42 protein-coding genes and 2 tRNA genes (2 of these 44 cut by a window edge) are annotated in these 57,671 nt (G+C 38.6%); 21 read left to right on the top strand and 23 right to left on the bottom strand.

Annotated elements, in window-relative coordinates; genetic code table 11:
* From nrfD to J4051_RS02335, 3 genes are all read right to left on the bottom strand, one after another.
* On the bottom strand, positions 1–374 hold the 5' portion of the coding sequence (nrfD, locus tag J4051_RS02345; RefSeq protein WP_208232144.1) for an NrfD/PsrC family molybdoenzyme membrane anchor subunit. Its footprint begins 1,378 nt before the window's first position; the window shows 374 of its 1,752 coding nt (coding positions 1–374); it begins with the start codon at positions 372–374; its stop codon lies beyond the left edge, outside the window.
* Positions 375–405: 31 nt separating this feature from the next.
* Entirely contained in the window at positions 406–3,684 is a 3,279-nt protein-coding gene (locus tag J4051_RS02340) for a TAT-variant-translocated molybdopterin oxidoreductase (protein ID WP_208232143.1), read from the bottom strand.
* Positions 3,685–3,753: 69 nt separating this feature from the next.
* Complete coding sequence (locus tag J4051_RS02335; protein ID WP_208232142.1) at positions 3,754–5,046, bottom strand: c-type cytochrome; 1,293 nt, start codon at positions 5,044–5,046, stop codon at positions 3,754–3,756.
* Between the two features lie 294 nt (positions 5,047–5,340).
* Between J4051_RS02335 and J4051_RS02330 the strand changes: the two genes are divergently transcribed.
* On the top strand, positions 5,341–5,724 hold the full coding sequence (locus J4051_RS02330) for an SPOR domain-containing protein (protein WP_208232141.1): 384 nt from the start codon (positions 5,341–5,343) through the stop codon (positions 5,722–5,724).
* Between the two features lie 342 nt (positions 5,725–6,066).
* Here J4051_RS02330 and infB read toward each other — a convergent pair whose 3' ends face one another.
* From infB to rimP, 3 genes are read right to left on the bottom strand one after another with little or no spacing between them, the layout of a single operon-like run.
* Positions 6,067–8,868, bottom strand: coding sequence for a translation initiation factor IF-2 (gene infB / locus J4051_RS02325; protein ID WP_208232140.1), 2,802 nt, complete (start codon positions 8,866–8,868; stop codon positions 6,067–6,069).
* A 29-nt stretch (positions 8,869–8,897) separates the two neighbouring features.
* A complete protein-coding gene (gene nusA / locus J4051_RS02320; protein WP_208232139.1) occupies positions 8,898–10,130 on the bottom strand; it encodes a transcription termination factor NusA in 1,233 nt (410 codons plus the stop codon).
* A 12-nt stretch (positions 10,131–10,142) separates the two neighbouring features.
* Complete coding sequence (rimP, locus tag J4051_RS02315) at positions 10,143–10,610, bottom strand: ribosome assembly cofactor RimP (protein WP_208232138.1); 468 nt, start codon at positions 10,608–10,610, stop codon at positions 10,143–10,145.
* 154 nt (positions 10,611–10,764) lie between these two features.
* Here rimP and J4051_RS02310 point away from each other — a divergent pair, with 154 nt between their 5' ends.
* Positions 10,765–11,589, top strand: a complete 825-nt coding sequence (locus J4051_RS02310) for a universal stress protein (protein WP_208232137.1) — start codon at positions 10,765–10,767, stop codon at positions 11,587–11,589.
* 239 nt (positions 11,590–11,828) lie between these two features.
* Here the strand turns inward: J4051_RS02310 and J4051_RS02305 are convergent.
* A tRNA-Gln gene (locus J4051_RS02305) sits at positions 11,829–11,901 on the bottom strand.
* Positions 11,902–12,374: 473 nt separating this feature from the next.
* On the opposite strand from J4051_RS02305, the gene J4051_RS02300 reads away from it, so the two are divergent.
* The 3 genes from J4051_RS02300 to J4051_RS02290 all read left to right on the top strand — a co-directional run bounded on the left by J4051_RS02300 (position 12,375) and on the right by J4051_RS02290 (position 17,586).
* Positions 12,375–15,689, top strand: coding sequence for a glycosyltransferase family 117 protein (locus J4051_RS02300; protein WP_208232136.1), 3,315 nt, complete (start codon positions 12,375–12,377; stop codon positions 15,687–15,689).
* 6 nt (positions 15,690–15,695) lie between these two features.
* Positions 15,696–16,364 (top strand): polysaccharide deacetylase family protein, encoded by a 669-nt coding sequence (locus J4051_RS02295; protein WP_208232135.1) that lies wholly within the window; start codon positions 15,696–15,698, stop codon positions 16,362–16,364.
* 160 nt (positions 16,365–16,524) lie between these two features.
* Positions 16,525–17,586: a T9SS type A sorting domain-containing protein gene (locus J4051_RS02290; protein WP_208232134.1), complete on the top strand. Its 1,062-nt coding sequence runs from the start codon at positions 16,525–16,527 to the stop codon at positions 17,584–17,586.
* A 319-nt stretch (positions 17,587–17,905) separates the two neighbouring features.
* Here J4051_RS02290 and J4051_RS02285 read toward each other — a convergent pair whose 3' ends face one another.
* Together J4051_RS02285 and J4051_RS02280 are read right to left on the bottom strand one after the other, a co-directional pair.
* Positions 17,906–18,202, bottom strand: a complete 297-nt coding sequence (locus tag J4051_RS02285) for a thioredoxin family protein (protein ID WP_208232133.1) — start codon at positions 18,200–18,202, stop codon at positions 17,906–17,908.
* A 102-nt stretch (positions 18,203–18,304) separates the two neighbouring features.
* The gene (locus J4051_RS02280) at positions 18,305–19,540 is read right to left on the bottom strand and encodes a metallophosphoesterase (RefSeq protein ID WP_208232361.1); all 1,236 of its coding nucleotides are present in this window, start codon (positions 19,538–19,540) and stop codon (positions 18,305–18,307) included.
* 112 nt (positions 19,541–19,652) lie between these two features.
* Between J4051_RS02280 and J4051_RS02275 the strand changes: the two genes are divergently transcribed.
* The gene (locus J4051_RS02275; protein ID WP_394368888.1) at positions 19,653–22,601 is read left to right on the top strand and encodes a GH92 family glycosyl hydrolase; all 2,949 of its coding nucleotides are present in this window, start codon (positions 19,653–19,655) and stop codon (positions 22,599–22,601) included.
* 179 nt (positions 22,602–22,780) lie between these two features.
* On the top strand, positions 22,781–24,091 hold the full coding sequence (locus J4051_RS02270) for a sugar MFS transporter (RefSeq protein ID WP_208232132.1): 1,311 nt from the start codon (positions 22,781–22,783) through the stop codon (positions 24,089–24,091).
* 150 nt (positions 24,092–24,241) lie between these two features.
* Here J4051_RS02270 and J4051_RS02265 read toward each other — a convergent pair whose 3' ends face one another.
* The gene (locus J4051_RS02265) at positions 24,242–25,654 is read right to left on the bottom strand and encodes an aldehyde dehydrogenase family protein (RefSeq protein ID WP_208232131.1); all 1,413 of its coding nucleotides are present in this window, start codon (positions 25,652–25,654) and stop codon (positions 24,242–24,244) included.
* A 174-nt stretch (positions 25,655–25,828) separates the two neighbouring features.
* Here J4051_RS02265 and J4051_RS02260 point away from each other — a divergent pair, with 174 nt between their 5' ends.
* Positions 25,829–26,098, top strand: coding sequence for a hypothetical protein (locus J4051_RS02260; RefSeq protein WP_208232130.1), 270 nt, complete (start codon positions 25,829–25,831; stop codon positions 26,096–26,098).
* Positions 26,099–26,174: 76 nt separating this feature from the next.
* Here J4051_RS02260 and cphA read toward each other — a convergent pair whose 3' ends face one another.
* Complete coding sequence (gene cphA / locus J4051_RS02255) at positions 26,175–28,832, bottom strand: cyanophycin synthetase (protein ID WP_208232129.1); 2,658 nt, start codon at positions 28,830–28,832, stop codon at positions 26,175–26,177.
* 195 nt (positions 28,833–29,027) lie between these two features.
* Between cphA and J4051_RS02250 the strand changes: the two genes are divergently transcribed.
* Entirely contained in the window at positions 29,028–29,885 is an 858-nt protein-coding gene (locus tag J4051_RS02250) for a cyanophycinase (RefSeq protein WP_208232128.1), read from the top strand.
* An 85-nt stretch (positions 29,886–29,970) separates the two neighbouring features.
* On the opposite strand, the gene J4051_RS02245 is transcribed toward J4051_RS02250, so the two are convergent.
* Both J4051_RS02245 and J4051_RS02240 read right to left on the bottom strand, forming a co-directional pair.
* Positions 29,971–30,324, bottom strand: coding sequence for a hypothetical protein (locus J4051_RS02245; RefSeq protein ID WP_208232127.1), 354 nt, complete (start codon positions 30,322–30,324; stop codon positions 29,971–29,973).
* 6 nt (positions 30,325–30,330) lie between these two features.
* Complete coding sequence (locus tag J4051_RS02240; protein WP_208232126.1) at positions 30,331–31,305, bottom strand: polyprenyl synthetase family protein; 975 nt, start codon at positions 31,303–31,305, stop codon at positions 30,331–30,333.
* A gap of 121 nt (positions 31,306–31,426) precedes the next feature.
* On the opposite strand from J4051_RS02240, the gene J4051_RS02235 reads away from it, so the two are divergent.
* The 4 genes from J4051_RS02235 to J4051_RS02220 all read left to right on the top strand — a co-directional run bounded on the left by J4051_RS02235 (position 31,427) and on the right by J4051_RS02220 (position 38,117).
* Positions 31,427–32,029 carry a TetR/AcrR family transcriptional regulator gene (locus J4051_RS02235; RefSeq protein WP_208232125.1) on the top strand — a complete coding sequence of 201 codons (603 nt, stop codon included), beginning with the start codon at positions 31,427–31,429 and terminating at the stop codon, positions 32,027–32,029.
* Positions 32,029–33,372, top strand: a complete 1,344-nt coding sequence (locus J4051_RS02230; RefSeq protein ID WP_208232124.1) for a TolC family protein — start codon at positions 32,029–32,031, stop codon at positions 33,370–33,372. The genes J4051_RS02235 and J4051_RS02230 overlap by 1 nt, the downstream gene beginning before the upstream one ends.
* Before the next feature lie 64 nt (positions 33,373–33,436).
* Entirely contained in the window at positions 33,437–34,624 is a 1,188-nt protein-coding gene (locus J4051_RS02225; RefSeq protein WP_208232123.1) for an efflux RND transporter periplasmic adaptor subunit, read from the top strand.
* Positions 34,617–38,117 carry an efflux RND transporter permease subunit gene (locus J4051_RS02220; protein ID WP_208232122.1) on the top strand — a complete coding sequence of 1,167 codons (3,501 nt, stop codon included), beginning with the start codon at positions 34,617–34,619 and terminating at the stop codon, positions 38,115–38,117. Before J4051_RS02225 ends, J4051_RS02220 begins: the two co-directional genes overlap by 8 nt.
* A 278-nt stretch (positions 38,118–38,395) precedes the next feature.
* Here the strand turns inward: J4051_RS02220 and J4051_RS02215 are convergent, their stop codons facing one another.
* The 5 genes from J4051_RS02215 to J4051_RS02195 form a co-directional block, all read right to left on the bottom strand.
* Positions 38,396–40,711, bottom strand: a complete 2,316-nt coding sequence (locus J4051_RS02215; protein WP_208232121.1) for an inorganic phosphate transporter — start codon at positions 40,709–40,711, stop codon at positions 38,396–38,398.
* 69 nt (positions 40,712–40,780) lie between these two features.
* Entirely contained in the window at positions 40,781–41,983 is a 1,203-nt protein-coding gene (locus J4051_RS02210) for a porin (protein ID WP_208232120.1), read from the bottom strand.
* A 166-nt stretch (positions 41,984–42,149) separates the two neighbouring features.
* Positions 42,150–42,782, bottom strand: a complete 633-nt coding sequence (gene pth / locus J4051_RS02205; protein WP_208232118.1) for an aminoacyl-tRNA hydrolase — start codon at positions 42,780–42,782, stop codon at positions 42,150–42,152.
* A 438-nt stretch (positions 42,783–43,220) separates the two neighbouring features.
* Positions 43,221–43,883, bottom strand: coding sequence for a 50S ribosomal protein L25/general stress protein Ctc (locus J4051_RS02200; RefSeq protein WP_208232116.1), 663 nt, complete (start codon positions 43,881–43,883; stop codon positions 43,221–43,223).
* Positions 43,884–44,044: 161 nt separating this feature from the next.
* Positions 44,045–44,986, bottom strand: a complete 942-nt coding sequence (locus tag J4051_RS02195) for a ribose-phosphate pyrophosphokinase (protein WP_208232114.1) — start codon at positions 44,984–44,986, stop codon at positions 44,045–44,047.
* A 155-nt stretch (positions 44,987–45,141) separates the two neighbouring features.
* On the opposite strand from J4051_RS02195, the gene J4051_RS02190 reads away from it, so the two are divergent.
* The 6 genes from J4051_RS02190 to J4051_RS02165 all read left to right on the top strand — a co-directional run bounded on the left by J4051_RS02190 (position 45,142) and on the right by J4051_RS02165 (position 50,230).
* Positions 45,142–45,223 (top strand) — tRNA-Leu (locus J4051_RS02190).
* Between the two features lie 176 nt (positions 45,224–45,399).
* Entirely contained in the window at positions 45,400–45,849 is a 450-nt protein-coding gene (locus J4051_RS02185) for a hypothetical protein (protein ID WP_208232113.1), read from the top strand.
* Between the two features lie 145 nt (positions 45,850–45,994).
* Positions 45,995–46,249, top strand: coding sequence for an autorepressor SdpR family transcription factor (locus tag J4051_RS02180; RefSeq protein ID WP_208232111.1), 255 nt, complete (start codon positions 45,995–45,997; stop codon positions 46,247–46,249).
* Positions 46,250–46,252: 3 nt separating this feature from the next.
* Positions 46,253–46,918 carry an SdpI family protein gene (locus J4051_RS02175; protein WP_208232109.1) on the top strand — a complete coding sequence of 222 codons (666 nt, stop codon included), beginning with the start codon at positions 46,253–46,255 and terminating at the stop codon, positions 46,916–46,918.
* 321 nt (positions 46,919–47,239) lie between these two features.
* Positions 47,240–49,252, top strand: a complete 2,013-nt coding sequence (locus tag J4051_RS02170; RefSeq protein ID WP_208232357.1) for an amino acid carrier protein — start codon at positions 47,240–47,242, stop codon at positions 49,250–49,252.
* 105 nt (positions 49,253–49,357) lie between these two features.
* On the top strand, positions 49,358–50,230 hold the full coding sequence (locus tag J4051_RS02165) for a serine hydrolase (protein WP_208232107.1): 873 nt from the start codon (positions 49,358–49,360) through the stop codon (positions 50,228–50,230).
* On the opposite strand, the gene J4051_RS02160 is transcribed toward J4051_RS02165, so the two are convergent.
* The 5 genes from J4051_RS02160 to J4051_RS02140 all read right to left on the bottom strand — a co-directional run bounded on the left by J4051_RS02160 (position 50,219) and on the right by J4051_RS02140 (position 56,161).
* Positions 50,219–51,241: a UDP-glucose--hexose-1-phosphate uridylyltransferase gene (locus J4051_RS02160; RefSeq protein ID WP_208232105.1), complete on the bottom strand. Its 1,023-nt coding sequence runs from the start codon at positions 51,239–51,241 to the stop codon at positions 50,219–50,221. The two genes, J4051_RS02165 and J4051_RS02160, sit on opposite strands and share 12 nt — an antisense overlap.
* 183 nt (positions 51,242–51,424) lie before the next feature.
* A complete protein-coding gene (galK, locus tag J4051_RS02155; protein ID WP_208232103.1) occupies positions 51,425–52,576 on the bottom strand; it encodes a galactokinase in 1,152 nt (383 codons plus the stop codon).
* A 2-nt stretch (positions 52,577–52,578) separates the two neighbouring features.
* On the bottom strand, positions 52,579–54,225 hold the full coding sequence (locus tag J4051_RS02150; RefSeq protein ID WP_208232101.1) for a solute:sodium symporter family transporter: 1,647 nt from the start codon (positions 54,223–54,225) through the stop codon (positions 52,579–52,581).
* A 42-nt stretch (positions 54,226–54,267) separates the two neighbouring features.
* A complete protein-coding gene (locus J4051_RS02145) occupies positions 54,268–55,158 on the bottom strand; it encodes an aldose 1-epimerase (protein ID WP_208232100.1) in 891 nt (296 codons plus the stop codon).
* A gap of 4 nt (positions 55,159–55,162) precedes the next feature.
* Complete coding sequence (locus J4051_RS02140) at positions 55,163–56,161, bottom strand: GntR family transcriptional regulator (RefSeq protein WP_208232099.1); 999 nt, start codon at positions 56,159–56,161, stop codon at positions 55,163–55,165.
* A gap of 326 nt (positions 56,162–56,487) precedes the next feature.
* Between J4051_RS02140 and J4051_RS02135 the strand changes: the two genes are divergently transcribed.
* Positions 56,488–57,426, top strand: a complete 939-nt coding sequence (locus J4051_RS02135) for an outer membrane beta-barrel protein (protein ID WP_208232098.1) — start codon at positions 56,488–56,490, stop codon at positions 57,424–57,426.
* A 5-nt stretch (positions 57,427–57,431) separates the two neighbouring features.
* Positions 57,432–57,671, top strand: partial view of a DUF2147 domain-containing protein gene (locus tag J4051_RS02130; protein ID WP_236027165.1) — the 5' portion only. The gene runs 207 nt beyond the window's last position; the window shows 240 of its 447 coding nt (coding positions 1–240); it begins with the start codon at positions 57,432–57,434; its stop codon lies beyond the right edge, outside the window.

The following is a 57,671-nucleotide window of genomic DNA, read 5'->3' as shown; positions in this document are numbered from 1 at the left end:
TGAATAACCGCAAAAATGGTCATCGCTTCCGCAGAACGGTTAATTGCCATACGCCATTTTTGACGGAACAATAGTAATACTGCTGAAATCAGTGTACCTGCGTGACCAATCCCAACCCACCAAACGAAGTTGGTAATGTCCCAGGCCCAACCAATGGTTTTATTTAGGCCCCAAACACCAATCCCTGTGGAAATGGTATAAATAATACAGCCAATTCCCCAAAGAAATGCCGCAAGTGAGATAGAAAACACTATCCACCATGATTTATTGGCTTTTCCTTCTACAGGTTTAGCGATATCCACAGAAACATCGTGGTATGATTTTTCACCTAAAACTAAAGGTCTTCTAATAGGTGCTTCGTAATGAGACGCCATAATGCTTTTAGAATTATTTCTTAATTAATAATTATGATTCCGTTGTATTTCTCACAATTGTGTGATACTGAACGTTGGGTTGTGTTCCAATATATTCAAGTACGTGATACATCCGTTTATCCTCTTTCAGTTTTGCAACTTTACTCTCTTTGTCGTTGATGTCTCCAAATACCATGGCTCCTGTGCCACAAGCTGCAGAACATGCCGTTTGGAATTCACCGTCTTTAATTTCACGCCCCTCACGCTTAGCATCAAGAATTGTTTTTTGTGTTTTCTGAATACACAACGAACATTTCTCCATAACACCACGAGAACGTACAACAACATCAGGATTCAATACCATACGACCTAAATCATCGTTCATATTGTAATCAAACTCATCATTTTTATTGTAACGGAACCAGTTGAAACGACGTACTTTATAAGGACAGTTGTTGGCACAATAACGTGTACCCACACAGCGGTTATAAGCCATGTGATTTTGACCTTGACGTCCATGAGACGTTGCCGCAACGGGGCAAACAGTTTCACATGGTGCATGATTACAATGCTGACACATCATTGGCAAGAAAGCTACCTGAGGATTATCAGCTGCAATTTCCATAGCATGCAAAGTACTCTTGATGCCTGTATCGCCTAATAAGCCATCTGCCGCCTCTTTTTTGTCAATATCACCGGTAAAGGTATCTTCAGAAGAATAGTATCTATCAATACGCAACCAGTGCATATCTCTACTTTTTCTAATTTCAGATTTACCTACTACAGGAACGTTATTTTCAGCATGACATGCAATAACACAAGCGCCACATCCAGTACATGAATTTAAATCTATAGATAAATTAAAATGATGCCCAATCGATCTATCAAATTCATCCCATAGATCCACCTCAGTAGAAGGCGTTTCGATATGATTTAATGACACTTTCGGAAGTGGGTTCCAAAGCTCTTTATCTTTGGTATTAAATATTTCAAGGGTGGTTTCCTTAATAATATCGCCTCGACCCATCAGCGTGTTATGCAGCTGTACACAAGCAAATTCATGTACACCTGAAACTAACTTAATAGAAACGTCTGTTTGGGCACTGTTGAAATCTTTATAAAATAGGTAAGCATTCTTACCTGTTTGCATTTCTTCCTTAAGTCCTTTTGTACGCCCGTATCCGAACGATAATCCTAAAGAACCTACTGCTTGACCCGGTTGGATAAGTGCCGGAACGGTCAATGTATGGCCATTCACTGTCAACTCTACCAAGCTCCCGTTTAAGCCACCATCGGCAACATGCCAGTTTTTGATATCCAATCTTTTAGCATCGGTGCTAGATACGGTCAAATAGTTGTCCCATGAGGTCCTCGAAATCGGATCAGGGAACTCTTGCAACCATGGGTTGTTCGCTTGCTTGCCATCTCCCATTCCGGTTTTAGTATAGAGCTGTAATTCCATACCGTTAGCTGATCCCGAAGAAGCTAAAGCTCTTGCAGCATCACCTCCTGAAATAGAAGCTATTGCAGCCTGGCCCGAAGTTGAGGCTGAACCCGAAACTGTTGTGGAAGTCGAAGATGAAGTGACAAATTCGTCCTTATCTTTATCCTTAATACCAACGCCTACGGCAACATCATGTATAATACCACCAACGAAAGTTCTGTCTTTTTGATCTTTTAATTCCGAAGAGGTAGTTGTAGTCGTTTTTGAAGAAGGACCTGATGCCAAAATACCATTGAAACCAGTTGAATCAAATACACCATCATGCAATGCTTGACTAAATGAAGCACCACCAAGCACACCAGCACTCCAGTTTTCCTTAATGAAATCGTAATACGTCAAATCACTGCCTGTCCATTTCAATAAAGCTTGTTGAAACTGACGTGTATCAAATAATGGACGGATAGTTGGTTGAATTAAACCAAAATGTCCCTTTTTAAGTTCCACATCTCCCCAAGACTCCAAATAATGAGGGACAGCAGCAATATATTGAGATTCAGAAGCAGTCTCATCGGCTTTCAACGAAAACGCGATAGACAATTCTGTTTGTTTTAATCCTTCGGCAAATTCATTTGCGTTTGGCAATGTGTATAGCGGATTGACACCGTTCATAATAATTGCACCAACTTTACCAGCATTCATATCTGCTATTAAAGTCATCACTTCCTTATCACTACCTTGTCTTTTTCTGATTGGAGTTTTAGTATCAAACGCCTTACTTCCTAAAGCGGCGTTGATTTCTAAAGCCACTGTTTGTGCGTTGACATCATTGATCCCTGTAACCAAAACAGCATTACTTCCCGCTCTTTTTAGCTCAGAAGCAACTTTTTGGATAGCTTCATCAATATGTGCCGGTAAGTCTGTTGAAACAGATTGCCCCGTAACATAACTATATAATTTAGCTAAGACTTGCTTTTGTTGTGAAGGTGTTGCTGGAATACGTTTATCAGCATTGGCACCTGTTAGAGACATATTCGCTTCAATTTGAATATGTCTTGACATTTTTCCATCTGTAGGAACACGACCTTTCGCATATCCTGATTCAAATCCGCCACCTTGCCAATCTCCAATAAAATCAGCACCCACAGAAACTATTGTAGAAGCTTTAGAGAAATCATAATTTGCTAATGCACGTTCTCCATATTTAGCTTGATAAGCATCCAATGCAGACGATTCGGAAACAGCATCGTAAACCACGTGGCGTACATTGCCATATTTTTCTTTAAAAGCAGAAATCAACTTACTGGTTGATGGACTGGCAAAAGTTTGCGTCAATAACACAATGGCCTTCCCTTCGTTCATTACATCAGTTAACTTCTGATTTGTTTCAGAATCAAATGTTTCCCATGAAATATCAGAACCTTCCTTTTGAGGTCCTTTAACTCTTAAACTATCGTATAAACCTAAAATTGAGGCATGCACTCTGGCATTCACACCACCTTGTGATGTGGCCAAATCATTGTTCTCAATTTTAATCGGACGTCCTTCACGAGTTTTCACTAATACACTTGCGAAATCAAAACCATCAGCAATTGTTGTAGCGTAATAATTAGACACCCCCGGAATGATTTCTTCTGGCTGTACAACGTAAGGAATGGATTTGATAACCGGTCCTTCACAAGCCGCTAAAGATGCCGCGGCTGTACTAAAACCAACATATTTTAAGAAATCACGACGTGTTGTTGAAGACGATTCCAAATTGGATTTGTTGCCTAAAAATTCGTCTGTCGGAATTTCTTCAACAAATTCTCTTTGTTTAAGCGCCTCAACAATAGAGCTGTCTGAGTTTAGCTCTTCAACACTTTTCCAGTATTTCTTGTTTGATGACATATTCTTTAATAGTTATTAGTTGATAGTTAGAGGTTTTTGGTCAAAACCAATCACTGTATCTTTAATTTATTAATAATGACATTTACCACATTCTAAACCTCCCATTTGTGCAACGGTAAGTTTTTCAACACCATATTTCTTGGATAACTGCTCGTGGATCTTGGTGTAATATTCATTATTCTCAACCTTTACGTCAGTTGTTCTATGACAATCAATACACCATCCCATGGTCAATGGCGCAAACTGCGACATGATTTCCATTGATTCCACCGGACCATGACATGTTTGACATTCAATACCCCCAACAGTAACGTGCTGCGCGTGATTGAAATATGCAAAGTCAGGAAGATTATGAATACGGATCCACTTTACAGGCTGTGGTTCTCCTGTATAGCTTTGCTCATCAGGATTCCAACCTGTTGCTGCATATAATTTTTGAATCTCTTCGTTATAATCAACACCATAAGTTTTACCTTCTGCAAAAGTTTCTTCTGAAACTTCAGAAATAGACTTATGACAGTTCATACACACATTCAAAGAAGGTATTCCAGATGTTTTACTTACCCGAGCAGAAGAATGACAGAACTTACAATCAATCCCGTTATCTCCAGCATGGATTCTATGTGAATAATGGATTGGCTGGACGGGCTCATAACCTTGATCGACACCTATTTGCATGAAATAGCCATAAACAAAGTAGGCACTGGTCAACAACAATAAAATAACAGTAACCAAGACCAAGAATTGGTTTTGAGCAAAGGCTCTCCAAACAGAAGCTTTCTTATCATCCTCAATAACAACACCCTTAGCTTCAGCAAAACGGTTTAAAGTACGTCTTACAAGAATCAAAGCCATGGCCAATAAGCCAAACAACAAAGCTAAAGCACCAAGAATCAATTTATTTGAAGTACCGGATTCTCCTCCTTGTCCACCAGCAGCTTCCGCACCAGCTACAGGAGTTGGAGCCTTTTTCTCCTCAGCAGTATAAGCCAAAATATCGCTAATATCCTGATCCGTCAACTGCGGAAATGGAGTCATTGGCAATTGGTTATACTCATTGTATATTTTAACAGCGTAGGGATCACCCGAATTGACCAACCCCATACTATTATGGATCCATTTAGTCAACCACTCTCTATCTAGACCTTCCTCATCAGCTAAAATCTTTTCAATGTTACGAAGAGGAGGACCAGTCATTGGTCCATCTAATTTGTGGCAAGCAGCACAGTTAGCATTATATAATGTTTTTCCTTTGACAGGATCACCATCTTGAGCCTGAAGCGACGCTGAAAACGTAAGTAAAATAAAAAACCCTAAATGAAGAAATTTAGTGGCCAATTTACAGTGTATCACCTGTTTCATATTATTAGTAGAATTATCTTCCAAACTTTGGTACGATTTTTTCATTAAAAAGAAAAAAATACAGTTATAAAATCACTCGCAAAAGTAATACTTAAAGTCGATTTGGGAAATGTTACAGAAGTGTTAATTGATAATTTATAAACATTCTAAATAATAAAATTACGGTTATTTAGTTTAATGATTTCATATAAGGACATTACAAATTAATTTTGATATTTTTGCCGAATGCAATTTGTTTAAAATTGTTCATTTAATATATAAATCAAGATTCTTCACTTAAAGAATAGATACACCATGATAAAACCTATCTTAAGATTATCCTTTTTTACGCTCGCTTTTTTTACGATAACGCTTGCAGTTCACGCACAAGAAGGCATTGTTACTATAGATCAGAACAAAAATATTGACAAGCTTTTAGAGTTCAAAAAGGATTCGCGGAGCACTGTGGATGCTTTTGTCATCCAAGTTTATAATGGCTCAAGGAGTGGTGCTCAAGCCGCCAAAGGTAATATAGCGAGCTTATTTCCTGACTGGAGCAATTCTATTGAGTACGAATCACCAAATTACAAAATTTGGCTAGGCAACTTCAGAACACGTTTGGAGGCGGACCGCGCATTGATGACCGTCAAGAAAACATATCCAGACGCCTTGGTATTGCGCCCTAAAAAGAATAGATAAGTCCATAGACATTGCTCTGTATACTCAAACCACCTTTAATTTATTATCAATCGAGCGTGATTATTTTCAATAATACTACAGTATTTGTGCATGATAATTTAACCAAATACCAATCAGTTTGCTTGGCAAGTATAGCAAATTTGCTTTGTATGACACCAGACTTCACTTATCGAAATTAGGAACCTCGGGGTCTCGCCGGCAAGGACGGGCAAGCTCACGAGGTATGAATAACAGATTATCTTTTCGATCGAGGGAAAGCGCGGGATATTAAAAGCCACTGGTGGGAATAAAAAAAGCGACTCATTTTTCAATGGGTCGCTTTTTTTTTATTATAAATGAAATCTATTTCAATTTCTTTTTCACTTCAACTTCGTGGAATGCTTCAATGACATCATTTTCATAAATATCATTGTAATTCTTTATTTGCATACCACAATCATAACCTTTTGAAACCTCCCTAACATCATCTTTAAATCGTTTCAACGATGATAGTTCACCTGTGTAAACTACAACGCCCTCTCTAATGATGCGGATGCTTGAGTTTCTGAATATTTTCCCAGAAGTCACCATACAACCAGCGATAGTCCCTACTTTAGAAACTTTAAAGATCTCTCTAATTTCAGCGGTACCTGTGATTTCCTCTTTGAGCTCAGGAGACAACATGCCTTCCATTGCATCTTTAAGGTCATTTATGGCATCATAGATAATAGAGTACATTCTGATATCAATTTCTTCCTGATCTGCAATTTGACGCGCATTACCCATTGGTCGTACGTTAAATCCAATAATAATGGCATCAGAAGCTGTTGCCAACAACACGTCACTTTCTGTAATGGCACCAACACCTTTATGTATAATATTTACTTGAATTTCTTCTGTAGACAGTTTCTGGAATGAATCTGTCAACGCCTCTACGGAACCGTCCACATCACCCTTAAGAATGATATTCAGCTCTTGGAAGTCTCCAAGCGCTATACGACGTCCAATCTCGTCTAAAGTGATATGACGTTGCGTTCTCACAGATTGCTCACGTTGCAACTGGGTACGTTTTGCTGCAATTTGTCGCGCTTCACGTTCTTCTGCAAATACGGCAAACTTATCTCCCGCTTGTGGTGCACCGTCCAATCCTAAAATTGAGACCGGTGTAGAAGGTCCAGCAGCACTGACGTTTTTACCACGCTCATCATGCATGGCTCTTACCTTACCACTGTTTTTTCCAGCAAGTACATAATCGCCAACTCTTAAGGTTCCAGCTTGCACCAAAATTGTAGATACATAACCTCTACCTTTATCAAGAAATGCTTCTACTACCGTTCCAACCGCAGGCTTATTTGGATTTGCTTGAAGTTCTAACAATTCAGCTTCTAAAAGCACTTTTTCCAATAAATCTTTAACACCTTCTCCTGTCTTAGCTGAGATATCATGAGATTGGATTTTGCCACCCCAATCTTCAACCAATAGGTTCATTTGTGCTAAACCTTCTTTTACTTTTTCAGGATTAGCAGTTGGCTTATCTATTTTATTGATCGCAAAGATAATTGGTACTCCCGCCGCTTGCGCATGGGCTATAGCTTCTTTGGTCTGTGGCATAATGGCATCATCAGCAGCGATTACAATAATAGCTAAATCCGTTACCTGCGCACCACGGGCACGCATTGCCGTAAAGGCCTCGTGACCTGGTGTATCAAGAAACGCCATTTTTTGGCCGCCCTCAAGCTGTACAGCATAGGCGCCAATATGTTGTGTAATACCACCTGATTCTCCTGCAATCACATTTTCTTGACGAATATAATCCAGCAATGAGGTTTTACCGTGATCTACGTGACCCATAACCGTAACAATTGGTGCACGTGGCACTAAATCTTCAGGATTGTCTTCGACAACTTCAATACTATCTTCCAAATCAGAGGTTACAAATTCCACCTCATAACCAAACTCATCTGCAACAACCGATAAGGTTTCAGCATCCAAGCGTTGGTTCATAGTTACCATCAATCCTAACGACATACAAGCAGAGATAATTTGCGTCACCGGGACATCCATCATCGTTGCTACTTCACTTGCCGTAACAAACTCAGTAACTTTCAACACTTTGCTTTCCGCTTCTTGTTGCTCGATATCTTTTTCAGTCTGCTGACGGTGCTGATCTCTCTTGTCTCTTCTGTATTTCGCTCCTTTTCCTCTGTTGGTCTTACCTTGAAGCTTTTCAAGCGTTTCGCGAACCTGCTTTTGCACATCTGCTTCGCTTGGCTCTTCTTTTACAGTGCTTGTACGACCACCTGGTTTTCCTTTATGAGTTGCTGATCCTCTAGCTCCAAAAGGAGGTTTAGTTCCCGGAGTTGTTGGACCTTTGCTGATCCGACGTCTCTTTTTCTTATTGGCGTCGCCTGCAACAGGTTTCCTCTCTTCTTTTTTCTTTTTAGGCTTATTGAACTGGGAAAGATCTATCTTTTCTCCGGCAATTTTAGGGCCAGACAACTTTTGATATTGAGTTTTCATCAGTTCGTCTTCAGCCTCCACCGTAGTTTCAGTTTTCTCAACTTCTTCAACCTTTTCAGGTTTTTCTGCCTTCTTAACCTTTTCGACTTTTTCAGTTTTCTCAGTCACCTTAGTTTCCTCTTTAGCTTTTTCAGCTTTCTTCGGCACTTCCTTGACTTCTGTTTTATCGGCCTCCTTTTCTAAAGGCGCTACTTTTTCTGAAACTTCAGGCTGTTTTGTAGTTTCAGCTGGCTTCTCTACCTTAGGTTCTTCAGGCTTTGCCTTTTCAACTTTTTCAGTACTTTCAGCCTTTTTAGGATCCAAGTCGATTTTTCCAACCTGTTTTGGCCCTTTAAAAGGTGCTTTAGCTCTTACAACTTGCTTGCTGGCTTCCTCCCTCTTCAACTTCTCTTCAATCTCACGCTCACGTTGCTCACGTAATTCTTCCTTTTCTTTCAACTTAGCCTCACTAACCTCCTGAGAGGCCATTTTTTTATTGGCATCGGTTTGAAATTCATTGGAAAGCACCATATGAACATCATCTGATATTTTCGTATTGGGACTCTTTTCCACGTCGATGCCCTTCGATTCCAAGAAATCGACTGCACGGTCAATAGAAATATTGAGCTCTCTTAATACTTTATTTAATCTAATTGTATCAGCCATAAATTGCTTCTAATATAACTTAATATGTGTTATTCTTCAAATTCTTCCTTAAGAATTCTGATAACATCTAAAATGGTTTCTTCTTCTAAATCGGTTCTCTTAACCAAATCTTGAACATCTTGTTCCAAGATACTCTTTGCAGTATCTAATCCTGCCTTGCTGAATTCTGCAATGATCCAGCCTTCTATTTCATCAGTAAACTCTGATAATTCAACATCCTCTTCTGCTCCTTCTCTAAACACATCAATCTCATAACCAGTCAGTTGCCCGGCCAAGCGGATATTATGACCGCCTCTACCAATCGCTTTGCTTACCTCTTCAGGCTTAAGCAATACCTCAGCACGCATGGTCTCTTCATTGAGCTTTACAGAGGTTACCCTTGCTGGACTCAATGCTCTAGTGATAAATAACTGAACATTACTAGTGTAGTTGATAACATCAATATTCTCATTGCCAAGTTCTCTAACAATACCATGTATTCTTGAGCCTTTCATTCCCACACAAGCACCAACTGGGTCAATTCTATCATCATAGGAGTCAACCGCTACTTTTGCTTTTTCGCCTGGCATTCTCACCACCTTTTTGATAGTAATCAATCCGTCAAAAACTTCTGGAATTTCCTGCTCGAATAGTTTCTCCAAAAATACTGGAGCTGTTCTTGACATAATGATGGTTGGTTTGTTGCCCTTAAGCTCAACACTTTCTATAATACCCCTTACATTTTCTCCTTTACGGAAGAAATCTGAAGGAATCTGTTTTTCTTTTGGAAGAATGATTTCATTACCATCATCATCTAAAAGAATGATTGCTCGGTGACGAATATGATGTACTTCAGCAGTGTAAATCTCACCAACTAAATCTTTAAATTGCTTATAAAGATTTGTATTATCGTGCTCATGTATTTTAGAGATCAAATTTTGACGAAGCGCCAAAATTGAACGTCTCCCTAAATCGATCAATTTCACGGCTTCCGCCACGTCCTCTCCAACCTCAAAATCAGGTTCTATTTTACGCGCTTCAGACAATTCAATTTCTTGATTCGGATCTTCTACTTCTCCATCAGAAACTACAATTCTATTTCGCCATATTTCCAAATCGCCTTTGTCAGGATTTATAATGATATCAAAGTTATCGTCATCACCATACTTCTTCTTTAATGCATTTCTCAACACATCTTCTAGAATCGCCATCAACGTTACACGATCGATTAATTTATCGTCCTTAAATTCAGAAAAAGAATCAATTAACGCAATATTCTCCATAACTACCTCGAATTAAAATTTTATTATCACTTTAGCCTCTAAAATATCATCATACTTAATTTTAGCCTGCTTATTTACCACTATTTTACCCTTGCCTACAGGTTTGGGTTCCTTCGCCTTCCACTCCAAAGTCACTTCATCGTCATCAACTTCCGTCAACACACCTTCAAACTTTGCATCAGACTTGGCCTTAACGTTCAAAGTTCTGCCAATATTCTTCTTATACTGTCTCTTATTCACCAATGGAGATGTCGCTCCCGCAGAAGCTACATCCAGAGAGAAATCATCCTCTTCCCTGTCCAAGTTATGCTCTATGGCACGACTCATGAACATGCAATCCTCAACAGTGACACCATTATCGCCATCAATAACCACACTGATTTTATTGCCTACACCAATTTTCAGATCGATTAAAAAAAGATCTGATCTTTCTTCCAATCCCCTATCTATTAATGTCTTAACAGCGTTCTCGTTCAGCATTATATTAGTATAAAAAGAGGGGACTTTCATGTCCCCTCGTGTTCTCTTTTATCATTCAGCGGTGCAAATATACGATTTTTTTATTGACTTATCCAAAGGATATAAAGTCGTTTTTTATTATTAAATTTATGTTTCACAAACCACCTTCCTCTCCATGAAAAAGATTCTTGTACCCACCGACTTCTCAGACCAAGCAGAAAATGCCCTAAAAGTTGCTGCTCAGTTGGCAAAAAAACACGGCTCAGAAATTTACCTATTGCACATGCTGGAAATCCCCTTACAGGAAATTGACGCACTAAGCACCCCAAGCGCTTTACCAGAAGCCATGTTTTTCATGAAGCTTGCAGAACAAAAATTTGAAATCTTACTGTCCAAAGACTACCTTAAAGGCATTCAGGTTCATGACATTGTAAAAAACTACCCTTCGTTCAGCAGCGTCATTGACACTTGTCATGAACACAATGTCAATCTGATTGTTATGGGGTCTCACGGCGCCAGCGGTTTAAAGGAGATGTTTATAGGATCCAATGCCGAAAAAGTAGTCAGGACTTCAGACATTCCAGTATTGGTTATTAAAAACAAGCATGTCGATTTTAAAGTCGAACGCTTTGTTTTTGCTTCGGATTTCAAAAAAGACAATAAGGAAACCTACAGACAGGCTACTGAATTTGCACAATCATTTGGAGCGAAAATGCATTTGTTAATGGTCAACACGGCCAATGACTTTCTTTCATCTTCAGAAGCGAAAAATCGCATTGATAATTTCATTAAAGACTATGATTTTAAGGGGTATACCATCCATATATATAATGACGAAAGTGTTGAAAGTGGGATTTTGAATTTCTCAAAAGAAATTGATGCCGATTTAATTGGCATCAGCACCCACGGAAGACAAGGTATTTCGCACTTTTTTAGTGGCAGCATTGGTGAAGATGTGGTCAATCACGCTAATAGACCGGTGATTACCTTCAAGATATAACACATTCCTCACATAAGAAAAATCGGCTAATCCCAAGCAACGAGTAAATCATATTTTAGGAAAATCATGGCACCCCCATGATAAATACATCAAAAATCATTTGGAGAGAAGACCAACAATGAACGACTGAAAAAATAATATGCTATAATATATATTTGCTCAGCATAAACTTCCTGCCCTTCATCTCTCAAAAACAAAAATCCCGACCAAATAAATGGTCGGGATTTTTTGAAAAACTGTTGGCCTACTAGGGCTCGAACCTAGACTCTTCTGGACCAAAACCAGACGTGTTGCCAGTTACACCATAGGCCAATCTCCAATTGAGGATGCAAATTTACTACAATGTTTTATTTTTGCAAATATTTTACATAGAAAAAACGTTATTTTAAACATTCATTAGATAAAAAGAGATAACTCACCAACTGAACCATTCACAATCAACTACTTAATCATTATTCTCAAGGTTAGAAATAGGCATTAGTCACTACTATAATATGTTAATATCCTTATTCCGACTGCAAAAACATCGTATTACTCACTCTTCTTGAATCCGCAGAGCGACAAAGCCAAGACATTCTTAACTGCAACAGTCATAAAAAGCTAAATCCACTCATAAACGTGAGTCACATAAAACAAAATAATGAAATCTTACTTGATAAAAAAATTCAATGCCAAGTTTCAAAGCAATTGATGGATCATTCTTTAATTCCTTAACGTTTACTTAAAAACTTTCCCCTCTTATATATTTATTCTTAAATTCGCCACTCTAATTCAACAAAAAATCTATGAATCATTTCAACTTTAAAAAATGGAATACCATTTTAGGTTGGTTTGTCTTTGCCATTGCATTTACTGTTTATGCACTGACCATTGAACCGACCGTTAGTTTCTGGGATGCAGGGGAATATATATTGACTTCCGCCAAACTCCAGGTAGGCCACCCTCCAGGAGCACCCTTGTTTCAAATGCTTGGTGCCTTCTTTTCAATGTTCGCCCTGGAACCTTCCCAAATTGGAGCTATGTTGAATATGATGAGTGGCGCAGCAAGTGCTTTCACTATTTTATTCATGTTTTGGACCATCACCTTGCTACTTAAAAAAATAGTCAAAACAGATGAAGAATTCACAGACACAAAAAAAATAGCCATTCTTGGAAGCGGACTTGTTGGAAGTTTAGCCTTCACTTTTACTGATTCCTTTTGGTTCAATGCGGTAGAGACTGAGGTTTACGCCATGGCTACGTTAATTATGGCCGTCATGTTTTGGTTGGCTTTACGCTGGGAACAGGAAATGGATACGCCACGTGGCAACCGTTGGCTCATATTAATTGCCTTTGTTATTGGATTGTCCTTCGGGGTACATTTTATGGGCCTTTTGACCATTCCTGCCATCGGGTTAATTTATTATTTTAAGAATTACAAAACCGTTACCGTCACCAATTTTATAGTGGCCAACGTGATTTCTGCTGCTATTTTATTGTTTATTTTTAAACTCTTGCTACCCAATGCGTTAAAAATATTCAGTGCTTCGGAGATTTTCTTTGTCAACAGTCTTGGCATGCCATTTAACTCTGGAACTATTATCGCCTTTATTATTGTCGTTGCGGCCTTCTATTTTGGATTGAAATATACACGAGACCATCAACACCACATCGCCAATACCTTAGTGTTGTGTTTGATGTTCATTTTTATTGGATTTTCATGTTGGTTAATGCTTCCAATACGGGCAAATGCTAATGTCGTTGTCAATGAGAATAACCCTTCAGATGCACGAGAATTATTAGCTTATTATAATTTAGAGCAGTACCCAGAAACCCACCTCTTTTACGGTCCGTTATTCACTGAACAATACACGGGACTTGATGCAAACGAACCTTATATTGATGACAAACCCAATTATGAAAAGGACAAAGCAGCTGGAAAGTATGTGATTGTCAACGATTATAAGAATGCTAAGCAAAATTACAATTCCACTCAAGCCTCCATCTTACCAAGAATGTGGAGTAGTGAAAATGCCGAGAACTACATGATGTTTACCGGTTTGTTAGACTTTAACATAAAAGCAGAATACATGATGGAGTCCCAAATCAGGGATATTGTGGCCGATTTTAGGATGAATGTCAGGGAAGGGCAGATCGATTATAGCGATTATCATAAATTTTTGAAACAATTTGGACAGTATTTAGATATTCAAAAACCTTCCTTGGTACAAAATATAGGCTATATGCTTGAATATCAGTTTGGATATATGTATTGGCGCTATTTTATGTGGAATTTCACGGGTCGTCAGAATGATATTCAAGGAAAATACGACGATTTGAATGGCAACTGGATCAGTGGCATCAAACCTTTTGACGCATGGCATCTTAACATGTCTCAGGACAATTTGCCAAGTGATGTTAAAAACAACAAAGCACGAAACACCTATTACTTCCTTCCTCTTATTTTAGGACTGATTGGTTTCTTATTTTTAATTGGAAGGGATAAAAAGCTATTTTGGACGCTATTGGTCTTTTTCCTAATGACCGGGCTCGCCATTCAATTTTATACCAACGTCAGACCATTTGAACCTCGAGAACGGGACTATTCTGTAGTCGGATCTTTTTATGTATTTGCCATTTGGATAGGTTTTGGGGTCTATGCCATTTTTGATGCGCTTCGAAAATATTCCGCTTCAAAATTTCTGCCTCATGCGATCACAGTGGTATGCTTGATTTTGGTCCCAGGAATCTTGGCAGCCAACAATTGGGATGATCACGACCGATCAGGTAAAAAGACAGCACATGCCATGGCCGTAAAGTATTTGGAATCATGCGCGCCAAACGCTATTTTATTCACCATTGGCGATAATGATACCTTCCCATTGTGGTATGCCCAAGAAATTGAAGGCATCCGAAGAGATGTGAGGGTCATCAACACGAGTCTTTTTCAAACGGACTGGTATATTGACCAAATGAAACGAAAAGCATATACTAGTGACCCCATTCCGTCGCAATTGACACATGAGCAATACCGTTACGGAACACGTGATTACATTGTCGAGAAAGAAATAACCAAAGACACCTTAAGCATTAAAGAGTTCATGGATTTTGTCAGTAGTGACAACCCGCGTACAAAGCTTAAATACGCCTTACAACAAGAAGGAAGAGACATTAGCGGTTACCCGCCGAATATGTTGAACACCAATTATTACCCTACTAAGTCTGTGCGTATTCCGGTAGATAAAGCTTCCGTTTTAGAACATGGCATTGTCAAGGAGAAAGATGCTGATAAGATTGTGGATGATATTGTCATAAAAATCACTGGCGGTGCACTTTATAAACAGAGATTGATGATGTTGGATATTCTGGCCAACAACAATTGGGAGCGCCCAATCTATTTTACGGGCGGAAGTTTTGGTGACGATGATTATATCTGGATGAAGGATTACCTGCAGTTGGATGGCCTATGTTATAAATTAGTGCCAATAAGAACACCAGTGGATAGAGCCAACCCGTTTGATATGGGTCGTGTGGACTCCGAACTGATGTATGACAAAGTGATGTCTTGGAATTGGGGCAACAGCGGCAGTCCTGATATTTACCACGATGTGGAAACCCGTAAAAATGGCATTACCTACAGAGGCAATCTCGCACGTTTAATGGAGCAGTTAATCAATGAAGACCAACCTGAGAAAGCTGAAAAAATAGCAGATTTGGCGATGGAAAAAATGCCGGTTGATTATTTTGGCTATTACACCTTGCTGGAACCTTATATTAGCGGCTATTATGAAGTTGGAAAAATAGAAAAAGCAAGAAAGCTTTATAAAGATGTCACTAAAAAATATCAAGAGAGTTTAACGTATTATAGCGGACTTTCTCTCGAGAACCAAACCCGATATTTAGACGAAATCGTAACGGATATAGAACGCTACAGAAGCTTAGTGGACATTACCGTCGTTTATAACGATAAGGACTTCGCATTGGAAGAAACTGAAAAATTCAACAACTTCCTGCAATTGTTCAAACATTTTATGAGTAGTGATGAACCACGACGCGATGTACCACGCGAAGAACGTGATATCGTGACGGACACAGTAGATGAACTGATTAAATTTGACTAATTTTTTGTGAACCTCATTCCTGTAAGAACACCAAGATTGATCAAAGGCATATTCCCGAACTATATTTGGAATATGCCTCAGGATCAAAAAATAATCTACTTGACTTTTGATGATGGGCCAACGCCAGAAATAACGCATTGGACCTTAAATACTTTAAAAGAATATAACGCCAAAGGCACATTCTTTTGTATTGGCAACAATATTAAAAAACACCCTGAGATATTTTGTAATATTTTAAAGGATGGTCATGCAATTGGGAACCACACCTACTCTCATCCCAAAGGTTGGGCTACCAATAGTGATGTTTATGTAGATCAAGTCAAAAAGACACAGGATATCATCGATTACCAAATTCAAAATTTCAAAATCCAAAATCCAAATTCCAAATCGGAAACACAAAAACTATTTAGACCACCTTATGGACAAATTACTCCTAAGCAAGGCAAGCGTTTATTGTCCTCAGGTTACAAAATTATTATGTGGGATATTTTAGCGTTCGATTGGAAGGATTCTATATCAGTAGAACAATGTGCAAAAAATGTAGTTTCTAAAGCCCGTCCAGGGAGTATTGTCGTTTTTCACGATAGTGTGAAAGCTTCCCGAAACATGATGTTCGCCCTACCAAAGATATTGCACTATTTTAATGAGGCGGGTTTTAAGTTTGAACGTCTATAAATCCATCATAAATTCAAAGTGTCATCATCCGATATTGTTATATTGACACCGCTAAAACTCTACATTTACTTGGGAAAGAAGAATTAACTGAATTCAATTTTTATAAAAAGTAATGCTGACATTTTTCTGATTGCACGATGTGAAGCTAAACATCAATATCATGAAAAAAAATCTTCTCATAATTTTATGTGTATTTATTTGCAGCGCATCGTTTGGCCAAATCACTGAGTTAGTTACTGGAATGACTGATCCCGGCAGGATGATTCTCAGCAGCACATACTTGTATTACACTGACGATGATAGTGTATATCGTTTGGACATTACGGTCCCAAATGCTGTACCAGAGCTTTTAGCGTCAGGATTAGGCAACCCCAATGGCGTGGCTCTAAATATCGAGACCCTTTATATCGCCGAATTTGACGCCTATCAAATCTCTACCTTGGAGCTCACTTCCGGCAATTTTGAGGTGGCGAGATTTGCCACATCCAACAAACCTAATTTTTTACACTGGCATGGCTCTTCTTTGTATGTCTCAAGCAACACTTCAACTTCAAGATACGTCGCCCGATTTGATGATCCAGCTACATCAACAAGTGGCACCTTATTGGCGGCAATTGCTGCTCCTTCAACAACTTTTATTCCTTTTGGAATTGCGGTCTATAATGATAGGACATTATATATTGCCAATGCAGGAACCAATTCTATTGACGTGATTGACCCTTCAACAAAAGATATCACACCTGAACTATTTTTGTCCGGTTTTGAAAAACCTTTGGGCATAAGAATCTATAAAAACATCCTTTATATTGCTGAAAACGATGGCGGAACTATTTCAGCTATTGATCTTACTTCTGCCAACCCCACGAGGATCGAAATATCAAGCAGTATTAACGACCCAATAGATATTGAAGTCAACGATATGGGTGTTTTCATCATGCAAGAGAATCCCAATAGGATCATACTCATAAAAAATACGCTGGGCTTAAATGAATTTGAAACTACTGCCTTAACAGTACATCCAAATCCTTCTTCAGACTATCTGAATATGGGTCAGATTTCGAATACAACGGAATTTATTATTTACGATAGCCTTGGTCAAATGGTGAAAAAAGGATTAGTGGAGCCACATACCAATTCTAAAATCAGAATCAAGGATCTAACATCGGGCATTTATTTTCTCCATTTAAAAAACAACACTCCTATTAAATTTGTAAAAAAATAATCAGGGCATGCTACCATGTAGTCGATCACATTTTATTGGAAGGTTTAACTTTACTTGACCCCTTGATTATGATTTTCAAGAAACCAATATCGCGTAAGTTAATATACTCAAGAATTTGACTTGAAGAACGTGATTACGACGAGCTTCATATATCGATTAATAGCCTTTTACGATTCAAGTAAAGGAGAGAAAAACAAGATGATCTCTTTAATTAAAAGACTTTAGTCAAAAACTATCAATTTAAATCTATTAAGTAAACTTTTTTAATTAAAACCTTGATTAACTTTCAAAAAGAGATTCCTGCGTGTGCAGGAATTTGTCAAATATATTCTTGGAGGATATTAATAAGCGTATCGGCATCTTGCTCTCCGCTATGGCGCCATTTCATCTCGCCTTTTTTATAGATAATAAGTGTAGGCAGACCTTTTACGCGAAGCGCTTCGGCCAGTTCCTTATTCTTATCAACATCTATTTTGATGACTTTTGCCTTGTCTCCAAGAGCAGCAGCTACATCTCTTAACACAGGATGCATTGCAATAGATTGTTCATTCCATTCTGTAAAAAAATCCAACAAAACAGGAATATCGACATCTATGATTTCCCCAAATTTTGACATACATTTTAATGTTTAGATCAAATGTGCTATTACAAACCTACTTATTTTTTTTTTATTAACCTAAAACATACGCAAATAGCTTGTTGATGGGCAATAAGCAGATTATACCACTCTATTTTTTGGACCTTTTTTGAGTTCAATCACCGTTATTTCTGGCCAAATCCCAACCCGACCAGGATAGCCCAAATAGCCAAAACCTCTATTGACATTAATGTATTGTCCTTTTTCTTTATAAATCCCTGCCCAATGTTTGTAACGGTATTTGATAGGACTCCATTTGAACCATCCCGGGATTTCTATGCCAAACTGCATGCCATGGGTATGCCCACTTAGGGTCAAATGGTAATGGTGGTCATCACTAATTACAACCTCGTCCCAATGGCTCGGATCATGGGTCATCAATATTTTGAAATCACCAGGTTGCACGCCTTCCGCAGCTTTACTTAAATCACCAGCTTTCTTAAAACCACCTTTCCCCCAGTTTTCAACCCCCAAAAGCGCAATACGCTGTCCCTTTCGCTCAATAAATCGGTTTTCATTAAGCAGCAGGTCGTAACCCATATCTTTTTGGAGTTGTTTTAATTCTTCAAGATTCTGTGCCTTCTCAGCGGCAGAATCCCAATCAATATAATCACCATAATCATGGTTTCCCAATACGGAAAATACGCCGTCATCCGCCTTTAATTCTGAGAACAAGTCCTTCCAAGGTAGTAACTCGGTGCTTTTATTGTTGACCAAATCTCCTGTAAACAAAATGACATCAGATTTTTGCTCCTTGACCATGTTCACAGCACGCTCGACTTCTGGTCGGTTGTCAAAACTCCCCGAATGGATATCGCTAATATGGGTAATCCGGTACCCATCAAACGCTTCAGGCAAATCATCAAATTGCAAAGTATGCTTAATGACTTTATAATTATACTTACCCTTATACATACCGTAAAGCATGGCAGCAAAAGGGATTGCCGCTATCCCAACAGCTACCCCGCTAATAAACTTGCGTCTTGAAGCCATATGGAATGAGCTCTTCGAAGTAAAAAGCTTCGTATATATTCCCATAAAAGATCGTACAATATCCTCACCAAACAGGAAGATAATTAAGACCAAATTAAAAAGCATGAAGGCCAAAATAAATCCGAAAGCGTAGCTTTTTGAAGGCGACAGCACCCGTCCTCCAGACCCCATACTAAACTGAATGATTAAATTCCCTGCTATGATAATGGCAATTGCAATAAATACATAGTGAAACCAGGCATTTCTGGTGATGGTCCTAATGGCCTGAAATCCATATAAGGTGATAAGAATATAAAATATGGTAAATAATACCCATCGCAACATAAGAGCAGTTTTCTTCAAAGATAAATGATTTAAGCCGGTATTAAAATGTTGCAATAAAATTTAACCGTCCCTTAAGATTTAGTATATTTCCGCAGCAAAATCAATCCCTTAAATGATGAAGTCATTTTTTTTAGCTTTTACGGCCCTATTTCTACTAATAGGCTGTTCTGATCATCCTAAAACAACCCCAGCTAAAAAAGATAAATCTTTAGTCTCCTTGGTCAATCCTTTTATTGGTACTGGTGGTCATGGTCATACCTATCCAGGCGCAACCATGCCTTTTGGAATGATGCAATTAAGTCCTGACACCCGTCTTGACGGTTGGGATGGCGCTTCCGGATATCATTATAGTGATGAATATATCTACGGTTTCTCTCACACCCATCTCAGTGGTACAGGTGTCAACGATTATTGCGACATCTTGCTCATGCCCACCAATGAAGTAGTCTTCAACAATGGCAGTGACGGAAAAAAAGGCTATCGCTCTAAATTCTCCCACGACAATGAAAAGGCTGAACCTGGTTATTACCAAGTCCATTTGGAAGATACCGATATCAACGTAGAGTTAACGGTTTCAGAGCGCAGTGGCGTCCATAAATACCAATTTCCAACAGCAAAAAATCAGATTATCGTTTTAGATTTAGAGCATCGTGATCAGTTATTGGCCTCAAAAATCAAACAAACTTCAAGAACCGAAATTACTGGGTATCGCCACTCTAAAGCTTGGGCTAGCAATCAGAAATTGTTCTATTACATAAAATTCTCGCACCCTATGTCGGTTGATTTAATTGCGAGAAAACAGAAATTGACACATAAAAAGGCAGTTTTTCAATTTGACAATCCTAAAAACGAACCTGTTTACGTAAAAATAGGCATCAGCGCGGTTGATGAAGAAGGCGCCAGAAAAAACTTAGAAGCTGAAATCGGTGACAAAGCCTTCGACGAAGTAAAGGAAAAAGCACAAACCGTTTGGGAAAATCAGTTGGAGAAAATCATCATTGAAACTGAAAACCAAGAGCATAAAATAAATTTCTATACGGCTTTGTACCACACCATGATTGTACCTAATCTCTACCAGGATGTAGATGGACGCTACAGAGGCATGGATATGAAAATTCACACTACCAAAGATTTCCAATACTATACCGTGTTTTCACTATGGGACACCTATCGGGCAGCACATCCTTTATACACCATCATAGAACGTAAGCGTACCAGCGATTTCGTCAACACGCTTCTTGCAAAGTATGATGAAGGTGGTATCTTACCCATGTGGGATTTAAGTGCCAACTACACGGGCACCATGATTGGTTATCACGCAGTTCCTGTGATTGCTGATGCCTATTTAAAAGGGATAAAAGGTTTTGATGCTGAAAAAGCGTTTAAAGCGATGAAACATTCGGCCAACCAAAATCATCTGGGATTACAATCTTATAAAGAATTGGGTTTTATCCCTGTTGAGGAAGAAGGCGAATCCGTCTCTAAAACTTTGGAATACGCCTATGACGATTGGACCATTGCAAAAATGGCCCATGCTTTGGAGAAAGTAGACGATTACGAAATCTTCATGAAACGTGCGCAAAATTATAAGAACGTTTTTGACCCCGAAACAAAATTCATGAGAGGCCGCTACAAAAACACGTGGTTTGCGCCTTTTGATCCCTACGAAGTCAATTTCAACTACACCGAAGCCAATGCCTGGCAATACAGTTTTTATGTGCCGCAGGATGTTTCTGGACATATAGAACTGTTAGGAGGAAAAGAGGTATTAGAGGCACAATTAGACAGTTTGTTTAGCGCCAATGCTTCCACTTCAGGGCGTGATATGGTAGATATTACAGGACTTATCGGTCAATATGCGCATGGCAATGAACCCAGCCACCATATGGCCTATCTCTATAATTTTGTCAATAAACCACATAAAACCCAAGAGAAAGTCCATCAAATTTTGACCGAGCTCTATAAAAATGAACCGGATGGCATTGCTGGAAATGAGGACTGCGGACAAATGAGCGCTTGGTATGTGTTCTCTTCCATGGGTTTTTATCCAGTTACACCAGGTTCCAATCAGTATATTATTGGAACGCCGTTATTTGACAAAGCCACAATCAATCTTGAGAATGGGAAAAACTTCACCATTAAGGCTTTTGATCTTTCTGATGAAAACAAATACATTGATTACGTCAGACTCAATGGCAGTAAGTTGCGCAATAGTTATATTTCTTCGAAGGATATTCTGTCTGGTGGTATTCTGGAATTTTATATGACCGATTCACCTTCTGATTGGGGAAGTGACGACGATGACGCGCCAACCACATCCATAGACTACTTTAAAATAGTTCCAGCTCCTTTTATTGCAAAAGGTGAAATCGCCTTTAAAGGTGAAACTGAAGTTGTTTTAGAAAATGCCCAAAAAGAAACGGCTATTTTTTACACCTTAAACGATTCCATTTACCTCAAATACGAAGAACCATTTATCATTTCAGAACCGTCAACCCTAAAAGTGTATTCTGAAAAAGATGATGAAAGAAGCGCGACTATTGCTACCGATTTTCACAAAATTGATCCTAACAGAGCGATAGAGCTCAAAACGAATTATGCCACCCAATATAGTGCTGGTGGAACTAACGCCTTGATTGACGGCTTGCGAGGATCCAAGGACTTTCGGGGAGGCGCGTGGCAAGGCTATGAAGATAAAGATGTCATTGCTGTTATCGATTTAGGTGAGGAACAGATTGTTCAATCTGTTTCGGTCAATTTTTTACAGGATCAACGTTCCTTTATTTTCTATCCCACCGAAGTTTTATGTTATATTTCAACCGATAATCAAAATTATCAATTGGCAGGAAAACAAAGCATTAATGCGGTTAAACGTTCGGAAGAAGTTAAAATAAAGACAAATACTTTCGACTTAAAAGATAAAAATGCAAAATACGTTAAAGTCGTTGCTAAAAAATTGGACAGACTTCCTAGATGGCATGCGGGTTATGAAGATAAGGGCAAAAGCTGGATATTTGTGGATGAGATTGGGATTCAGTCTTCAGTAGACAGTCTTCAGTAGGCAGTCTTCAGTAGGCAGTCTTCAGTAGGCAGTCTTCAGTAGACAGTCTTCAGTAGACAGTCTTCAGTTGGCAGTTGGCGATAAAAACGTAACAAGCATCATTATATTTAAAAAATTTAAACTTTGAACTCTGAACTCATAACTTTGAACTCTGAACTTAATACCTTGAACAATACATTATGAACCAACAAAAATCCTATCGTTCCTCCTTTATATTATTGACCATATTGTTTTTCCTTTGGGGATTTATTACCGTTTTGGTAGATTCTCTTATTCCTCGCCTTAGGGAGTTATTCACGCTCACTTATTTTCAAGCAGGTATGGTTCAATTTGCCTTTTTTGGTGCATTTTTTTTACTGTCTATTCCAGCGAGTTATATTCTCACCAAAATCGGCTATAAAAAAGGGATTATTTTAGGTTTATGTACAATGGCACTAGGCTGTTTGTTGTTCTATCCAGCAGCGTCTTACAGAATGTTTGGAATTTTCATGGTAGCTTATTTTATATTGGCGGGTGGGATTACAATTTTACAAGTGGCTGCTAATCCTTATGTAGCGGTTTTAGGAAGTGAAGATGGCGCTTCAAGCCGTTTGAACTTATCACAAGCATTCAATTCCTTAGGAACTGCTATTGCCCCAGTTATAGGAGCCTTGTTTATTCTAAGTGATAAAATTAAGACAACTGATGAAATCGCTATTTTAACCGATTCTGAAAAAGGTCTTTATTTGGCCACAGAGGCTTCTGCAGTTCAAACACCATTTTTAGGTTTGGCAATTTTCATCTTTATCATTGCAATAGGCTTCTACTTTTCAAAACTACCAAAACTGATCAATGAAACTGCAGTAGGATCCTACAGAGATGCATTAAAGCATAAAAATCTAGTGATGGGAATTATTGGCATCTTCTTTTACGTTGGTGCTGAAGTAGCCATTGGAAGCTATTTGGTCAATTACTTTTTAGATATGAATATGGTGGAAGTCATTAAACAAAATGGCTTTATGAAGTCTATCGTGGAAGGCATTCTAAGCACAGGCATCACCGAAAGTGACGACAAAGCCATTGTTGGTGTCTTTGTCACCTTCTATTGGTCTGGTGCCATGATCGGCCGATTTGCAGGCGCCTATCTGACAAGAATTATAAAACCAGGAAAAGTATTGGGCATTTTTGCAACCATTGCCATCACCTTGATTTTGATTTCCATAAGCACCACAGGCTTAGTGAGCATGTGGAGTATTTTAGCGGTAGGGCTGTTCAACTCGATCATGTTCCCAACGATTTTTACTTTGGCCATTGATGGAATAGGCTCATTGAAACCCAAAGCTTCAGGAATGTTATGCACAGCTATTGTTGGAGGTGCGGTCATTCCGCCAACGTTTGGTTATTTAACGGATCAAATCGGATTCAAATCGGCATTGTTTTTTGTGATTCTGTGCTACACTTATATTCTTTACTACGGATTTAAAAACAGTAGAAAGCAGGTGAAGATTTAAAAACAATGCAACACAATCACTGAAAACTATGACCGTTAATTGAGACTGCCAACTGCGGATTAACAAGCTATTTCACAAAGTTGTAAAAAGAAGCACGAAGGTTTCACAAAGAATTCATTAAGTTAAATTATTGAAGCCTAAGGCTCTCCATCAAAACCACTTCAAAGTCAAATCCACCAGCTTCTGTTTAAAATTGGAATAAGGCGGCAGCAAGAAATCCGTAGCTCCAAGCGTATGTTGTTTCATCATGGCACGCCGGTTGGAAAACGCTTCAAATCCATGGAATCCGTGCGCTTTCCCGATACCACTGTTATTACTTCCTCCAAAAGGCAGATTATGATTCAAGAACTGAAGCAGGTTATGGTTCACGCAGCCACTTCCTGCACGTGTATTATTCATGATAAAATCAATATTCTTTTTGGATTTGCTATAAATGTATAGTGCTAAAGGCTTCTCTTTAGAATTGATATAATTGACCGTTTCTTCAATATTTGAATAAGTTTTCACTGGTAGAATCGGTCCGAAAATCTCATCCGTCATCAACTTGGAGTCTTCTGGCATATCAAATATCAAAGTGGGTTCTATATAATTATCGCTTGCATTATAACTGCCTCCTGAAGCAATATCACTCTTATTTAGTTTTGCTTCTTCAATATAAGATACCAGACGTCCAAAATGTTTTGGATTGACAATTCTTGAATATGATTCTGAGCTTTTAACATCTTCTGAATAAAACTCTGCAATTTTAGATTTAAAAAGTGTTGTAAACTCGGCTTTCAGATCTGCTTTCAAAAGCACATAGTCAGGTGCAATACAGGTTTGTCCCGCATTGGTGAATTTCCCATAAATAATTCTTTTGACTGCTGTTTCAAGATTGGCAGAATCATCAATAATGGTGGGAGACTTCCCTCCCAGTTCCAAAGTTACAGAGGTCAAATGCTCTGATGCCGCTTTCATCACAATTTTGCCAACTTGGGGCGAGCCTGTAAAAAAGATATGATTGAAAGGGAGCTTCAGCAATTCTTCTGACACCTCAACTTCCCCTTCTATAAGCGCGACTTCATCATCAGTGAACAATTCTGTTACAATATCTGCCATCACTCCTGAAGCATTAGGTGTCATTTCAGAAGGTTTTATAATAACAGTATTACCCGCAGCGATTGCCGAAACCAAGGGTCCAAAAGTGAGATTAATGGGAAAGTTCCAAGGCGAGATAATTAAGCAAACACCTTTAGGTTCATATTTAATATAAGACGACGCACCAAGTAATGCTAACGGCGTACCCACTTTTTGATCTTTCAGCCAAGACTTCAGATTGCTTTTGGCAAATTTAATTTCGCTCAACACCGGATAAATTTCCGTGAGGTCTGTCTCTAAAAAAGGCTTTTTGAAATCGGCGTACATCGCGTCCCTGATCTTTTGCTTATAGCTAAACTCTAAGGCATTCCTTAGCGCTTCCAGTTTTTTGATGCGTTCTTTATAGGTGGAATTTCCTATCTTAAACTGATTTACCTTTTGTCGATTGAACAGGTCACTGAACTTATTATCTATATATCGTGTCATTGGTCGCAAACGTATTTATTGGGCTGTGAGCCTCATTTATGTATTTCATCGATGATTTTTGAGCGATATTTCATATCAACCGTTTATCGATGTTCTATATCTAATATATTCTATTTTATTTACATTGTGTTGTTTCTTTGTGCTATCGATTAATCCAAACGCCTCGTTGACATCATGAAAAAACTTATAATTCTTATTGTTCTAATCACTTTACCAGTATTATCTTTTGGTCAAAATGCTTCTAACGATACCGTAAAACAAAATGATATAATTACCATTGAAGCAGTTAGCATTCAACAAATCACAGAAAACAAAACAGCTTTTGCTATAATTACAAAAAACGAAGTAACCGAATTAAGCTACAAGAAAAGTATTGATCTCATTAGCATCAAAGCTTACAGAAGAAGTCTTCAAATTAGAACCAAGGAGGTAAAAACCTGCTAATTACAAATCCATAAAATATCCATTACTTATATTTACCAATCGAGGCATTTCTTAATTTGAAATGCCTCGATTTTTTTTATTTGTTTGGGATGTCCTTCGTAGAAAACTCATAGAGTAAATTAGCTTCTTCTTCTTTCAGCTTTTGTACAAGCTCCAAAGCATCAGGAATGACATCACTACATATCACGATCAAAGCATCTTTTTTCGCATTCTTGATAGCGAAGCTCGTCGCCTCTTTTTCATTGGGAATTATGGTCGTCTGCTTATTTGGATCTATTCTTTTAATGCCCTTATCAAGCATATTGATCAATTCAGTATCTGAACGGCCTCTTAAGTTTTTATCCTGACGAATGATGATTTCGTCAAACATCTCAGCAGCAATACTACCAATTTCAAGTGTATCCCCTTCTCGCCTATCACCAACTCCTGCAATGATTCCAACTTTGACACTCGCGTCAATATTTTCAATAAACTTTTGCAATGCACGCATTCCGGCCGGATTGTGGGCGTAATCCAAAAGCACCTGAAAATCTTTAAATTGAAACAGGTTCAGTCGCCCAGGAGTCTGTGCTGGAGATGGGATAAAAGTCTCTAAAGCCACTTTCATTTCATCAATTGTAAACTTTTGGATATAGGCTGTAAGAACTGCTGGTAAAACATTTTGGATCATAAAGGTAGCGCGTCCACCATAAGTCAACGGCACATTAACCGCTTTGAGGATACGCATTTTCCATTCGCCACGGCACACGGTAATAAAGCCATTCTCATAAACTGCAGTAATGCCTCCTAACTTTTGCATGGCTTTAATCCGCGGATTATTTTCATCCATGGAAAATAACGCTACGTTACAGTTCACACTGCGCCGCATTTCATAAACCAAATCATCATCAGCATTTAAAATGGCATAGCCGTCTGGCGAAACCGTTTCAGGAATTACCCCTTTGACCTTGGCCAGTTGCTCGATGGTATGAATCCCCTTTAGACCCAGATGGTCGGCTGCAACGTTAGTTACAATACCAATATCACAATTATGAAAACCTAATCCCGCTCTTAAAAGTCCGCCTCTGGCACTCTCTAAAACGGCAAAGTTGACCGTTGGATCCTTTAATACAAACTCTGCACTTGCAGGACCTGTACAATCGCCCGTCATCAACAATCTATTTTGAATATAAATGCCATCACTCGTGGTGTACCCCACTTTGAGTCCTTTCATTTTTGCCATGTGTGCAATAAGTCGCGTGGTAGTCGTTTTTCCATTGGTTCCAGTCACTGCTACTATAGGAATTCTACCATTTGTTCCGAGTGGAAACAATTTATCAATCACAGGGGCAGCCACATTTCGCGGCAATCCGGAAGTAGGTGCCAAGTGCATCCTAAAGCCTGGTCCTGCATTGACTTCCAATACAGCTCCTCCAGTTTCTTCAAGGGGTTTACTGATATCTGTAGTCATGATATCAATACCACAAATGTCCAGATCAATGATTTTAGAAATACGCTCTACCATAAATACGTTGGCAGGATGTACGATGTCTGTCACATCTTCTGCCGTACCTCCCGTACTTAAATTGGCAGTATCCTTCAAAATAAGACGTTCATCTTTCTTGAGAACGCTGTCCAAAGTGTAACCACTTGCCGTGATGAGACCCATGGTCAAATCATTGACGGTTATTTGCGTCAACACATTTTCATGACCATAACCACGACGCGGATCTTTATTAACCTCATCTATGAGCTCTTGTATTGTAGAACTACCATTACCAATCACATTTGCTGGTGTTCTCTTGGCTGCTGCCACCAAAATATTATTGATCACCAACAAACGGTAGTCTTCACCTACAATATATTTTTCAAGAATAATAGCACCACTTTTAGAGCTTTCCTTAGCACTTCTAAAAGCTACCAAGGCATCTTCAACATTTTGAATGTTTACGGTAATGCCGCGACCATGATTACCATCCACAGGTTTCACAACCAAAGGAAATCCAACATATCTGCAAGCCCCTTCAACACTGCTCTCTCTTCTAATAATATCACCTCGTGGTGTTTGTACTTCCGCTTGCTCTAAAAGATATTTGGTATCTTCTTTGTCACAGGCTAATTCTACACCAATACTACTGGTTTCACTGGTGACGGTGGCTTGTATGCGTTTTTGATTGGAACCATAGCCCAATTGGCATAAGGAATATTTATTCAAACGGATCCACGGGATACCTCTTGAAGCAGCTTCTTCTACAATAGACCCTGTACTTGGTCCCAGTCGTTCAGATTCGCGTAATTCCCGCATGCGCTGGATATCATCGGTCAAGTCATAAGGTTCTCCTGCAATGAGCGCCTCACAAATAGCGACAGATATTTTTGCCGCATATCTTCCAACAGATTCTTCCATATAGGCGAAGACCACATTATAAACGCCTTTTTCACCATAACCCCTTGTGCGTCCAAAACCAACATCCATTCCTGCCAGGGTTTGAACTTCCAAGGCAATATGTTCAATAACATGTCCCATCCAAGTACCTTCCTCCACACGTTGAAAAAAACCACCAGCTGTCCCAACAGAACAACGATGCCCATACATCGTTGGAAACATAGCTTCCAAACGATCCTTAAAGCCTTCGATTTTATTAGATGGACGCTCCTCCATTTCTTCAAGATCCAGCACCATAACTATTAATTTATGGCGGCGTACAGACCAATAATTGGGGCCTCTCATTGCATTAATCTCGCGTATTTTCATCTAATATCAGGATTTTGGTGGTTAAACTCTATGGTCGTAAGGATGCTTTTATACTATTATATTAAAGGAAACACAAGGTCTAAGTCATAATTCTAACGGCTTCATATCTTTTCTTTTGTGCACATTTCATAAATATAGAATTAATTTCTATTAATTAAGTTTAATTTTGCTAATTGCTAATCATAAGTATTTAGAATGACAGTGAAAGGAACATTGATCCCCATTGGTGGAAATGAAGATAAAGGAAAAAACGAAAGCGAAAAGCATATCCTTGAGTTTATTGATGAAGGTATTTTGTACCATGTAAAACAACAAGCTGGCGGTAAGGATGCCAATATTGTGGTGATTCCGACGGCCTCCAGCATCCCAGAGGAAGTAGGCGAAAATTACCTTTCTGCTTTTACCGATTTAGGCTGTGAAAATGTGACTGTTTTGGACATTAGAAGCAAAAAAGATTCCGAAAGCCAAAGAGCTATTGATCTAGTTAAAGCCGCCAACTGCATAATGTTTTCTGGCGGTAATCAATCAAAAATTACCAACAAAATTGGTGGTACTACCATACATAAGATAATGATGGAGCGGTTTCAAAACGAAGTTGGTTTTGTCATTGCCGGTACAAGTGCAGGTGCTATGGCCATGGGGAGAGAAATGATAGCCGGAGGTCGTGCGACGGAAGCTTTTGTCAAAGGAGCCGTGACGATGTACAAAGGTTTGGGTTTCGTTCCTGAACTTCTAATTGACACCCATTTTATCCAACGTGGCCGGTTTGGACGCATCACTGGTGCAATCGCTAAATTCCCAAATCTTCTCGGTATCGGATTAGCTGAGGATACAGGATTGATTATTAAAAATGGAAAATGTCTTGTGATAGGATCAGGGATGGTAATTGTTTTTGATGGGCACCATATCACCCACAACAAGGAGAAAATACTGGATGACGGCACACCCATGACCATTGCAAATTTAACTGTGCATGTACTTTCTAATGGTGACAGGTATTATATTGATGAACGCATGGTCAACGTGTTGCCGATTGAGGCTGATTTCATTTAATGGAACGCTGATGACGCGGATTTAACAGATTGACACTGATATTTTATCACGAATCTACAGTTCCATTCGGGCAGATGTGGCTGATTCAAGAACTGAACTTATTTCTATAATACACTTTTTGCCATTCTCGTTTAAGGATTAACAACGTGACGTTTTCTGATAACTGAAGTGCATCATTACCATCCAATTGCTTTATTTCCTCTTCGGAAACATCAACTATATATAGCAAGTTCAGATATTCCATGAATTTATGCTGAATGAGACGGTAAACCTCTTCGTGCAAAAGCAACCTCAAACTTGTAGGTAAAACTTCAGAATCAAATTCTAAATCCACATTAGCCAATGCCAAATCCTTATTGAGCTGCCCCACAAGTTTTCCATAAAGCTCCCATTTATTCGCCTTATCCATCAAATCGTCAAACGTTTTCAGATCTTCCATTGCACCTTAAACCCTTCTGTTCATTAAATCATCGCCAAATACTTTCAAAGCTTCCTTCTTATTTTCGGGAATAGATAGTTTATCCAACACCGTAAATGCCTTTTTTGTATAACTTTCAATTTCGTTGCGCGTGGCATTTGCCGAACCGCTCGATTGGAAAATTTGTTTTACAGTTTCAATTTTATCTGTAGGATCTGTCGGAGTGATCCCAAACAAATGTTGCAGTTCCAATTTATCTTCATCATTAGAAAACTCTAAAGCTTTAATGAATAGATAGGTTTTCTTGTTTTCAATAATATCACCACCAACCTGCTTCCCAAAGGTTTCCGGATCACCAAAAGCATCCAAATAATCATCCTGAAGTTGGAATGCTATGCCCAATAAACGTCCAAATTCATATATATAATTTTGATCCTCTTTTGATGCCGAAGCCACTATGGCGCCCATTTTCATTGCGGCACCAACCAATACCGCAGTTTTGAATTCAATCATTTTAAGATATTCCCCTACAGAAACATCCTCTCTTGTTTCAAAATCCATGTCATATTGCTGACCTTCGCAAACTTCCAAGGCGGTTCTACTAAATAGTTTTGCCAAGGCCTGAAAGGTTGTCGCGTCATAGCGTTCAAAAAGTTGATACGCCAAAATAAGCATGGCATCTCCTGACAAAATCCCGGTATTGATATCCCATTTCTCGTGAACTGTTGGTTGGCCACGACGCAATGGGGCTGAATCCATAATATCATCATGGATCAAAGAAAAGTTATGAAAAATCTCAACACTTAGCGCAGCATCGAGCGCATTTTTATAATCGTCATTAAACGCCTCCGCGGTCATTAATGTCAAAATCGGTCGCAGGCGTTTACCTCCCAAATCTAAAATATATAGTATAGGATCATATAATGAGGCAGGCTCTTTTGATCGGACATTTTCTTCTAAATAGGAAACAAAAGCAGTGTGGTAATAAGAGATTTTTTGCATAGGACAAAAATAACACAAATAGCCTAAGGAAAACAAACCTAAAATTCAATATTAAAAATATATTAAACTTTGGAAACTTTTTTTGTTTTTAAAGTTTCCTGTTGTATTTTTGCGCCCCATTATGCGAGAAAAAATTATAAATAAAGCTACAGAATTGTTTTTGACCCTTGGTTTCAAAAGTGTCACCATGGATGATATAGCCAATGAATTAGGCATCTCTAAGAAAACAATTTACGTACATTTTGAGAACAAGACCAAATTGGTGGAGTCCTCAACCTTAGAAATGTTTGAACTCATTTCACATGGTATTGATTGCATTTGTCAATTGCAGAAAGATCCTATCGAAGAAATTTACGACATAAAGAAGCTGGTGATGGAGCATTTAAAAAATGAAAAATCGTCTCCATATCACCAATTACAAAAATATTATCCTAAAATCTTTAATTCCTTAAGGTCAAAACAATACCGTTTGATGGAAGATTGTGTTGCAGACAATTTGAAGCGCGGAATTGCTCTTGGACTTTATAGAGATAATTTAGAAATCGACTTTATTTCCAAAATGTATTTCAACTCTATAATGGCGTTAAAGGATAAGCAACTATTTCCGTTAAAAAACTTTTCCATGACCTCCCTTATGAATCTTTATCTCGAATATCACGTCCGGGGCATTTGCACACCAAAAGGTCTGGACGCACTCACAAAAACCATCAACAATCAAATCTAATGAGAAACAAGTTTTATACACTTTTACTGATTCTTACCCCCTTCCTTGTCTTCTCGCAGGAGGTGCCGACAACGTTCAGCTTACAGGAAGCCATCGACTTTGCCCTTAAAAATAATCGGAGAGCCATCAACTCCCAGCGGGATATTGAAGCTGCAAAAGCGCAAAAATGGGAAACAACAGCCAGTGGGTTACCTCAAATAAATGCTTCAGTTGAATACCAAAACTTTCTGAAACAATCGGTTCAAGTTATTCCAGCAGAGTTTTTTGGTGGGAACCCAGGAGAATTTGCCGAAGTCATTTTTGGGACCAAACAAAACATGAACGCTACCGCTACTTTAAGTCAACAAATTTTTGATGGTTCTTATCTGGTCGGCTTACAAAGCGCTAAAGTATTTTTGGAGATTTCACAGAACGCTAACACTAAAACAGAATTAGAAGTCAGAAAAGCTGTAATCAACGCTTATGGCAATGTATTGTTAGCTGAAGAAACCATTGAAATTTTAGATCGCAACCTACAAGTGCTACAAAAAAACCTCAACGAAACCACAAAAATCTTTGAAAACGGATTGGGAGAGGAAGAAAACGTAGAACAGCTTCAAATTACACTGTCAGGTATTGAAAGTAGTTTAAAAAACGCCACCAGGATGAAAACATTGGCTTACCAAATGCTCAACATGACCCTTGGCTTGGAAATCAACTGGCCGACTGTTATAAGCGATGATCTGGAGCGATTGACCCAAGAACACATTTCTTTAAGCCTGTTGGATGCTGAAGTGAATGTTGAAAACACTATTGATTATCAAATAGCAGAGAATGATAAAGTGTCAAAAGAGCTTTTAGTGAAATTAGAAAAAAGTAAGGCTTTACCAACGCTCACCAGTTTTATCAATGGTGGCTATTCAGCGTTTACCGATGAGTTTACCTTTATGGACAAAGATCAAAAGTGGTTTGGGTCTTCGCTTTTTGGTGTCAGTCTTAACATTCCAATTTTTAGTTCTGGAATGCGTAGTGCAGCGACACAACGCGCACAGATAAATTTGGAAAAATCAAAAACCGATCTTATTGAAAAAGAACAGAACATTCAATTTGAGATTGCCGCTGCGAAAAGCGATTATCAATTCGCCATTGAAGATTATGACAATAAAAAACAAAATTTAAAGCTTGCTGAGCGTATAGAAGCAAAAAATCAAATTAAATTTTTTGAAGGTATTTCCTCAAGTTTTGATTTACGCCAGGCTCAAACACAATTATACGCAGCACAACAGGAGTTATTGCAAGCCATGTTGGATGTTATAAATGCCAAGGCCGAATTGGAGACGGCTTTGAATGTGGTAAACAATTAACCGCAAAGAACGCAAAGAACAACACTAAACATTACAACACCTTAATCCATTAAATCAATCAAAAATGAAATACATACTCACCATCTTAACATTAAGTATTCTCCTGACCTCCTGCGGTGAAGGCAAAAAAAACACGGTTGAAAAAGCTTTGGAAAGCAATGATCTTGAAACCATCAGAAAAAAGAGAGCAGAACTTGTAGATGAACAACAAGTTCTTCATGGCAAGATCGTGTTGCTTGATGAAAAGATTTCCGTTTTGGATACCACCAAAAACGTTCCGCTCATCACCACTTTTAAAGCCACTCCTGAAGAATTCAATCACGTATTGGAACTACAGGGCAATGTCACTACAAAAGATTTAATGGTCATAACACCTGAGTATAGCGGTATCCTTACCAATGTCTATGTAAAAGAAGGGCAATGGGTCAGCAAAGGCCAGACTCTTGGCAAAATCGATGATGGTGGTTTGAGCCAACAATTGGCACAACAGCAAATTCAAACAGATTTAGCGCAAACAACCTTTGAGCGTCAAAAAAGACTGTGGGATCAAAAGATTGGAAGTGAAATCCAATTTCTTCAAGCGAAATCCACTTATGAAGGACAGGTTGAGGCCGTTAACCAAATACAGCAACAAATAGCAAAAACTATCGTAAAAGCGCCTTTTTCAGGGACAATTGATGCGGTGATAACAGAACAAGGTAGCGTTGTTGCGGCGGGACAAACGGAATTAATGCGCATAGTCAACTTAGACAATATGTATATTGAAACTGAAGTCCCTGAGCGTCACCTAAGCACTATTACTGTAGGAAAAGACGTAGAAGTCAATTTTCCAATACTCGGCAAAACGATAAATGCTAAAGTACGTCAAACCAGCAATGTGATCAACCCTTCCAACAGAACATTTAAAGCAGAGGTTGCCATTCCTAACAAGGATAAATCATTCAAACCAAATTTAACCGTACGTCTCAAAATCAACGATTACACCAATAAGGATGCAGTTTTGATTCCGCAGAGCATTATTTCTGAGAATGCCGAAGGTGAGCAATACGTCTATGTTGTTAAAAACAAAAACGATAAAAATCAAGGCACAGCTACTCGGGTAATCATCAAAACGGGACGGACCCAAGGCGATTTGATTGAGGTTTTGGAAGGGATAGAAAGTAATGCCGAATTGATTCAAGAAGGCGCGAGAAGCGTAAAAGACGGGCAAACCGTAGAAGTATTAATACTAGACAACAATACGAATGGCTAAGAAGAAAAAACAAGTGGAAAAAGAATTTGGCTTGTCTTCATGGGCAATTACCAATAAAACAACCATGTACGTGCTAATTGCCGTGATTTTCTATTTAGGGATTTCAGCATTTTTCAGCATGCCTCGTGAGAGTTTCCCGGAAGTCAACATCACTAAAGTTTTTGTAAGCTCCATTTTCCCTGGAAATACTGCTGAAGACATTGAAAAACTCATCACAGATCCGCTTGAAGATAAGTTAAAAACCTTAAGTAATGTGGTTGAAATCACCTCCACATCTCAAGAAGATTTCTCTATGGTCGTTGTCGAATTTGATGAGAATATTACTGTAGAACAAGCCAAACAAAAAGTAAAGGATGAAATAGACAGTGAAACCGCCAGTGAAGATTGGCCAACTTTTAATGATGCGAAAGTTGTACCTGATGTGTTTGAAATGAGTCTCTCTGAAGAAATGCCGATTCTAAACATCAATATTTCGGGAGATTACACGGTTGAAAAACTTAAGGAATTTGCAGAATACCTTCAGGATGAAATTGAAGATATTCAAGAAATTAAAAAAGCGGACATTCGTGGCGCTCAGGAAAAAGAGATAGAAGTTGCCGTGGACATCTACAGAATGATGGCCTCCCAGGTCACTTTCAATGATATTATAGGTGCCATCAAAAATGGGAATATCACCATGTCTGCTGGAAATTTAGTCGCTAGTGGTCAAAGACGTACCATTCGTGTGTTGGGTGAAATTGACTCGCCTAAAGAATTGGAAAACTTTGTTGTAAAGTCCGAAGATGGAAACGCCATCTACCTTAAGGACGTTGCCACCGTAACTTTCCATGAAGAGGATAGAACCACGTTTGCACGCGAATTTGGAGATCCTGTGGTCATGTTGGACGTTAAAAAACGGGCCGGAAAAAACATGGTTGATGCGGTAGAACAGATTATGGTTATTGTTGATAAAGCTAAGGCTGAAGTCTTCCCGCCAGACCTGAAAGTTTCTATTGCCAATGATCAATCCTCTGTAACTATTGGCCAGGTTGACGACTTGGTAAACAATATTATTTTTGGAGTCATCTTGGTAGTTACCGTCCTGATGTTCTTCTTAGGGTTCAAAAATGCTATTTTTGTCGGATTTGCTATTCCGATGTCCATGTTCATGTCCTTAATGATCTTAAATTTGTTAGGCCATAGTTTGAATACGATGGTACTTTTCGGACTGATCATGGGTCTCGGAATGTTAGTTGATAACGGGATTGTAGTGGTTGAAAATGTCTATCGTCTGATGGATGAAGAAGGCATGACTCGTGTGGAGGCAGCCAAAAAAGGTATTGGAGAGATTGCCTTTCCTATTATCATTTCAACGGCTACAACGGTAGCGGCATTTATCCCCTTAGGATTGTGGCCAGGCATAATGGGTGAATTCATGATGATCTTACCAATTACCCTATCGGTGGTTCTTGGATCCTCATTGTTTGTTGCTATATTTTTCAACTCGGTTTTGGTGTCTCAATTTATGAGTATCGAAGATAAGAACATGCCTTTAAAACGCATTATCATCACCACAAGTGTGATGGCTATCCTTGGATTAATTGTGTTTTTTGTGGCTGGTGAATACCGTGCGCTCGGCTCGTTAATGATATTTACTGCCATCATGCTTTGGGTATATCGTTTCTTCTTAAGAAAATGGGCCAACAGTTTTCAAAACAGCACACTCGTTAAATTAGAGAATTGGTATGAGCGTCAGCTGCGTAGCGCCCTTTCCGGAAAGATGCCTTACATTTTAAGCCTTGGTACTTTTGCTTTATTGATTTTGGCATTTGTGGGATTTGGTGCTTCTTTGGGATCACAACGTACAAAAGTGGAGTTTTTCCCAGACAACAAACCCAACCAAATCATTGTCTATATTGAATACCCTCAAGGTACCGCTATTGAAAAAACCAATGCCATTACGAAGCTGATTGAGAAGCGTGTTTATGGCGTCATCAATGATGATCAATATCGAGACGGCGATTATAACTTTTTGGTAGAAAGTGCAGTATCTCAAGTTGGCGAAGGTGCAGGAGACCCTCAAGCAGATATGGGATCGGCTGCAGAAATGCCGCACAAGGCAAAAATCACAGCTTCCATGCGTGAATATAAATACCGAAAAGGTGCCGACAGTGAACTTCTGCGCCAAAAAGTTCAGGAAGCTTTGGTAGGCATCTATCCTGGGGTGCTGATTTCGGTAGAAAAAGATGCTAATGGTCCACCTGTGGGTGCTCCGATCAATATAGAAATTCAAGGTGAAGATTATAATGAATTGATCGTCACTGCCGAAAATATGCGCGAATTTATAAACGCCAAAAATGTTGCGGGCATTGACGAGCTTAAAATTGATGTCAATAAGGACAAGCCAACCATGCGTGTGACCATAGATCGGGAAAAAGCAGGGGAGCTTGGCGTCAGTGCCGCTCAGATTGGGCAGCAATTGCGCAACTCAATATTTGGCGCTAAAGCAGGAATCTACAAAGAAGCAGGTGATAATTATGATATTTACGTCCGCTTTAATGAAGAGAACCGGTATAATCTAAATGCACTATTTAACCAAAATATCACGTTCAGGGACAATAAAGGTCAGATCAAGGACATCCCATTGTCTACGCTCATTAAATACGAGAACACTTCAGGATTTAGTGCGATAAAACATAAGGGAACCAATCGTGTGGTTACCGTCTATTCAGCACTAACTCCTGGTTTCACGGATGCAGGCGCCATTGTAGCACAAATTCAAAATGAAATGAAAAGCTATGAAGGTATGCCTGAAAACATCAAAATTGATTATACAGGACAGATTGAAGAGCAGCAGAAACAAATGACATTTTTGGTAGGAGCATTTTTAACCGGTCTTGGATTGATTTTCTTTATTCTTATTTTCCAATTCAACTCCATATCAAAGCCTACCATTATCATGTTGGCGATATTTTTGAGCCTTATTGGTGTCTTTGGTGGTATTGTGGTTACAGGAAGTGCTTTTGTGATTATGATGACCATGGTTGGAATCATTTCCTTGGCAGGAATTGTAGTCAATAACGGGGTCGTTCTTTTGGATTACGCCGAATTGCTTATCGATCGTAAAAAATTCGAACTCGACATTGATAAAAGTGATTATTTAGAAATTGATGATCTTTTTGAAAGCATTGTTAAGGCCGGGAAAGCACGTTTACGACCTGTTTTATTAACGGCTATTACGACTATTTTAGGATTAGTGCCTTTGGCTATTGGTCTAAACATCAACTTCTTTTCATTATTCAAAGAATTTGACGCCGACATCTATATGGGTGGGGATAACGTTGTATTCTGGGGACCTTTGGCTTGGACGGTTATTTACGGTTTGTTGATTGCAACATTCCTAACATTGATCGTCGTACCGATTTTATTCTTTTTAGTTACGAAGTTTAAAATGTGGCTGCGTTCCAAAATAAGATCGGTTAACGAAGATTTGGATCATGAATTGGCAGAATAATCGCCATTAAAGAAGTAATATTAAAAGACCAACGGACACTGTTCTGTTGGTCTTTTTTATCTTATGGTCCAACCATTCACAATAATGTTTGGATGCCCATCAAGAAGCTCGGAGCTCGTCCGAACGTCAAAGTCGGTAAGTCCACCAGGTATGAGTCTTAAATTATCTTTTTCGATCGAGGCAAGACTCCGGTAATTAAAACCCATTAATGGAAATGAAAAACCCTAAATGTATCATGTCCATTTAGGGTTTTTTATTTTTAACTATCAGATCCTCTTCTATTTCTTCTTATCAGGAAATGGAATTGGTTTTACCGAACTATCATGTGCGAGATAGTACTCTTCCAAAAGGTTCATTGTAGCGGTCAACAAGTCTTTCGTCTCCAACAAAATGCTGAAATATAAGGTTGTATTTTTTGGACTCGATTCTTCCGTACGGGTACGTTCCACCTGTTTTTGGATCTTATCAGTAACTAAGGATACAATTTCCTTTTTACGGCCTAAAATGATCCCTATTTCCTCAAAAGAATGCGATTCAAAAGCATTTCGTGTATTGTTGAACAAGCGCTCAAAACGTTCATCCACTTCCTTAAGTTCTTTTATTTGACTGAACTTTAATTTTTTATGGTTGTTGTGGATGTGTTTGTGGCTCACTTTTGAAATATATTCCAAAGATTGCGTCATATCCTGTAAGAATCCTAAAATATTGATGTAAAAATTACTCGCTCCTACACTCGAATCGTCTAAATTCTTTATAAAATAGAATATATTGTCACGCAGCTCATCTACCTCCTCAGAGAGCTTTCGCACTTGCTTTTTGTTTTTCTTCAACAATGACAGATCCTGTAAGGCAAGTCCGTTAATAGCATTGGTATAAATCCTATTCCCACGTTTTACGACATTCGCAATGTTCTTTGCACTTTCATAAATCACGCCCTGTACAGAACTACTTTCTGTCTTGCTCAAACGGTCTTCAGCTTTGGTCTCTTTTACTTTTTCCCTATGCGCAATGGAACTCTTGATGAGTAAGCCAAAAGCCAACAACAATAAAATCGGGAACATGACCTTGATGTTCAGATTCAACAAATAAGCTACTAATGCCGCTGAAAAGAAGGCACTGAACGCAGTAAAAAACCACCCACCAATAACATTGATCACACCCGCCACTCTATAAACAGCACTTTCAGCTCCCCAAGCCCGGTCGGCCAAAGATGAACCCATGGCCACCATGAAGGTTACATAAGTGGTTGACAGAGGCAATTTCCAAGACGTTGCAATAGCAATCAACACTGCTGCAACCATGAGGTTTACGGCGGCTCTCACCAAGTCAAAAGAAGGCAATTCGTGTACTTTATCTCTTGCCAACTGAATTACAGGAGGCTCAAACTGTTTGTCAATCTTAGCTTCCCAGGATTTAGGTAGCACATACGAGGACGCCTGTGATAATCCCATAGCTACCCTAACGAACACTCTTGACAAATAGTTGGGTTGAAAACGCTCTTTAGTTTCTCCTTGACTTGACAGATCAATCGATGTTTTTACTACGTTTTTAGCTTTTGATGAAAACCAAAGCGTTATGACCATGATCACGCCGGCCAAAAACAATAATAATGTAGGCGTTGCAGCCGATTCGCCCAAACTCGTCATAGAAAACTCTGAAGCAGACAGCCCCAATGTATTGACAGCCGGATTCATAAAGTCGGAATAGGCTTGAAATGCACCTATCGTAGGCCCGATAAAGTTGACCAAATCATTGCCCGCAAAAGCTAATGCCAACGCAAAAGTACCGACCAAAATGACTAATTTATAAATGTTAGTCTTCAAAAACTCAATCACAGCATAAGACAACAATACCCAAAAAACTAAGCTTATGCTAACAATATAAAATACTTGATGTTCTAAAAACTCCTTTATGGTTTCACCTCCAATGAGATCATAGCTCTCGTTGGCAAAGTTGGTGCCACCAATACCTTTTATAAAAATGAAATAGGTTATGGAAGTCAAAGCAAAGCCTCCAAATAAAGCACCTACCCAATTGGCTTTCTTTTCAAAATCGTAAGAAAGCAATAAACGCGCCACCCATTGTACAAAGGCACCGATAGAGAAAGCCACAACGACAGAAAGTAATATTCCGAAGATAATTTCGGATACTTTGTCTGTATTGATATAGTCGAATACCTCAATATAACCTGCACCACTATGACTGATTTTAATCAGGGTCATCGCCACAGCTGCTCCAAGTAATTCGAATACAATAGAAACCGTCGTAGACGTGGGTAGCCCAATGGAGTTAAAGAAATCCAACAGTAAAATATCTGTGAGCATGACCGCCATAAAAATGATCATAATCTCGCTGAACATAAATTGCTCAGGATGGAAGATACCACTCCGGGCGATTTCCATCATCCCACTTGAAAATATCGCACCAATTCCAATTCCAAGACTGGCAACAATCATGAGCGTTCGAAAAGAAACCGCTTTTGAACCCATTGCCGAGTTTAAAAAATTGACGGCATCATTGCTGACACCAACTACCAAATCAGCAACTGCTAAGATGGCTAAGGCAATGATCATGTATAAGTAAATATTGTCCATAATTTAGTTTAAAATAGTTTGCAAATATCCTTACAGTTATTGAAAGCTATGTTACCTCAATGTTATTTCTTAAAAATGAATGGCAAATTGCAATCGCCACATCAATTCATCATTTGATAGGTTCATCGCTAAATAGCTCACATCAGATTGAACTTTTAATTTATGACCTAAAATATATTTTGATACGCCTAAAGTGTACTGGTTTTTGGAATCTTTCAATGTGATATCATTGTCAAATTCAATATTTGTATACCTTCCAGTAACTTCCCAATTACTTTCAAACACGTAACCTGCCTGAAAATTTAAGCCGTTTCCTATTTGAACGACATCACCGGTAAGAGAACCATCAGAATTTTTAGCCAACGGATCAGCAGCAGTTCTATCCGCATATTCAGCCATCAGTGAAAATCCTTGATACTTAAACATCGCATCAATAAACAACGTCGAAATATTAGTCTCGTAAAATCCTGTATCTGTAATCATATATGTCCCTCGATTGCTTTGTGTTTTCACCGCATTATTGTTAAAGTCATAGGTGACACCGAATGCTAATTTAGGAGCGGGTTCCCTATAGAGATCACCTCCTACATAGTCTCCGTTTTTTATAAAATCACCTAAAGGAAGGAATTCCAATCGCGATGTATATTGAAAACCGCCAATGTTGCCAGAAGTAATATTACGTCCTTCACCTTGGGATAATGCAAATGCCTCCTTAATGATAAAATTATCTGAAAGTTTAAAATGATGCCTTAATTGAAATCCGAGATCTCGTTCAATAGCGTAGGTGCCATCCAAAAGCGACCGATCGACTAATTGAAGATTGCCTGAAGAAGTGAGATAGTCCCTATTTCCAGGAAGTTTTGTTTGTCCGAACCACAATTCGAAATTTTCATAAAAATTCCATTTCATTACCGCATCCAAGATGTATCGCGGCGCATTGGAAGTGTATTTTGAGGCTCCAGAAATATCTCTATTGGAAAGACCAATAGCTATTTTGTAAGTTAATTTGGGTGAGTAGGCAAAGCCGTCAAATTTGAGGCGTGCCCTTCTGATCAGAAAATTAGTTTCTGTATGAGAGAAATTGGAATCTTCTTCTTCCCATTGAGCAAATCCCTGAAATTGTAACTGCATGCCAACTTTCATGGACCAGGCACTATCTTTTCCTTTAAGATTAAGGATACCATCTCCAAACTTAGGAGCATCTAACTCTTGGGCATGGATAATTGAAAACGTAACAAAAAACAATACCAAAAGTGTTGGTTGAAGTGCCATTAATATCAGTTCTTTTCAAGGCAAAGAACTGACTCCAATGTTAACTTAACGTTTCGTAATCGTTAAGCTTTTTAAAAAGTTGTTAATTGAACGTTATTTATAGCAAGAAGCCTCAGAAAAAATTCAGTGCGCAAAATGCTTACGAAAAGAACAGACAAATCGTATTCTACTGGCCATTGAACGTATTCATCGTAATATTTATACCAGCGGTTCCGAATGATTTTATCAGTTCGAAAGCTTTGTCCAGGCGTTCCGGCAATTTTGCTTCTTCTTCTTGGGTCCATTCTCCCAAAACATAATCGACCTGCCTCCCCTGACTGAAAGCATCGCTAATACCAAACCTAAAGCGGTTATAGTTGGTAGTCTGCAATTTGTCTTGTGTGTCTTTTAATCCGTTGTGACCACCATCACTTCCTTTGGTCTTTAGTCGAATGGTGCCAAAAGGCAAATTCAAATCATCCGTAATTACCAATAGGTTTTCAAGGGGGATGTTTTCTTTATTCATCCAATAAACGATAGCTTTCCCACTCAAATTCATATAAGTGCTGGGTTTTAATAAGATAAACTGTCGCCCTTTAAATTTATATATGGCAACGTCACCCAACTTCTGGGTTTCAAAACTTAAACTCTCCTTTTTTGCCAAATGGTCCAAGATTCTAAATCCAATATTATGGCGTGTATTGGCATAATCACTACCAATATTACCTAAACCTACAATGAGATATTTTTTCATAGTATTTTCTTCAACCGAGGTTGCGTTTTTTGAAGATTTAAAAAATTTGTGTAAAAAACTGAGCATGTAAGTTCCATTTTAAAACATGTTTGTCAAACTGAAAAATAACCTTTTTTTGAGAAAAACTCAGAATGATTGCGATAAACAATTTTCAATTGGGAAAATAAAAGGTATTAGTGGGTATCTAACAAAAATTGGTATCATCCCCATAAGTTTTGGACACCCCCACAAAACTCAATGCGCTCCGCTTTTGACAACCTAATTAATAGCGCAGAACATAGAGATCCCGCCGAAAAGGCGGGATTAGTTCAACCAACATATTCCAATGCGCCTTCGGCTTTTTAAAACTTAAATAATAGCATAAAACTTAGAGATCCCGCCGAAAAGGCGGGATTAGTTCAACCAACATATTCCAATGCGCCTTCGGCTTTTGGAATATGGGTTTCACTAAAAAAAAGCATCCTGAATAAACAGAATGCTTTTAAATATATTGCAAAACAAGATTTACTCTTGACCTTCTGCTGGTGTTTCAGCGCCTTCAGCAGTTGCTTCTGCTCCTTCTGCACCTTCTGCTCCTTCTTCAAGCTCGTCTTCATCTTCTCCTTCAAACTCAGCAATACTTGCTCTAGAACGTCTTACTTGACATACTACGGTATTGTCTGGGTGTAAGAATTTATAGTCAGAATTTTCCAATTCAGTAATGTACATTTTACTTCCAATTTTTAAAGGTGTAATATCCACCTCTATAAAATCTGGTAAATTTGCTGGGATAGCTTTTATTCTAAGCTTACGTTGATTTCTCTGTAAAACCCCACCATTCAGCACTCCCTTTGAAGTTCCAATGATGTGCACAGGAATTTCCATCATGATTTCTTTGTCTTCATATAACTTATAAAAGTCGACGTGAAGAATTCTGTCAGATACTGGGTGAAATTGAATGTCTTGCATAATCGCGTTAAAAGACGTCCCATTTTCCATGGCAATCACAACTGTATGCGCATTAGGCGTATAAACCAGTTTAGAGAAAGCTAATTCAGGTGCTGAGAAATGCACTGGTTCGTCTCCTCCGTATAATACGCAAGGAACCTGACCAGCATTACGTAAGGCTTTTGTTGCTTTTTTGCCCACGCTTTCTCTTTGAGATCCGTTGATTGTAATTGATTTCATAATTGTTTATTTATTGTTATTTAATGGTATTATGGAAACTATTTTGAAACAAAACGAAGTGTTTTGCTCCAAGTCGTTTTCATTTGAAAATTATTTATTAATTGTTACTATTATTTATTATCGTTGATAACCATACTCTCCTTCCCTTTGGGATGGGCCTATTACATTAAAAACTTAGAGCTGATAGATTTATTATAATGTACGTTATGCATCACTCCAGCGAACAAATCGGCGCAACTGATCACTCTAATCTTATCGCTTTTTTGTTTTAAAGGAATCGAATCTGTAACGATCAACTCTTCCAGTTTAGAGTTTTCCAAGCGTTCATAAGCATTTCCAGATAAAATAGGATGTGTACAAATAGCTCTTACGCTTAATGCACCGCGTTCCATCATCAAATCTGCAGCCTTGGTCAGTGTGCCTGCGGTATCCACCATATCATCTACTAATACCACATTTTTACCAGTAACATCACCAATCAACTCCATGTGAGAAATGACATTGGCTTTTTCGCGTTGCTTATAACAGATAACCACATCACTTTCCATTGTTTTAGAATAAGCATAAGCTCTTTTGGAACCGCCCATATCTGGTGAAGCAATGGTCAAATTATCCAGATTCAGACTTCTCAAATAAGGTAGAAACACCGTGGATGCAAATAAATGATCTACTGGTTTTTCAAAAAAGCCTTGGATTTGATCAGCGTGCAAATCCATAGTTATAATTCGGGTTGCTCCAGCTGCTTCCAACATTTTTGCTACAAGCTTAGCTGCAATCGGCACTCTTGGTTTGTCTTTTCTGTCTTGTCTTGCCCAACCAAAATAAGGTAAAACTGCTGTGATATGTCTTGCCGATGCACGCTTTGCGGCGTCAATCATCAATAACATTTCCATTAAATTCTTAGGACCAGGATGTGTAGATCCGATGATAAAAATTCGAGTCCCTCTTATCGACTCTTCATAAGATGGCTGAAACTCCCCATCACTATAGGTGGACGTAATAACCTTACCTAAAGGCGCACCAAAGGTCGCTGCAATTTTCTCAGCAAGTTCTGTGCTCTGTGAACACGCAAAAATCTTGGCTTCTGTAACAAAATTAGGCATTGTAATAGAGTGTTTTATAACGAGTTAATCCCCGTTTTCTTTAACAGGCTGCAAATTTAAGAATTTAATTGGACAGAAAAAGTATAAAAGAAAGATATTTTAGTTGTTTGTAGAAAAATATTTTATAATTTTGCAGTCCTATTTAGTACATCCTTGCTCAAGTGGTGGAATTGGTAGACACGTTGGATTCAAAATCCAATGTCGCGAGACGTGCGGGTTCGATTCCCGCCTTGAGTACAACAAAGGCTCCAACAGAAATGTTGGAGCTTTTTTTATTCTCGATTTTGTCTAAGATCGACAATGCCATAAATTACAATATCTTTAATCTGAACCTCATCATTTTTTCTTAATTTGCATAGTCAACACACTAATTCTTCATCTTTAATTACCATTTTCAACAAAAAACAACCCTCATGAAAAAATTCCTCACCTTAGCCTTATGTCTTTCTTTAGCCAATGCTGCTCTGTCCCAAGATTTGGATATCACACTTTTGGAAAATCTAACAACCAAATCTTTCGCTTCATTAGACAAGTATATGATTGACTATTACGGATTTAAAAAAATCAGAAATAATAAAGACGATCTGCAAAGCACCTACGGAAAAACTTATAAGCACGACTTGGACAATACTGTTGTCATTACGGTGATGTCATCAAATGACAAGTCCAATGCTTTAGATGTCTCTCTTGCAAAAAATTATGATGTTCAAGAAATTAAGGACCAACTGGTTTCAAAAGGATATACCTACACCGGCCTTGAAAATTTTGAGTTTTCCGAATTTAAAAAAGATAAATCCGTCTTTTTAGTTTCTGAGATCCCAAACGAAGATGGCAAAACTCAAGTAAAAGTGAAATCCGAATAATTTAACTGCTTCATATATCGTATCCTATATGCTTCTACTAATTGCCCGAATGCAAGTCATAACGGTTTGATTACTTCTCTTCAAATAAAAACATTTGGTTATTTGAAATAATATTTAGATATTTATCTAAATAACTAAATTAAAAATGAATTCTCTATTTAAAGCTCTTAATGACGAAACGAGGAGAAAAATTATAGAATTATTGAAAGAAAGAGATATGAATGCTGGAGAGATTTCAGACCAATTCAATATTTCAAAACCAAGCATTTCACACCACCTTGATATTCTAAAAAGAGCAGATTTGATAACCAGTGAGAAAAAAGGTCAATTCGTCGAATATTCTTTAAACACAACCATTCTTGAAGATTTACTAAACTGGATTCTAACTTTAAAAAACTGATATATGAAACTTAAAAAAGAATTGCCATTCATAGCAATTGTATTATTACCCTTTGCTTATTTAGCTTATATCTGGAATCAATTGCCTGAAAAAGTCCCAGTACATTGGAATAGTTCAGGCGAAATAGATCGTTATGGGGAAAAAATAGAACTTCTACTTATTCCCATTCTACTTCCTTTACTGGTGTATGTCATTTTTTTGGTCATTCCCAGAATTGACCCTAAAAAGAAACTAAATAAAATGGGCAACAAACTTCATACTCTAAAAACTTTGATGACCATTTTAATGTCTATACTTGCTCTGTTTATTCTCTATTCAGCCAAAAACCAATCTTTTGACAATCCCAATTATATGATATTATTAATTGGCGTATTATACATCATTCTTGGAAATTTTTTTAAAACGATCAAGCATAATTACTTTATAGGAATTAGAACACCATGGACTCTTGAAAACGAAAGAGTTTGGAAAGAGACTCATAAATTAGGCGGGAAGCTGTGGTTTATAGGTGGAATTATTGTTGTTCTGTCGAGTTTGATGTTAGACAATAAGCAGAATTTTACCCTGTTTCTTATCATCACGACAATACTCGCGCTCGTACCTGTGGTCTATTCATACATTAGATTTAAAAAGGAAATGAATGGTAGCGTTAAACATGAAAAAGAATAAATCAACAGTAACAATTACTTTCCAGCTGAGAAGAGATGATTTTTTCACTGATATTATTAGACATTTATTGTGCAACAAACTATCTCTCATCAAGAAATAAATCACATAAATTTCATTTATCAAATTGTCATTTTTCTCAATTGCAAAAAAACACCCCAAATATCTTGGGAGGACTTCTGGTAATCACTAAATTGTGATTTTCAATATATAAACCGAAAACACTGAACTATTTTGAAGATAAAACACAGGCTCTTTGCCCTTTTGACGTTCTTATTGATAACCTTTTCAAATGTTATAGCTCAAGTTCAACCTGACGGCAAAATGACCGTACAATTGGAACTGATCAACCCTTCTTCCGAAATTAATAATGGCGTGGCGAAAGTAACAGTCGATGGCGGACTCCCCCCCTATCAATACAAATGGAGTAATATAAATACGGCCTTAGATTCTTCAGAATCTTTTGGCCTAATTGAGGGCATGGAACATTCGGTGATCATTACCGATGCCAATGGAAACACGATTACCAAGCAATTCACCATTCCTGCAAAATCTATTACCGAGATTTTCAATAGTAGCGTACAGCCTGCGGTAGATGTACTAGGTGCCGTTCTATTTTGGGATGCCTTTGCATCTCTCGGAATATATGATCCTGTAGTTTATACCTCCCATAAAAATATTAAAACCCCATTACATGATCCATCCAGCGAGGGGGAATACCATTTGAAAAAATGGCTAGTGACCGATGGGAGCCAAGTAAAAAAAGGCGAAAAAATCGCTTTGTTGGAAAGCCATCTCAATGTAGAATTATCCGTCTATGCTCCAGATACGGGTGTTTTAGAATACGTCATTGAAGAAGGCACTACAATTTCAAGCAAACCTGAACCAGGTTCCTACAGTGTTCCAGTCTTGGCATTAATCAATTTTCAAACACCACAGCCGCTTTTACATCCCAATGGCGATATCAAAACCAGTACGATTCCTTTTATTGTGGTCTGGCTTATTTTAGGCAGTATTTTCTTTACGTTGCGATTGAAGTTTGTCAATATTCGTGGTTTTAAACATTCTTTGGATTTGGCAAGAGGAAAGTATGACGATCCCGATGCTCCTGGCACGATAACGCATTTTCAAGCCATGGCCACCGCTGTATCGGCCACAGTGGGATTGGGAAATATTGCTGGAGTTGCCGTGGCCATTTCCCTTGGTGGTGCGGGAGCAACGTTCTGGATGTTTCTCGCCGGATTTTTTGGAATGTCCTTAAAGTTTGCCGAATGTACCTTGGGCGTGAAGTATCGGTTTATTGATGAAGAAGGCCGCATATTCGGCGGGCCCATGAACTATTTGCGTTACGGGCTTGAAAAGAAAAACCTTAAGCGTTTAGGAAAGTTCTTAGCCATACTTTTTGCCGTACTTGGGGTAGGCGCCTCATTTGGCGGCGGTAATATGTTGCAGTCAAATCAAGCTTTTAAAATCGTATCAGAGCAGATTCCCGTTTTACAGGGTCAAGGGTTTTGGTTCGGAATTGTTTTTGCTATTTTGGTTGGTGCCGTGATTATTGGCGGCATTAAAAGTATTGCCAATGTAACCGCAAAAGTAGTTCCCGTAATGGCCATTTTTTACGTGGTGGGATGTTTGGTGGTGATCGGTTATCATTTCGAATTTCTTGGTGGTGCCTTTGTAGCCATTTTTGATGGTGCTTTTTCTGCACAAGCTATGAAAGGTGGTTTTATTGGGGTGCTCATCATAGGGTTACAGCGTGCTGCATTTTCTAGTGAAGCAGGTGTAGGTTCGGCGGCAATAGCGCACAGTGCCTCCAAAACGAATCATCCAGTTGCCGATGGGTTCACCTCGTTGATTGAACCTTTTATTGATACCATGCTGGTCTGTACCATGACCGCACTCGTATTGATTTTCACTGGTAAACACGAAACAAGCAGCGGCATGGGCGGTGTAGAACTTACCGCAGATGCCTTCGGAACTGTTGTTTCTTGGTTTCCTGCTGTACTGGCGATTGCTGTGGTTTTATTTGCATTTTCCACCATGGTTTCCTGGTCGTATTATGGCATGCGTTCTTGGAGCTACCTCTTTGGAAGGAGCAAAAAACTGGAGTTGGTTTATAAAGTCATGTATTTAGTTTTCGTAGTGTTGGGAGCATCCGTAAGCTTAGGTGCCGTCTTAAGTTTCGCCGATATGATGATTCTTGCCATGTCCTTTCCAAATATCATAGGATTGTATATTATGGCTCCAGAAATAAACGCCGATATGAAAATTTATTGGCAGAAATTGAAAGATGGGAAGCTATATATCAATCCGAAATTCATCAAAGCAAAAGAGTGATTATAAAATTTTGTAAATTATTGTCTTTCTAACGAATACTTAGCACTTATGAAACGAATATCAATATGCAGTCTGTTTCTCTTTTTTTCATGCAATTTCTTACTCATGGCCCAACAATCTGATAAAATATTGGAAAAAGGGCTCCAAAGTCTCGTAAAAGATTTTAAAGGCGATGTAGGAATTTACGTCTATAATCTTAAAACGGATCAAGAAGCTGGGATCAATGCCGATACCATTTTTCCAACGGCCAGTATCGTGAAAGTTCCCATTTTGATTGAAGTATTCAAACAGATCAAAGCAGGAAAACTACATCTTAAAGACACCTTGGTTTATGATGCGAAAAGAAAATATGGTGGTTCTGGTTTAATGCAATTTTACAAGGACAGTACCGTTACGGACCTTCGCACCTTGGCCTCATTGATGATCACAATGAGCGATAACACGACCTCGCTATGGTGCCAGGAACTTGTGGGTGGAGGATTGGAAATTAATAAAACCATGGCAGATCTAGGCTTGGCACACACTAGAGTCAACAGCCGAACGGAAGGCCGCACCAAAGATTGGGAAACTTACGGATGGGGACAGACCACACCGCGTGAAATGGCCTCATTAATGATAAAAATGAGAAAAAGAACTTTGGTTGATGCCGCGTCGAGTGATGAAATGTACCGCATTATGTCTAATTCCTTTTATACGGATTATTCGCTTTCGCAAATTCCACCTTTCGTTCAAACCGCTGCCAAACAGGGCATGGTCAATAAATCACGATCTGAATTGGTCATGGTCAATGCCCCGCATGGTGATTACGTGTTTTACATCGCCACTCAAAACAACACCGATGAATCCTGGGGCTTTGATAATAAAGCATGGGAATTGCAAAGAGTTATTTCGGCCTATCTATGGCAGTATTTTGAACCAGAATCAGACTGGAAGCCTGCTTCGGGATTTGCAGATTTGGTGAATGGATTACGATATTAACGCTTTGAGCCTCTCCACTGCCTGTTCTGCTGTAATATCTCTTTGTGGGGATCCAAACATCTCATAACCTACCATAAATTTCTTTACGGTAGCACTTCGCAATAATGGCGGATAAAAACTCATGTGCCAATGCCAATGGTCATTAGACGCGCCGTTGGTTGGTGCTTGATGAATGCCACTCGAATAAGGAAATGACGTCTGAAATAGCTTGTCATAAGCTTTAGTGATTTTCGAAATAGCATCCGCAAAAGCCAAACTTTCACCATCTGAAAGTTCTGAAATATCTTTGTAATTCTTTTTAGGTGCAATCATGGTTTCAAATGGCCAAACGGCCCAGAATGGTGTGAGTACCACAAAATCATCATTTTGATAAATGATACGCTCATTCGCTTTCAGTTCCTGCGTTAGATAATCTCCCAAGAGACTACTTTTATTCTTGCTGTAATAAGCTTGTTGATGCTGATCTTTCTTCTCAACTTCATTGGGAAGCGTGGATTGACTCCAAATTTGCCCATGTGGATGCGGATTGCTGCAGCCCATAACTGCGCCCTTATTTTCAAAGATCTGCACATAATTGATAAGCTCATTTGAACTTAATAAGAGGTATTCCTTTTGCCATGCTTTAACCACCTTATTAATATCTTCCACGGCCATATCTGCCAAACTCTTTGAGTGGTCTGGGCTAAAACAAACGACTTTGCAAATACCTTGCTCACTTTCTGCTATAAACAACCCTTCGTTTACAGAAAACACAGGTGAAGTAGTCTGTAACGCAGCAAAATCATTGGTAAAAATAAAGACATCTTTATAATCAGGATTCTGCTCGCCATTAATTCTTGTATTGCCTGCACATAAATAGCAGTTTGGGTCGTGGGCAGGCCGCTCCTCATTAGATACCGCTTCGTTCTGGCCTTGCCACGGGCGTTTCGCCCTATGTGGCGACACCAATACCCATTCGCCAGTAAGTATGTTATAGCGCTTATGTGAATAGTCTTGCAAATTATTGTCCATGGTATTTTCTGTTAATTAATTATTGATCGTGGTTCGCCGTTTCAAATAGTAACGTATTTAAAAATTCAAATAAGCATTCAACTTTATTAAATCTGAAAACATATTTTTCTTTCAATTTGGTCTTGATTCTTGGCTCTTTGCTCTTTGCTCTTTATTCTTTACTCTTTACTCTTTATTCTTAAATTAATTTACCAAATGTGTTCCCTGAGAAAGTTTTACTTCATATACAGAGCACGCTCTTCCAAATTCATTTTTAAAATCTTTTGAGACTTGTTTTTTGAACGCCTCCATTCCGCTCTTTCTGACCAAGTTTATGGTACAACCACCGAAGCCTCCACCCATCATCCGAGCGCCAATAACATCAGAGCTCCCCTGTGCTTGTGTTACCAAAAAATCGAGTTCGGTACAGCTCACTTTATATTGAATACTGAGCCCGTCATGTGATTGGAACAGCAAATTTCCAAGAGTACGCAAATCATCATTTTCAATGGCTGTCGCAAACTTCTTTACACGATTGTTTTCTTCAATGACGTACAAGGCCTTTTGATAATCTGCTTCGGATATATCCTGTTTTATTTTGTCTAAATCTGTTGCTGTAGCATCTCTTAAAGCGACAACTCCAAGCAATTGGGAGACTTTTTCACAAACTTCACGACGGTCGTTATAGGCGGTCTCCGCCAAATCATGCTTGACATTAGTGTTTATGAGCATTAAATCGTAGTCCTTAAAATCGATTCTGTAAGGCTTGGAAGTCACGGTTCTACAATCTAAAAGTAGTGCACTGTCTTCAATGCCAAACATACTGGCATACTGATCCATAATGCCACATTTTACGCCGGCATAATTGTGTTCTGCTTTTTGGGACACATAAATCATTTCTTCTTTGGACAGGCCGAGATTAAAGAGCTCATTGATCCCAAAAACAAAACTATTTTCCAATGCTGCCGAAGAGGACATGCCAGCACCACCCGGGATATTTCCAGAAAAGACACCATTAAAGTTGCCTATTGTTTTCCCAAGCACTTGTAATTCTGCAACAACACCCAAAATATAATTTCGCCAATCGCCATTTTTCAAAGGTTTGATTTGATCCAAACCAAACTCATACAGTTCTTCCTTATTCAAGGCAAAAACTTTACTGTTGCTTTCTTCACTTTTTTGAATGGCCAATGCAATTCCTTTATCAATGGCTGCCGGGAATACAAAACCCTCGTTATAATCGGTGTGTTCTCCTATAAGATTGATTCTCCCGGGAGAAAACACGATCAAAGGCTCCGAATGGAATTGATCCTTAAAACTGTCTGTGACTTCTTTGATGAGTTCTTCTTTCTTCATATCTATGCGAAATAAATATATATGCCTACTACAATTAGGCAAATTACAATACCGGCCTGTTTAACATATTTCCACGGCGTAATGTCCACTTGCTTGGTGTATTCTTGTATATAAGGCTCTTTCCTTGGCCTGAATTTACCAATAATCAACATGATAACAATATTCAGAACAAATAGAATGGCCATAATATCCAAAAAGTGCGGATAGGCTTGTGCTTCCACCAATGCTAAAGCAGCTTTATCCGTAATTCCAGATGCTGCGGCTCCATCAAGTGCTTTTTCGATAAAATAATCCTTGAGAAAGAATTGGCTAATAATATACAAAACACATCCCGATATCAATCCCACCTTAGCGGCAACGGCTGGCACACGTTTAGTGGTATAACCAACGACAATAATAGTTAGTATTGGGATACTATAAATTCCATTAATTTCTTGTAGATATGCGAATAAACTGCCCGCATTGGCAATAAGTGGTGCAATAAACATAGAGGCAATGGCCAATGCAACGCCAAATGTTTTACCATATTTCACCACCGTTTTTTCATTTGCCTCTTTATTGATATGTTGTTTATAGACGTCTATACCAAACAAGGTCACCGAACTGTTCAGAACACTATTGAACGAACTTAAAATAGCTCCAAACAAAACGGCGGCAAAGAAGCCAACCCATGCGGTAGGCAATACTTTTTTGACCAACATAGGATAAGCACTATCAGCATTATCTAAACTTCCTTGAAACATGTGATAGGCAATCAATCCTGGCAGAACAACAATAATTGGCCCCAAAATTTTTATAAAACCAGCCAACAACAATCCCTTTTGCCCTTCTTTCAAATTTTTAGCACCAAGCGCTCTCTGAATAATTTGCTGATTGGTACCCCAATAAAACAAATTCACCAACATCATTCCAGTGAAAATGGTGTAAAATGGCACCGGATCAGTAGGGCCACCCATAGATTTAAATTTATCAGGATTCTCAGTCACCAATATTGAAAGCCCGTCCAGCATATTGCCGTCGCCAATCATCATCAAACCAAAAATAGGAATCAAAAGACCCCCAACCAATAATCCAATGGCATTTATAGAATCTGAAACAGCAACTGCTTTCAAGCCTCCAAATACGGCATAAATGGAGCCGATAATGCCAATGCCCCAGACGCAGATCCAAATAGATTGTGTGTGGGTAACTCCCAATAATTCGGGCACATCAAACATGCCACTGATGGCAAGAGACCCAGAGTATAAAATAACAGGCAGCAATACCACAACATATCCAGAAAGGAATAAAATAGAAGTCAGCGTCTTGGTCGTAACGTCAAAACGTTCAGCTAAAAACCCAGGCACCGTAGTCAAACCTCCTTTTAAATATCTTGGCAGCAAGAAAATAGCGGTAATAACCATCGCAACTGCGGCCAAGGTCTCCCATACCATTACAGACAATCCACTTTGATAGGCCGATCCATTAAGTCCCACAATCTGTTCTGTCGATAAGTTGGTCAGTAATAAAGATCCTGCAATGACACCTGCAGTTAAACTACGACCACCAAGAAAATAGCCATCTGAAGAGCCTTCATCTGTTTTACGGGTTTTTAAATAGGAGATTACAGCTACAAGTACCGTAAACCCAATAAAGGTTAGAATTTGCATAATTACGTGATTAGTTGGTTCATTTATATTTTATTCATGCGTTTATTTAAAAGCTATCGTCCATATCAAATTGTAACTGGAGTCTGGCAGCAATGTTTGTAAGCCTATCCTGTTATTGAAACTGTCATTAGCTCCTGTCATTGGCTCAATGGCAATAACATTTGGCGTGTCAGGCGTATAGAGTTGCAGATAATTCTCTTTAGAAGTCGAGGTCATTTGCATGCGATAATCTGGGGTCAAAAATTCAATCACATTGGATTCAAGTATATAACCATCATCTAATTTCACATCTTTAAGTTGATAGGGCATTTCGACCTCCAATGAGGCCGTGCCAGAAACTATTTGTTGTTGATCATGCAAAAACCGCGTCTTGCTTTCAAAGCTTAAAGTACTTTCATCTAAATTTTTACTTACAAAATAAGGATGCCAACCTAAAACAAATGGAAACGTTTTAGTATCCATATTAAGAACTTCTACGGATAAACTAAAATCGTTCTCAGTCAGTTTATAGGTTAGTTGTATTTCAAACTGAAAAGGAAAACCTTCACTTGTTCCGTTGTGATAATATTGCAGTGTTATTGCGCCGTGGTCAGAAGTAAGATCTTGGCCGACAATCTTAAATGGCTTATCATAGACCAATCCATGAAGCGCATTATTTTGATCGGCTTCATTACAGTTTAAAATATAGTCAGTTCCGTCAAAAGTATATTTTCCATCCCTGATTCTATTCGCAAACGGAAATAAGATTGAAGAGGCGTAATTCTTTTGATAAGTAGAAGGGTCCAAATCTGCAAGCAGTTTAATGCCATCAAATTCCAGTCCACTCAGTCGACCACCTTGGTCAAGACATACCGTAGCTTTCGACCTGTTTTGAGGATCACCCATTTCTATAAACCGTAACCCTTTTGCTTCTTTTTGTGTGAGTGTGTACAAGCGCTTATATCGATTTTCTAATAATTAAACGGTTAGGGTTTTCCACTTGGACAAATTCCTTATTTAAAATTATTTGTGCCAGGCGTTGCCCCATTAAATTGAAATCGGTGGAGATGGTGGTGATCCCGCCTTCAACAATTTCTTTTAATAAAGTGTCATTATAAGAGATCAATCCAATATCTTCAGCGATAGACAGACCCTGCTCTTTAATGCGTTTGATGATTCGGATTAAATTTTTATCGTCCAGGACAATATAAATTTCCCCTTGGGATAGTTCTCTATTGGTAAAGTTATCAATAACCTCATGATCTATGTTGTGTTCCGCACAAAATAATTCAAAACCGATTAAAATCCCTTCCGGTTGGCGCTCAGCAGGAAATAGTAGAATCATTTTTCGATATGTTCTTATTTTCTGTAATGCGGTCTCTAATCCTTGATAAATATCCTTTTCAAAATTCTGGAAGACCGATGGGTACGCCTTTAAATCAGGATTTGTTTGATCTAAAATATAAACTTTATCTCGTGGTAACCTCTCGATGACTTGTTCTGTTTTTTTAAGATTGGCCGGCATAATCACATAGGCACTATAGTCGCCCACATTATCATTGATCAGTTTCCTGAACATCTCAGTATTAAAATGATGAAAGAAAATATCGACTTGAATGTTTTCGCCTAAATTAGAAAGAAATGAGTTGTATAAATCCTCCTTAAAAGAATTGAACTCGTCAAACAACAAGAATATTTTTTGGTTAACATCGACATTTTCACTGTTGACATAGTAGCCCTTTCCTACAATGGAATGAATGATGCCGCGGGCCTTTAATTCATTGAACGCCGTAAGAACGGTATCTCTTGAAAGTGAGTTTTGATTTTTAATGCTGTTTAGAGAAGGCAGCTTATCCCCTTTTTTTAGACTACCATCCAGAATAGCCGCTTCAATAGAAGCAACGATCTGTTTGTATTTGGGAATGCCCGATTTCTCTTCAACTGCAACAATTCTCATATCACAAATTTAAAAGATTTTATCAGTTAAACAAACTGGTAGGTACTGGTGGTTGTTTTTTATCAAATATACCATATTCACAAGACAGGCAATAACTGCGATACAACAGAAATATTAAGATTTTTATAAAAATCCGTCCATAATATTTTAATCTTAAACAACTCTGCTTTTAATTATATGCGTTATTATTTCATTTAATACAGCGCTTTTTTTTGTGTAATTTTAAATAATAGGTTAAAAGCATCTCCACTCGAATCAGACGATACTTGCAAGCCTATCCGAAATACTTGTTCATAAGAATCTATTAAATCCCAAAAACAAGAACCATGAAAATCATACCCAAAGTTTTGATTGTTTGTATTTTTACAGCAACAAGTCACTTTACCCAAGCTCAGGATAACCTGACGACTGACGATTCACAAAAATTTTACTTTCGTGTTGGCGGAGGTTATAGTTTTGAATCCGGGAAGACCGAATTCAATAATGCCGATCCAAATGGCCTTACAGGAATTATGCAGTCCACGGATGTTACTGTGAGTGCCGATGGCTCTACTGTCAATGTAAAATCACTCAACGGTACAGCTGGCGCTGGGGTAAAAGCCAATGTCACTGCCGGCTATATGTTCAACCCATATATTGGCGTGGAACTGGGTGTCAGCTACTTCCATGGTGATAAAACCTTGATAGGCCGATTGAGAAGTCCGCAGGTGGCCTCTGAGGAGAACACCTATTTAAGAGGTTTTGACGTTGCCCCGGGAATATTCTTGACCCCAAACTTTAAAACTGTTAATCCTTATGCACGTATGGGACTAATTGTCCCAGTTGCCGGAGAGCTTACCATCGAAACTATAGCCAAACAAGCCAATGGTGGAGGACCAGGCACTGATATTTTGGTGGAAGCCAAAAGTGAAGTAAAAGCCAGTTTCAGTGTTGGTTATTTTGGAGCCATTGGTCTCAACTACCCAATCAATGATAACTTGAGCATTTTTGGGGAGGTCGAAATCAAGAATTTGAGCATCAAAAGTAAGTCGGCTGAAATTATCGAATATGCCACTACGGCTATCAGCAACGGGCAATCGCAATTAGTGCCAGGGCAGCAATTAGCCGATCTTCCAGTATATGAAAAGAAATTTGAGTTTACCGATGATTACAATCAAAGTACCACGACGACCCCAAATCAGAACGAACCACGAAAAATCCCGTTGCAATTTGTGAATGCAAGTGGCACCGGCATTAATGTTGGCATCAGATTCACACTTAATTAGAAGGTTTGAAAACGATAAAAAGATATCTATTAAGTCTCGGATTGCTATTGTTTAGTATTTCAGTAACCCAAGCGCAAAACATTGTCGGCCAATGGAAAACGGTAGATGATGAGACTGGCCAGACTAAATCCATTGTTGAACTTTATAAGGACAACGGAAAATTATACGGAAAGATTGTCAAATTATTATTGCCTGAGGATAAAGGCAAACTATGCACAAAATGTACAGGCAAAGACTACAATCAA

Source organism: Gelidibacter pelagius, from assembly GCF_017581925.1.
GTDB lineage: Bacteria > Bacteroidota > Bacteroidia > Flavobacteriales > Flavobacteriaceae > Gelidibacter > Gelidibacter pelagius.
Note: the sequence above shows the minus strand (reverse complement) of the source record. Positions and strands in the feature narration are given on the sequence as shown.

Coding starts and splice junctions, on each gene's coding strand:
- J4051_RS02340 (WP_208232143.1), bottom strand. CDS start 3,684: ATGTCATCAAACAAGAAATACTGGAAAAGTGTTGAAGAGCTAAACTCA.
- J4051_RS02335 (WP_208232142.1), bottom strand. CDS start 5,046: ATGAAACAGGTGATACACTGTAAATTGGCCACTAAATTTCTTCATTTA.
- J4051_RS02330 (WP_208232141.1), top strand. CDS start 5,341: ATGATAAAACCTATCTTAAGATTATCCTTTTTTACGCTCGCTTTTTTT.
- infB (WP_208232140.1), bottom strand. CDS start 8,868: ATGGCTGATACAATTAGATTAAATAAAGTATTAAGAGAGCTCAATATT.
- nusA (WP_208232139.1), bottom strand. CDS start 10,130: ATGGAGAATATTGCGTTAATTGATTCTTTTTCTGAATTTAAGGACGAT.
- rimP (WP_208232138.1), bottom strand. CDS start 10,610: ATGCTGAACGAGAACGCTGTTAAGACATTAATAGATAGGGGATTGGAA.
- J4051_RS02310 (WP_208232137.1), top strand. CDS start 10,765: ATGAAAAAGATTCTTGTACCCACCGACTTCTCAGACCAAGCAGAAAAT.
- J4051_RS02300 (WP_208232136.1), top strand. CDS start 12,375: ATGAATCATTTCAACTTTAAAAAATGGAATACCATTTTAGGTTGGTTT.
- J4051_RS02290 (WP_208232134.1), top strand. CDS start 16,525: ATGAAAAAAAATCTTCTCATAATTTTATGTGTATTTATTTGCAGCGCA.
- J4051_RS02285 (WP_208232133.1), bottom strand. CDS start 18,202: ATGTCAAAATTTGGGGAAATCATAGATGTCGATATTCCTGTTTTGTTG.
- J4051_RS02280 (WP_208232361.1), bottom strand. CDS start 19,540: ATGTTGCGATGGGTATTATTTACCATATTTTATATTCTTATCACCTTA.
- J4051_RS02275 (WP_394368888.1), top strand. CDS start 19,653: ATGATGAAGTCATTTTTTTTAGCTTTTACGGCCCTATTTCTACTAATA.
- J4051_RS02270 (WP_208232132.1), top strand. CDS start 22,781: ATGAACCAACAAAAATCCTATCGTTCCTCCTTTATATTATTGACCATA.
- J4051_RS02265 (WP_208232131.1), bottom strand. CDS start 25,654: ATGACACGATATATAGATAATAAGTTCAGTGACCTGTTCAATCGACAA.
- J4051_RS02260 (WP_208232130.1), top strand. CDS start 25,829: ATGAAAAAACTTATAATTCTTATTGTTCTAATCACTTTACCAGTATTA.
- cphA (WP_208232129.1), bottom strand. CDS start 28,832: ATGAAAATACGCGAGATTAATGCAATGAGAGGCCCCAATTATTGGTCT.
- J4051_RS02250 (WP_208232128.1), top strand. CDS start 29,028: ATGACAGTGAAAGGAACATTGATCCCCATTGGTGGAAATGAAGATAAA.
- J4051_RS02245 (WP_208232127.1), bottom strand. CDS start 30,324: ATGGAAGATCTGAAAACGTTTGACGATTTGATGGATAAGGCGAATAAA.
- J4051_RS02240 (WP_208232126.1), bottom strand. CDS start 31,305: ATGCAAAAAATCTCTTATTACCACACTGCTTTTGTTTCCTATTTAGAA.
- J4051_RS02235 (WP_208232125.1), top strand. CDS start 31,427: ATGCGAGAAAAAATTATAAATAAAGCTACAGAATTGTTTTTGACCCTT.
- J4051_RS02230 (WP_208232124.1), top strand. CDS start 32,029: ATGAGAAACAAGTTTTATACACTTTTACTGATTCTTACCCCCTTCCTT.
- J4051_RS02225 (WP_208232123.1), top strand. CDS start 33,437: ATGAAATACATACTCACCATCTTAACATTAAGTATTCTCCTGACCTCC.
- J4051_RS02220 (WP_208232122.1), top strand. CDS start 34,617: ATGGCTAAGAAGAAAAAACAAGTGGAAAAAGAATTTGGCTTGTCTTCA.
- J4051_RS02215 (WP_208232121.1), bottom strand. CDS start 40,711: ATGGACAATATTTACTTATACATGATCATTGCCTTAGCCATCTTAGCA.
- J4051_RS02210 (WP_208232120.1), bottom strand. CDS start 41,983: ATGGCACTTCAACCAACACTTTTGGTATTGTTTTTTGTTACGTTTTCA.
- pth (WP_208232118.1), bottom strand. CDS start 42,782: ATGCTCAGTTTTTTACACAAATTTTTTAAATCTTCAAAAAACGCAACC.
- J4051_RS02200 (WP_208232116.1), bottom strand. CDS start 43,883: ATGAAATCAATTACAATCAACGGATCTCAAAGAGAAAGCGTGGGCAAA.
- J4051_RS02195 (WP_208232114.1), bottom strand. CDS start 44,986: ATGCCTAATTTTGTTACAGAAGCCAAGATTTTTGCGTGTTCACAGAGC.
- J4051_RS02185 (WP_208232113.1), top strand. CDS start 45,400: ATGAAAAAATTCCTCACCTTAGCCTTATGTCTTTCTTTAGCCAATGCT.
- J4051_RS02180 (WP_208232111.1), top strand. CDS start 45,995: ATGAATTCTCTATTTAAAGCTCTTAATGACGAAACGAGGAGAAAAATT.
- J4051_RS02175 (WP_208232109.1), top strand. CDS start 46,253: ATGAAACTTAAAAAAGAATTGCCATTCATAGCAATTGTATTATTACCC.
- J4051_RS02170 (WP_208232357.1), top strand. CDS start 47,240: ATGACCGTACAATTGGAACTGATCAACCCTTCTTCCGAAATTAATAAT.
- J4051_RS02165 (WP_208232107.1), top strand. CDS start 49,358: ATGGCCCAACAATCTGATAAAATATTGGAAAAAGGGCTCCAAAGTCTC.
- J4051_RS02160 (WP_208232105.1), bottom strand. CDS start 51,241: ATGGACAATAATTTGCAAGACTATTCACATAAGCGCTATAACATACTT.
- galK (WP_208232103.1), bottom strand. CDS start 52,576: ATGAAGAAAGAAGAACTCATCAAAGAAGTCACAGACAGTTTTAAGGAT.
- J4051_RS02150 (WP_208232101.1), bottom strand. CDS start 54,225: ATGCAAATTCTAACCTTTATTGGGTTTACGGTACTTGTAGCTGTAATC.
- J4051_RS02140 (WP_208232099.1), bottom strand. CDS start 56,161: ATGAGAATTGTTGCAGTTGAAGAGAAATCGGGCATTCCCAAATACAAA.
- J4051_RS02135 (WP_208232098.1), top strand. CDS start 56,488: ATGAAAATCATACCCAAAGTTTTGATTGTTTGTATTTTTACAGCAACA.